This is a genomic window from Corynebacterium sp. 1103A, from assembly GCF_055700955.1.
Window position 1 is genome coordinate 281,736 of record NZ_JASTTF010000002.1, and the last position, 55,594, is coordinate 337,329.

Here is a 55,594-nt window from a genome sequence, read left to right on the forward strand (position 1 = left end):
GCGCTGCGAGTAGGTCTCCACCCCGTCGAAGGGCAGCCCCACTAGGGAGGCGTCCCGCACCGGGTTGGAAGCGCCCACCACGAAGTAGTCGCCCACCGCCAGGGTGTCGGCGACGGCGGCCGCCGCGTGCAGGCCGGTGAAGCCGTAGTCCTCGTTCTCCAGCGCGGAGCGCACCGCCTCGGCGCCGACCTCGGCCGCGCCCTGGCAGATGCGGTACCACTCGCGGCTGACCTCGCCGGTGACCTTCACGCGGGTGCCGCGGCGGGCGCCCTCCCCGCGCGGGTTGGTGAAGTCCGCGGTGCGCGAGAGGGTCACTAGCTCGATGTCCGGATCATTGATTAGCGCCAGCACCGCGCGGTGCAGGGTCGGGTGGCCAACCACGATGACCTGCTCGACCTTCGTGTTGACAACGTAGTCGTTCGCGCTGACCTGGGCGCGGCGGAAGATGTGCGCCGCCGCCGGGTGCACGGGGTGGTACGGCGCCGGGGCGCTGGGCTCGGCGATGGTGGGCACGTCTTCCAGACCCTCCACGGCCCAGGCCTCGTCGCCAGCGATGACCAGGGTATTGCGACTCAAGTCGATCTCCACCGCGCCGTGGTCGACCCAGCCCGCGCTCGATGCCCGCGGCGCGCTCGCCGGGGCAGCGCCCGGCTCCGGCAGCTGCCCGCCCACCAGCGGGTTGTCCAGCGCGACGTTGATGTGGACCTGCCGGTCGCGGGCGAAGCGCTCGCCGATGTCGGCGGCGTCTTCGACCGTGGTGACCTGGGTAGTCTCGGCGTAGCGGCCGAAAATCCCCTGCTGCTCGATGGTCTGGGAAGCACCCGTGCCGACTAGGCGCGCGGGGCGGTCGGCCGAAATCACGGCCAGCGGCAGGTGCGCGTAGGAGGCTTCAATCATCGCCGGCAGCGTGTGCGCCACCGCGGTGCCGGACGTCATCACGACCCCGACCGCACGGCGCTGGACGCGCGCCATGCCCAGCGCCAGGAAGGCGGCGGCGCGCTCGTCCAGGCGGGTGTGGACGCGGATGCCCGGCTGGGCGATGAGAGCCAAAGACAGCGGCGCGTTGCGGGAGCCCGGGCAGATGACCACGTCGGTGAGGTGTTTAGCTAGTTCGCTTGCGACTGCCCGCGCCACCTCGGTGGCGTCGGTCGCGCGGGCGGGGAAATTGTCTTGCGTGCCAGTCATAGTGGCTAAGTCTAGCTGCCTCTACTGGTTTTCCAGTGCTCCGCCTTCGCCGAAGAGATCCTGCAGCCAGCCCTCGACATCCATGTCTTCGGTGTTCTCCGGCAACAGGTCATCCGGCACCTCCGACGGGATCAGATCCCGGCCGCGGTCCCGGAGGCGGTTACCCTCGCCGGAGCTATCCGTGGTGGTCTCGGTTTCGGTGACGGTGGTCGGTTCCTGCGTGGTGTGGGTGACTGTCTCGGTCACCGGCTCCGGCGCGGGCTTGTCCGCCTCACTGGCGGCGTTGCGCCATAGGAAGAACAGCGCGCCGGCGGCCACCAGCGCCAGGACGGCCAGCGCACCCAGGACCCCAGCCAGGCCCGAGCCGGACTTCTTCTCCCGCGGCGGCTCATAGTCGCTGACCGGCTGCTGGTAATTGCCCTGGTAGTTATCTTGGTAGCCACCCTGGTAGTTATCCTGGTGGTAGCCGGGCTGCCCCGCGTAGGTTTCTTGGCCCGGCTGCTGGTAGCCGGCCTGGTACTGCTGCGTCTGGGGCTGGTTCGGGTCGTATTCGCCCGGGAAATACTGACGCGGGCGCTGCTGGCCGCCCTGCGGCTGCTGGTTGCCGCTGTTAGGAACGCGGCCGATATAGCGCGTCTCGTCGTCGGAATTATCGTAACGATTAGGCATAACTCCCATTAGTACCGGATCGGGGCGCGCCGAGTACAGTCCCGCCCCGGCGGGCGGGAGCCGTTACACGGCCGCGCGCAGGGCCTTGCTCGTGGGGGTATCCAGCTGCGCCAGCTTCGCCGGAGCGGCGTCCGCCACGATCTGCCCGCCCTGGCTGCCCGCGCCCGGGCCCATCTCCACGACGCGGTCGGCCTGGGCGATAAAGGACAGGTCGTGCTCCACCACTACGACGCTGTTGCCGGCGTCCACGAGGCGGTTGAGCTCGGCGCCCAGCAACGCGGCGTCCTGCGGGTGCAGGCCCGTGGTGGGCTCGTCCAGTAGGTACATGGTGTGGCCGCGGCGCGCGTTGCGGGAGCGCTGCAGCTCGGTGGCCAGCTTGATGCGCTGGGCCTCGCCGCCGGACAGCTCCGGCGCGCCCTGGCCCAGCTGCAGGTAGCTCAGCCCGACGGCCTGGAGGGTCTCGATGGCACGCGCCACCTTGGCCTCGGCCTTATCATCAGCGTCGAAGACCTCGCTGGCCTGGTCCACGGTCAGGGCCAGGATGTCGGCGATGGTGTACCCGCGCCAGGTCGCCTCCAGGGTCTTAGCGTTGTAGCGGGCCCCGCCGCAGTCCGGGCAAGTGGTGTAGGCGCCGGGGAGGAAGACCAGCTCGACCTCGATCTTGCCCGCGCCCTGGCAGGTCGGGCACTGGCCTTGCTTGGTGTTATAGGAAAAGCGGCTGACCGTCCACTTGCGCTGGCGGGCGTAGTCGGTGCCGGCAAACAGCTTGCGGACCGCGTCGAAGAGGCCGGTGTAGGTGGCCAGGGTGGAGCGCGGCGTGCGGCCGATGGGCTTCTGGGTAATCTGCGCCACGCGCTTGAGCTGGTCGAGCCCGTCAACGGAGTCGATGGACCACCCGCCGGCGTCTTCGGTGTCCGTCACCGCGGTGAGTTCCTCGCGCAGCTTGCCGGCCAGAACGGTGCTGACCAGCGTGGACTTGCCCGATCCCGACACCCCGGCGACCACGGTGAACTGGCCCAGGCCGATGTTCAAGGTGAGGTCGTCCATGTTGCGGGCCTGGACGCCGCGCAGCTCCAGCTGGCCGGTGGCCTCGCGCGGGGCGTTCTTCGGCTCGCGTTTCCGGTGGCGCAGCGCCCGCGCGGTCGGCGAGTCGACCTGGTCCATGAATTCGTCCACGGGGCCGGAGAAGACAATCTCCCCGCTGCCGGCCTGCGGCCCGACGTCGACTATCCAGTCGGCCTGGGCCACCAGGTTCATGTCGTGCTCGACCAGCAGGACGCTGTTTCCCTCGGCGAGGAAGCGCTGGCACATCTGCGCCACTGCGGCGCGCTCCTGCGGGTGCAGGCCCGCCGAGGGCTCGTCGAGCACGTAGGCCACGCCAAAGAGCCCGGCGCGTAGCTGCCCGGCCAGGCGCAGGCGCTGCAGCTCACCGGCCGACAGCGTGGCGGTGGGCCGATCCAGGCTGAGGTGGCCCAGCCCCAGTTCCACCGCGGAGGCCAGCGTCGGCACCAGCTGCTTGAGCAGCAGGTCCTCGGCCGAGTTTTCTTCCGGAGCACGCTCGCTCAGCTCGGCGTGCAGCTGGTCGAGCGGCAACGCGTTGGTGGCATCGATGGGCCGGCCCGCGTAGGTGACCTCGAGTGCCCGCGGGTTCAGCCGGCGGCCGTGGCAGGTGGGGCAGCTGCGCGATTCCATGAAGGACAGGGTGCGCCGGCGCAGGGTGTCCGACTCGGTCTCGGCCAGGGTCTTGTTCAGGTACCCGGCCACAGAGCGCCACGTGCCCTGGTAGTTGCGCTGGATTTGGTCGGCCCCGCGGTGTGGCTTGACCGTTACGACGGGCCGCTCGTCGGTGAAGAGGATCCACTGCCGGTCCTTTTCCGGCAGGTCCTGCCAGGGGCTGTCCAGGTCGAAGCCCAGTTCCTCCAGGATGTCGTGGAAATTCTTGCCGGCCCACGCCCCCGGCCAAGCGGCGATGGCGCCGTCCTCGATGCTCAAGGTGGGATCCGGGACCATGGAGGCCTCCGTCGGGACGTGTTCGACGCCCTGGCCCTGGCAGGTCGGGCACATGCCCTCCGGGGTGTTCGGGGAAAAGGAATCCGAGTAGAGCCCCTCCGGGTTGTTACCGGCACGGGAGTACAACAGTCGCAGCGTATTCGCCATCGCGGAGACCGTCCCGACGGTGGAGCGCGCGCCGCCGCCGGAGGTCGATTGCTGCAGCGCCACCGTGGGCGGCAGGCCAGTGATGGACTCGACCTGCGGGTCCACGGCCGAGCCGATCAGCCGCCGGGCGAACGGCGCCACGGACTCCAAGTACCGCCGCTGGCCCTCGCCGTGGATGGTGCCAAATGCCAGCGATGACTTACCCGAACCGGAGACCCCCGTGACCGCAACCAACCTGCCGCGTGGCAAGTCCACGTTGACGTGGCGCAGGTTGTGCAGGTGGGCGTCTCGGACCGAAATCATTTCTTCCGCCATGTAATCAAGCCTACGTCCAGAAAGCTAACAGCAGCGCGGCCCACCGCAAGTCCCCTATTAGTCTTCCTGGGCAGGCACGAACTCCCAGGCCTGGCGCAGGCGCTCGAACCACCAGTCGCGGCGGTCCGCCGGGGCGGCCAGTGCGGCCAGGCGGTCCGGCTCCGGGACGGCGGCGTCTACTTTGAGGTGCCCGTCGACGATTTCCCGGGGCGCGGTGACGTCCTCGAGGAACAACGAGCCGGTCGCCAGACCCGCTGCGGCCGGGGCGACGTCAATGTCCTCGTCATCAGCAATCTTGGGCAGCGCCGCCACGGCCGCCAGGCCCATGCTGATACCGACGGAAGTATCCAGCGCGGAGGCCACCGTAATGTCCATGTGCCTAGCGCGCAGCTCGCTAGCGATGCTCAGCACTCGGCGCACGCCCCCCAGCGGCGCCGGCTTCACTACGGCCACGTCCGCGGCCTTCAGCTCGGCCACGCGGAACGGGTCCTCGACCTTGCGGATGGACTCATCCGCGGCCACGCGCACGAAGATACCGCGGCGCATGAGCTGGGTGCGCACCTCGGCTAGTTCCTCCGCGGTCTGGCACGGCTGCTCCATGTAATCAAGCGGCATGAGGTGCTGCGCGGCCGCTACCGCCTGGTCCACGGTCCAGCCGCAGTTGGCATCCACGCGCAGCACCGGCGTGGCCCCCGTGGCCGCGACGTGCTCGCGCACGGCCGCCACGCGCGCGATGTCATCATCCAGGGTCTGTCCCTTTTCCGCCACCTTAATCTTGAAGGTGGTGCACCCCGGGTAGCGCTGCATGACCTCCGGAACCTGCTCCGTCGCCACCGCCGGGATCGTGCCGTTGACCTCAACCGTCTCCCGCAACGGCACCGGGAAGCCCTGGTAGGCAGCCTCCAAACCGGCCTGCAACCAGTGCGCGGATTCTTCCGGCCCGTATTCCAGGAAGGGAGCGAACTCACCCCAGCCCTTCGGCCCGTCAATGAGCAGAGCCTCCCGGCAGGTCACCCCACGGAACTTCACCGCCATGGGCAGCTGGACCACGTGAGCGCGGTCTAAAACATCACCAAGATTCATGTCCCCAGCCTACTGGGCAGGGAACAACAGCCGACTGGCCAGGTGCCATCGCTAAGCCCGGGGAAGGAAACACGGGAAGAAAATGTGGTGAATATATCAAAAATTTGTGTTGCCAAATGAACTGTCTAGACATAAAGTCTTTAGTGAGAATTGAACCTCAGTAAGGACCGACTCGTTATCGGTACCGATTGCTCCAGCCGATGCCTTCGGGCATCGGCTTTTTACTACCCGAAAGGCCTTATCCCCTACCATGACAGCTCCCCAGAAATACCGCGTAGGCATCGACGTCGGCTCTTACTCGGTCGGTTGCGCCGCCATTGCTATCGACGACGCCGGATTCCCCACGGAAATCCTGAGTGCTGTGTCGTTCATCCACGACTCGGGCCTGGATCCCGATTCTCAGAAGACCGCAGTCACCCGTCTCGCGGTCTCCGGCGTAGCTCGACGCACGCGCCGTCTGTACCGTCGACGACGCCACCGCATGATCAAACTCGAGAAATTCCTCGAGAAGCAGGGCTGGACTACCCTCCCCTTCGAGAGCTACTCCGACCCCTACCTGCCATGGAAAGCACGCGTCGAACTAGCCAACGGCTTCATCGCAGACGAAGCTGAGCGGGGCGAGAAGCTGTCCATCGCAATGCGCCACATTGCCAACCACCGCGGCTGGCGTAATCCGTATGTCAAGACCGTCTCCCTCTACTCCCCTGGCGAACCTAGCGACGCCTTTGAAGCTATCCACAAAGAGCTCGAGGCAAAGACCGGTAAGAAGATTCCCGCGAACGCCACTGTTGCCCAGCTGATCTCCTTCGCGCAGCTTGGCGTAGATCGCATCCGTGGCGGTGGGAAGAAGAAAGACCAAGCCAAAGAGAAAGCCGGCCGGGGTGACGAGGTGAAAACCGCGGTTATTTCTGCGCGCCTGCAACAGGTCGATCACGCGCGCGAAATTAACGAGATCTGCAAGACCCAGAAGATTGATGACGCTCTTCGAAAAGAGCTCATCAATCACGTTTTCGCGGCAGAGTCCCCGAAGGGGGCGCAGGTCGGCCGGGTAGGCAAGGACCCGCTACAACCCAAACTAGATCGTGCGCTCAAGGCTTCGGACGCCTTCCAGCGCTACCGTATCGCCGCGCTCATCGGAAACCTGCGCATCCGCAATGGTTCGTCCAAGGACGAGCTAACCAAGGAACAAAAGCTGCTGGTCTTTGACTACCTCGTCAATCTGGATCCGAAAAAGACTCCCTCCTGGTTGGACATCGCAGAGATCCTGCAAATCGACCGCGGTGAATTACTGGGTACGGCGACGATGACCAACGACGGCGAACGCGCAGGAGCGAAGCCTCCGGTGCACGACACCAATCGCACTATCTTGTCCAGCAAGGTCAAAGCTTTGGCGAACTGGTGGAAGGGCGCAAACGACGCCGAGCGAGCAGCCATGCTGAAGTCTTTGTCCAATGCCGAGGTGGATGACTGGGATTCCGCCGAAGGCGCCCTGGTCCAGGCTTTCTTCGCTGAGCTCGAGGAGACTGAGCACGAAAAGCTTGATCAACTTCATCTACCCATGGGACGCGCTGCCTACAGCGAGGACACTCTGGTTCGCCTGACCCGACGCATGCTCGAGGACAATCTCGACCTCCACCGTGCTCAGCGCGAAGAGTTCGGTATTCCGGAAGGTTGGGCTCCTCCTGCCCCGTCGATCGGTGAACCGGTAGGAAACCCCGCTGTAGACCGCGTCCTCAAGACGGTAGCGCGTTGGCTCAATGCCGCTACCGATGAATGGGGTGCGCCCGAGTCTGTCGTCATTGAGCACGTCCGCGATGGCTTTGTCAGCCGTGCCAAGTCGATCGAAATTGACCGTGACATTAACCGACGGACGAAGCGCAACTACGAGTTGCTCTCGAAGATGCAAGAAAACCTCGGCATGGAGGGCAAACCGCGAAAGTCCGACCTGTGGCGGTACCAGTCTGTTCAACGCCAAAACTGCAAGTGTGCATTTTGCGGCGACACGATTACCTACACCAACTGCGAGATGGACCATATCGTCCCGCGCGCTGGTGAGGGCTCGACGAACACTCGTGACAACCTCGTGGCGGTCTGCCACCGCTGCAACCTGTCGAAGAAGAATGTTCCCTTCGCAGTATGGGCTGAATCTTCTTCCATTCCTGGCGTCAGCGTGAAGGAAGCACTCGAACGAACCCGCCACTGGGTCGAAGACTCCGGCCTGACGAAGCGTGACTTCAACAAGTTCCGCGACAGCGTGTGCCAACGTTTCAAGCGCACGGCGGTCGATGAACCTATCGACAACCGCTCCATAGAATCCGTCGCTTGGATGGCTAACGAACTCCGGGCCCGCGTGGCGCAGACCTACGCTGCTAGCGACACCGCGGTGAGCGTTTACCGCGGCCAGATCACGGCTGAAGCTCGTGGCGCCTCCGGTATCTCTCGGAAGCTTCGGTTTATCGACGGAACCGGCAAATCCCGTTTGGACCGCCGGCACCATGCCGTGGACGCTGCAGTGGTCTCCTTCGTGCAAAACTATGTGGCTGAAACTCTCGTACTGCGCAGCAACAAGCGTGAAGCCGCAAAGCTCACGGGCGAAGCTGAGCAGTGGAAGGAATTCACCGGCAGTGATGACGCGCACCGCGCTGCTTGGCGCCAATGGCTGCCCCGCATGCAGAAGCTAGCTGCGCTACTACAGCAGGCGCTGGATGAAGATCGCGTTGTCGTCACCTCGAACTTGCGACTGCGTTTGGGCAACAGCCGCGCACACGAAGACACAATCGGCAAGCTGAAGAAAATCTCGCTCGGGTCAGAAATCAGCATCACCGACATTGACCGCGCCTCGACGGAAGCGCTCTGGTGTGCTCTTACCCGCGAACCAGACTTCGATCCCAAGGAGGGGCTGCCCGCTAATCCTGAGCGTCGAATCCGCGTCAACGGGACGTGGTTCAGTGCTAAAGACAACGACACGATTGAGGTCTTCCCCGTTGGGGCGGGCGCTATCAAGGTTCGCGGCGGTTACGCTGAGCTCAGCCGTTTCCACCACGCGCGCATCTACCGCGTCCCGAGCGGAAAGAAGCACGCGTACTGCATGTTACGCGTCTACAACACGGATTTGGTCCGACACCGCAACGAGGATCTCTTCAGCGTCGAGCTCAAACCGCAGACCATGTCTGTACGCCAGTCCGAGCCCAAGCTACGTAAGGCACTAGCCGAAGGAACCGCCGAATACCTAGGCTGGATTGTGGTCGACGACGAGCTCGTCATCGACACGTCCAAATTCAACACCGGACAAATTGCCGACATGCAGAGCGAATTAGGCCAAGTCCGACGCTGGCGATTAGATGGGTTCTATTCAAACGCTCGACTTCGCCTTCGTCCGTTACATATGAGCGCTGAGGGGCTGAAAAAGGACGCAGCAGACAGCCTAAACAAGGTCATTGATCGGCCTGGTTGGCTACCGGCAGTAAATAAACTTTTCCACGATAGCAACGTGATCGTTGTTCGCCGTGATTCCTTAGGTAGGCCCCGGTTAACTAGTTCTGCGCATCTCCCTGTCACCTGGAAGGCTGACTAACCATGAACTCGGGATGGCGAGTAATCGATTGCATTGGTCTCGAAGGCTCACTCCACTACAGGCGTGGCCAATTACTCGTACGAAAATCTGATGCAGATCCGGGTGTCGCCATCCCGCTCACACAAGTAGCAGTAGTACTTATCGGCTCGAAAGCCAGCGTGTCAGGAGCTGTCATCATGAAGCTCAGTGAATACGACATCTCGTTAGTTGTGTGCGATTGGCGCCAGGTTCCAGTAGCGGGCGCTATTCCGTGGCATGACCATACGCGGGTGGGTATTCGCCAGCGCTGTCAAGCAGAGCTTTCGCTTCCTCGGAAGAAACAAGCCTGGGCACGGGTCATTTCAGCAAAGATTTACGGCCAAAGCCGGACTGCGGAAGCAATCACGGGGCATCCTTCTCCAAGACTCAATGAACTTGCCGGCAGAGTCCGTTCCGGAGATCCCGATAACCACGAGGCACGGGCTGCACGAATTTACTGGTCCTTTATTTCCGATGGGCAAAAGTTTTCTCGAACGCCGGGAGCAGGCGAAACAGGTTGGAATAGTGCGCTTGATTATGCCTACACCCTACTCCGGGGATACGGCATTCGAGCGATCACAAGCGCCGGTCTCGCGGGGACACTCGGCCTCTTCCATCGCGGCCGCGGCAACGCCTTCGCGCTAGTCGATAATCTCATGGAGCCTTTCCGGCCAATGATTGACCAGATTGTGTTCAGCGCATTAACTCCGGAAGAGGACTTAACTCCAAGTACTAAACAGATGCTTTCGACCAGAATCACGGGAAACTTCAGCAAAGACGGGAAGACTCAGCCCACGGTATTCAACGAATTCGCCCAGCACTATGGGTTGTACGTCGAGGGCGAAGTTGAGTCTCTCCAGGTACCTAGATGGAAGGGAATCCTAGATGCCAGCGAAGGGCAGTGAACCAGTGTGGTGCGTCGTAATGTTTGATCTCCCAGTCAAGACGAAAAAGGAAACTCGAGACGCCAACAGATTCCGTAATCACCTCTTGGACCTTGGTTTCTGCCGTGCACAGTATAGCGTCTATGTCCAATACTTCCCGCTAGCTTCTCGCGTAGCCACAACGGTTAAACAAATAAAAACCGAGCTACCTTCTGGAGGAGATATCCGAATCTTGTCGGTGACAGATAGCCAGTGGTCAAAAGTCATCCGTTTCTCGAAAGAAAAAGAGGTCCCAGCAGATACAATCCCTAGCCAACTTGTGATTTTTTAACCAACGATCGCCAAAATAGACCCAGGTAAATGGACTTTTCCACGCCCACCTGAAGTCTATCAGGGATTTCGAGAACTGAACCCCAGCTATAACAACGACCAGCTCTGGGACACGAGAAGTCTATCAGGGATTTCGAGAACTGAACCCCAGCTTTCTTTTGCACGGATCGCACGGTGCGCGAAGTCTATCAGGGATTTCGAGAACTGAACCCCAGCCGCTTGGCGGCGTTTGCTTATGGTGAGCGAAGTCTATCAGGGATTTCGAGAACTGAACCCCAGCGTCCATCCCAATTCAGTGGACGCAGCAAGAAGTCTATCAGGGATTTCGAGAACTGAACCCCAGCTCAGTTTAGAACACCCATGCGACACTCGGAAGTCTATCAGGGATTTCGAGAACTGAACCCCAGCGTGTGGGTTGGTACTCAACCCAGTCATGGAAGTCTATCAGGGATTTTGAGAACTGAACCCCCAGCCGAGGGGGCCACACTCCGACTTTGGACAGGAAACATATTAGGGGTTGAGAACCTGACGTTGACGTGAGGAGGCCTCTAAGAATAGAAGTTGCCCCAAGATTCCTTGAGGGGCAGAGCCTATTTGCCTCGCAGCTTGAGGTTTACAAGCTCACCTGAGGGCTTGGTGAAGTCAACCGTGAGACTTGAGGCATTCTGGTTCGCTTGCAGGTTTCTTTCCTTTTGGAATTCAGTTCTTCTGGCCCTCTTTCATGGAGCCAGGTTTCGAGCGGTGCCCGCACACCTTTTGTCTCTCGGGATTGACTACAGTCGAGACCATGACTGAGCAAAGGAAATACAGCACGGACAACCCGTTCAAGGCGGAGCTGTGGGCGCCGGTTACCGGCTTCGAGGACTTGACGGATGTGACCTACCACCGGCTGCGCGGGGATAGCCGGGCGGATGGGATTGTGCGCGTGGCGATTGACCGGCCGGAGGTGCGCAACGCTTTCCGGCCGCACACGGTGGATGAGCTGTACCAGGTGCTGGACCACGCGCGGCGCACACCTGACGTGGGCACGGTGCTGCTGACTGGTAACGGCCCCAGCCAGAAGGACGGCGGCTGGGCATTTTGTTCCGGCGGCGACCAGCGCATTCGCGGCCGCTCCGGGTACCGCTACGCCACGGAGCACGCGCACGATGACGCCACGGCGGATGAGTCCACGGTGGATACCTCGCGCGAGAAGGTCGAGGGCGGGCGCCTGCATATCCTGGAGGTCCAGCGCCTGATTCGGACCATGCCGAAGGTGGTTATCGCCGTGGTCAACGGCTGGGCGGCCGGCGGCGGGCACTCGCTGCACGTGGTCTGCGATATGACGGTGGCCAGCCGCCAGGAGGCGCGCTTCAAGCAGACTGACGCGGACGTCGGATCCTTCGACGCCGGTTTTGGTTCCGCCTACCTGGCCAAGATGGTGGGCCAGAAGTATGCGCGCGAGATTTTCTTCCTGGGCCGGACCTACGACGCCCAGCGGATGTACGAGATGGGCGCGGTCAACGAGGTCGCCAATCACGGCGAGCTCGAGGACGCGGCAATCCAGATGGGCCGCGAAATCAATATGAAGTCCCCCACCGCGCAGCGCATGTTGAAGTTCGCGTTTAACCTGACCGATGACGGCCTGATGGGCCAGCAGGTCTTCGCCGGGGAGGCAACCCGCTTGGCCTATATGACCGATGAGGCGGTCGAGGGCAAGGAAGCCTTCCTCGAAAAGCGCGAGCCCAACTGGGACGACTTCCCTTACTACTACTAGCCGCTACTTCTGCGGCTGGCCGTTTTCCCAGCGGTAGAAGCCCTCGCCGGACTTTAGGCCGAGCTTGCCATCGTCGACCATCTTGTCCAGCAGCTCCAGCGGGGCGTCGGGGCCCTGGGTCAGTTCCTTGAAGGCGGCATCGATAGCCCCCGGATCGGAGACGCCCTCGCCCAGGACGGTGGGGACCTCACGCTTGATGGCGGCCTTAACGCGGTTGATGGCAAAGCCGGTGGATTCCTTGTACACCGGCACGACCTGCAGGCCGTAGGTGGCCATGTGCTCCAGCATGAAGTCGAAGAGCTCTTGGTCGGCCTGGCCGGAGCCCATGATTTCGATGAAGCTGGCCACGTAGTTTTCCAGGTTGGCGTCGATATAGGCCTTGATCTTATCGAGGGCCTCCGGGGAGACGGGGTCGGACAAGTGCACTACTCCGCCGCGGACGGAAAGCATCAAAGAGATGCGCTGGCCCAAACGCCAGCGCCGATGACTACTACGGGATGGTTGCCAATATTCTTCGGAAGTGTCATAAGCCCAACCGTGCGCTTAATAAATTCTGGTGTGCCTGCGATGATTTTGCGGACTTTTCAACAAATTTTCCCTCTGGAATGGACAGCACATTAGTTAAACTGTAAAGTGTTGGCCATGAGAATCAGCAGCTCCATTGCCCTCCTTGTTTCCCGTATTGCCCTCGGCATCATCCTCATGGGCCACGGCTGGCAGAAGTTCAGCGAGTGGGGTATTGCCGGCACCGCCGACTCCTTCGACGCCATGGGCGTGCCGGCCGCCGGCCTGGCCGCCGTCGTGGCAGCCGTCATCGAATTCGTGGGCGGCATCCTCATCATCGCCGGCCTGTTCACCCGCTGGGTCAGCGGCCTGGTCGTCCTGCAGATGATCGGCGCCGGCGTCTTCGCCAACCACTTCTCCTCCGGCCTGTTCATCGACGGTGACGGCTGGGAGCTCGTCGGCGCAATCGCCGCGGCCGCCCTCGCCTTCGTCGCCGTTGGCGCCGGCCAGATTTCCCTGGACCGCATCTTCTTCGGCAAACGCGCCGCCCGCGGCTAAACTATGTGACCGTGACTCATCTCCTCGCCCCGCTAGCCGTCCACCCCGACCGGCCCGCCGCCATCCTCCCCGACCTGGAGGCGGCGATAGCGGGGCAAAAGTCTTTTCTGCCCGTGCCCGCCACGGACCGCGCCAAGACCACGGTGCTGACCAATTCCCAGCGCTGCGGCCAGCCCATCGACGCCGACATCGCCCTGGTGGTGCCCACCTCCGGGTCCACGGGCACCCCGAAAGGCGCGCAGCTGACCGCGGTCAACTTGGTCGCCAGCGCGGACGCCACCCACCAGCGCCTGGGCGGGCCCGGCCAGTGGCTGCTGGCTATGCCCGCCCACCACATCGCCGGCCTCCAGGTCCTGGTCCGCTCGCTCGTCGCCGGCGTGGACCCCTGGTGCCTGGATCTGACCAACGGTTTTGACGTGGACGACTTCGCCCACGCCGCCGCAGAACTCTCCCGCACCGGGGATCGCCTCTACACCGGCCTGACCCCCATGCAGCTGGGCAAGGCACTGGACTCCCTGGCCGGCATCGAGGCGCTGCGCGCCTTTGACGCCATCCTGGTCGGCGGCGCGGCCCTGCACCCGCAGCTCGCCGAGTCCGCGGCCAACCTGGACATCGCCGTCGTGACCACCTACGGCTCCTCTGAGACCGCTGGCGGCTGCGTCTACAACGGCCAGGCCCTGCCCGGCACCCAGGTCGCCGTGGATAACGGCCGCATCTACCTGGGCGGCCCCACCATCGCCCACGGCTACCGCAACGTGCCGGATCACCCGGCCTTCGCCCGGCCCGGCTGGTTCGCCACCTCCGACGGCGGCGCCCTCCACGGCCAGGGCGAGACCGCCCGGCTGGAGGTCACCGGCCGACTGGACAACATCATCGACTCGGGCGGGCTGAAGCTGCACCCTGAGGTGCTCGAGCGCGCCATCCAGTCCGTGCCCGGCGTCAACGACGTCTGCGTGGTCGGAGTCCCCCACCCGCGGCTGGGCCAGGCCATCGTGGCCGCCTACACCGGCTGGGCCTCCCGCGGGGACATCATCGACGCGCTCGAGGAAGCCGATACCCCGCGCTGGCAGCTACCCAAGGATCTGCGCCGGATGGACGAGCTTCCCACCACTGGCCCGGGCAAGGTCAATCGGCAGGCAATCATCCAGCTTTTCCAGGGTTAGTTGGCGGAATCTTCGGGGCCAACGCGCATGCTAGCCCCAGTAACTTTCCACCCGCCGCGTTGAGCTTTTCTGCTCAGTCAGTTCGAAGCAGAAAGACGGCTCTAAATGAATAAAGGACACGGGACACTGCCGGCGTCCCACATCGCGACCCTAGACGTCCTGCGCGGCGTCGCCACCCTGGGCACCTTGCTCACCAATATCTGAATCTTCGCCAACCTGGCGCGAGATTTCGACACCGTGCTCTCCACCTCCACCATGGCGCAGGAGGTCAGACACTGGTTCACCGGCTCCGCCACCGGCCCGAAAGACGAGTTGCTCGTCGACTTCCTTCCCTACTTGACGCCGTGCCCATAAGCTACGGTCCCATCGCGGTGGTCGTGGCCGGGCTGCTTGCCCACAGCGAGAGAAGGTCCAGGATCACCTCGCGAGCTTCTGGAGCAGGCACTACGGAGGTGCCATTCATGTTCGCCATGGGCATTGCCCTGTTCCTCATCCCCACGCCTCTACCGCGCCGGCCACTGGCTCCAAGCCGTCGGCTGGATGGCTCTGACCTGCTATATCCTACAGAACATCCTGGCGTCCCTGCCTTTCTACGACTTCGGCCTGGGGCTCACCCACGCTATCTCCGGGCGGAGGTAGACCTGGTGGGTGCTGGGCATCTACCTGGGCATCTGCGCCTTCCTGGTGGCCTTGAGCCGCCTATGGCTGTCCAGGTTTTCTCGCGGGCCAATCGAGCTGGTCTTGGCCGCCGCACTGCGGCACCTCGGCCCTGACAACACCGAGGCTACCCGGCAGCCCGTACCCGCCGTCGCCGGCTAGGCCGATAGCGCCGGCTTAGTTTTCCAGGCCGGCGTCCATAAACGACAAGTGCTTGTCCGTGTAGCGCGCGCCGGCCACGGGGTGGGCGGCCACGGCGGCATCGACGGCCTCGACCTGGGCCGGGTCCAGCGACTGCGCGGCCGCGTTAGCGCGGATGCGCGCCAGGTTGGTGCTGCCGGCCACCGGGTAGATGTCCGTGCCCTGGGCTAGCAGCCAGCCAAGCGCGAGCTGCGCCGGGGTCATCCCCCACTCCTCGGCCAGCGCGAAGAGGGCCTGAGCCAGCTGCCTATTGGCCGCGAAGTTCTCCGCGTGCAGGCGCGGCGACGAGGAGTCATCGTTCGGCTGGGCCGAGCCGGCCAAAAAGCCCTTGCCCAGCGGGGAATAGGCCATAAAATCCAGGCCCAGCTCCCGGGCGACCGGCAGGACGGTGGTCTCCGGGCCGCGGGTCCACAGGGAGTATTCGTGCTGGATAACTCTTAGCGGGCATTCCGCGTGCGCGCGACGGATGGTATCCGGGGCGGCCTCGCACAGGCCGAAACGGGCGACCTTGCCTTCCTGGATGAGCTCGCCAACAGTACCCGCAACCTCCTCGATGGGCACCTGCGGGTCCACGCGGTGCTGGAGGCAGACGTCCAATTGGTCCCTCCCTAGGCGCCGCAGCGATCCCTCGACGCTGGCCCGGATGACCTCCGGACGGGAGTTGAGCCGGCCGGTCGGAGTGCCGTCTTCTATCTCCCAGCCGAATTTGGTGACCACGGTACCGCGGCCGCCCAGGGCCTCGCCCAGCAGTTCCTCGCCGGTAAACGGGCCCTGGATCTCCGAGGTGTCAAAGGTATCCGCCCCGGCCTCCAGCGCGCCGCGCAGGACGTCGACCATCTCCGCCCGGCGCGGGGAATCCGGGTAGGAGTGCGGGGTCATGGAGGTACAGCCTAAAACTACGCGGGAAGTCATGTCTGCCCAGTCTAGCTGTCTTTATCCGCCGGCCGGACGACCATTTCCTGGGCCACTCCCTCGGCCACAGTGAAGGTGGCCCCGGCGGAGGTTTCCACCTCTAACAGCCCGGCCATGGGGGCGGCGACCACGCGCACGGCCGTTCCCGGGTGCACGGCGAAGCGATCGAGGTAGCGCAGCAGCTCCGGGTCGTTGTCGTTGACCTGCTCGAGGATCACCTCTGCCCCGGGTTCTGCCTGGGCGAGGCGTTGCGGTGACAGCGGCTCCGAACTGCCGTCGGCGCGCGGGATGGGATCGCCGTGCGGGTCACGGACCGGGTGCCCCAGGTGGGCATCGATAGCGTGCACGAAGCGATCGGAGGTGGCGTGCTCCAGGGCATCCGCTTCGGCGTGGACCTCGTCCCAGCTGTAGCCGAGGGTGCGCACCAGGAAAGTCTCTAGCAGGCGGTGGCGCCGCGCCATCACCACGGCTAGCTCGCGGCCGGTCGGGGTCAGCCCCACGCCGAAGTAGCGCTCGTGGACCACGAGCTTCTGCTTGGCCAGGCGTTTGACCGCCTCGGAGGCCGTGGGCAGCTTCTGCTGCAGTGCGGTGGCGAGCTCGCCTAGCGCCATGGGGGTGCCCTCGCCGTGGCGTTCCTCATAGTCCCACAGGATCTTCAGGTAGTCCTGCGTGCGTTCGGGCAGATCGCTGACATGCATGGGGGCTATTTTAGCTAGCTCGTTGCAGAGCGCGGGGTCCACTGTGTACGGTCTTAGTAGTTCAACTCGTTGAACATCGACATTCATTTCCATATTCTTGAAAGGAGGTGGCACCCACGGTGAAACGTCGCACTTCCCTGGCCGTTACGGCCCTGACGTTGGCTACCCTGACTGCCACCCTGACCGCCTGCTCGTCCGACTCCGCGGAATCCGCCGGATCGGCGGGCAGCGCGGACAAACCCCTGACCGTCTTCGCCACCACCGGCTACCTGGCCGACGCCGTGCACAACATCGCCCCGGACGCCGAGGTCACCACCATGGTCGGCCCGGGCGGCGACCCGCACACCTACCAGCCCACCACCCAGGACATGGAGGCCATGCGCGACTCCGACCTGGTCCTGTGGAACGGCCTGCACCTCGAGGCCCAGATGATCGACCAGCTCGAGTCCCTGGGCGACAAGCAGCTGGGCGTCGGCGAGAAGCTCGACAAGCGCGACCTGTTGCCCTGGCCGGAACAGGGCCCAGAGGGCGAAAAGCTCTACGACCCGCACATCTGGAACAGCCCGCAGCTGTGGTCCCAGGTGGTCGACGAAATCGGCGACAAGCTCGGCGAAATCGACGCGGACAACGCCGCGGATTACGAGAAGGCCGCCGACTCTTACGAAGAAAAGATCGCCGACGCCCACTCGAAAGCCGAAAAGGCGCTCGAGAGCGCCGACCCGCGCGTGCTGATCACTGGTCACGACGCCTTCAACTACTTCGGCAAGACCTTCACTTTCGAGGTCCACGCCACGGACTTCGTCACCACCGAGGCCGCGCTATCGCCAACGCAGATCTCCGAGCTGGCCGACACCATCGCCAAGGAGAAGGTGCCGGTCATCTTCCAAGACAACCAGGCCAATCCGCAGGCCATTACCTCTCTGAAGGAGGCAGTCCACTCCCGCGGCTGGGACGTTCACGTCTCCGACCAGGAGCTTTTTGCCGATACGCTAGGCCCGACCGCGCCGACGGATACCTACCTGGGCGCCTTCCAGCACAACGCCGAGGCCGTTGCGGAGGCGCTGTCCTAAAATGTCCGCACTTCACCAGGTGCCGCGGGAACGCAGCAACAGCGACTGCGACCGGGCGATGCTCCGCGTCAGCCACCTGACCGCCGGCTACGGCCGGCACGCAATTCTGGAAGACGCCTCCTTCGCGCTGCGCCGCGGGGCGATTACGGGGCTGGTCGGCGCCAACGGCGCGGGCAAGTCCACGCTGGTCAAGACCCTGACCGGGATGATCAAGCCGCTGGCGGCGGACGAGCTGTCTTTCGACGGGCAGTCCCTCGACCACTTCCGCCAGCGGCTGGGTTATATGCCCCAGCACACGGACGTCGACTGGAAGTTCCCCGCCACCGTGGCCGATGTCGTGCGCATGGGCCGGCTGCCGCGCCTGCGCTGGTGGCAGTGGCCCGGCCGTGCGGACCGCGCGGCCGCGACGAAGGCCCTGCAAGAAACCGGGATGGATAGCCATGCGCGCATGCCCATCGGGCAACTGTCCGGCGGGCAGCGCCAGCGCACGCTTCTGGCGCGCACCCTGGTGAACGAACCCGACCTACTCATCCTGGACGAGCCCTTCGCCGGCGTGGACGCCGCCAGCCAGGACGCCATCATGTCCATCATCCGCGCCCGGCGCGACGACGGCGCCGCGGTCCTACTGGTCCACCACAACCTCGCGGAGGTCACCCACTACTGCGACGACGTGGTAGCCCTCGGCCACGGCCGCGTGCTGGCCACCGGCCCGGTGGCTGAGGCCCTGCAGGATTCCGTGGTCAATGAGATGTTCGGGCTGCCTGCATGAACCCGCTCGATCTCTTAGACAACTACACCTACACGCAGGCCCTCGTTGGCACCGTGGGCCTGGGCGTGTGCGCCGGGGCGCTGGGGCCGCTGATCTACCTGCGGCGCCAGTCGCTGCTCGCGGATGCGATTTCGCACTCCGCCCTGCCCGGCCTGCTCGTCGCCTTCCTCGCCGCCACCATGCTGGGGCTCAACGGCCGTAACCCGCTGGCGCTCGTCGTCGGCTCGGTGCTTTCCGGGTTGTTCGCCGTGGCGATCATCAACGCCCTGGTACGCCGCACCCCGCTGCGCCCGGACGCGGCCATGGCGGCCACCTTAACCACATTCTTCTCACTCGGCATGCTGTTGATGCAGTACATTTCCCGCCACCCCCTGCCCGGCAAGGCCGGCATCCAGGACTACCTGCTGGGGAATGCCTCCACCCTCACGCGCGCCGATGTGGGCCTCATACTCGTCATTGGCGTCGGCACATTGTTGATTCTTTCTTGGGTACACGATAAACAGTCTGCCGTCGTCTTTGACGTCTCCTTTGCACAGGTGGCCGGCCTGCCCGTCCGGGTGCTGGACTGGTTAAGCTTTCTCGCGCTCACGGTGGTCACGGTCTCCGGGGTCAAGGTCTCCGGCGTGGTGTTGATGGTGGCCGTGGTCATCGCCCCAGCCGCTGCCGCCCGGCAGTGGATCACCCGCCTGCTCCCGTTCATCGCCCTGTCCGCCGCCTTCGGCGGGCTGGCCGCCGCGGTCGGGTGCTACATCTCCATCGCCTACGGACCGCTGCCCACCGGCCCGGTCATCGTCCTCGTCCAGGCCGCCCTCGTGGCCGTATCCTTCGCCCGCACGGGCCTTAACCGCCGCCAGGAGGTGCGCGCATGAGTCTCGCATTTTCCGCTTGTTTGCTGGCCATCCTCACGTCGCTGGCCTGCGCTATCCCCGGGATTTTCGTCGTGCTGAAGGGCGAGTCCATGGTCATCGACGGCATCGGCCACGCGGTCCTGCCCGGTATCGCCGTGGGCTACCTGTTCACCGCGGATATCGGCTCCCCCTGGCTCCTGCTGACCGCCGCGCTCGGCGGGCTGGCCGTCGCCCTGCTCACCGAGTGGCTCGGCCGCGCCAAGCTGGTCACCGGCGACGCCTCCTTGGGCCTGGTATTCCCCGCCCTCTTCGCCTTCGGCACCATCCTGATTTCGACCAAGATGAGCCACGTCCACCTGGACGTGCACACCGTGCTGGTGGGGGATCTCAACCTGGCGGTCTTCGCCAACCCGAACTACCTCTGGGTCATGCTGACCGTTCTCATCATCAACGCCGCCTTTGTCGCCGTGGCTTTCCCGCGGCTGACGGCTAGTTCCTTCGATGCCGAGTTCTGCCGCATCCAGGCAATAGGCGGCCGCGGCCTGCACACCGCGTTCATGGCCCTGGTGGCGTTCAGCGCCACCGCGGCCTTCCACGCCGCCGGCGCCATGCTGGTCATCGCGCTCATGGTTTTCCCCGCCATCACCGCCCGGCTGCTAGCCCACCGCGTGCTGCCCATGCTGGGGCTCGCCTGCCTGGTGGCAACCGGCACGGCCATCGCCGGCTTCTGGGCCGCCTACCACCTCCAGGCTGCCACCTCCGCCGCCATGACCGTAGCCAACGCCGTGGTCTTCGCCGCCGCCCTTGGTGTCTATGCGTGGCGCAGCCGGCAGAACACCCGACGCCACATCCGAGCACAGTAGAACACAGTAGAACTTGGCTGCTACACCAGCTTCCCATTTAACTTCCCACTTAACATAACACTGTGGGAAGTTAAGTGGGAAGCTGAGTGGGAAGTAGTTAACCCGGCTAATCTCCGACTAACGGCACACAAGCCGATAACGTTGACGCGGGCTCCTCGTCGGCTCGGTCCGCTCCACCTTGCCTTCAGCAATTAATTCATTTAGCGCCTTCTGGACTGCACTTCTACTCAACCCCGTAGCATGTACAGACTCAGTCGTCGAAGCCGATACGCAGCTTTCCAGGTGTGCGAGGACCTGATCACGGGCGGTCCCGTAGCTTTCAGTAGAGGCCACTCGCCGCCGGTGGAAGGTAATCGTAAAACTGTCGATTCGGTTGAGATAAGTCGGCGGGGGCATCAGCGCATCCGCTAGCGAACGTTGAATAGTGGGGATTCCTGTCCCCCGGTTTTCCGCCACAGCCCCGCCACCCGGCAGCGGGATATCTTCGAGGAAGGTAGTAATGCGCTGGTTTCTCGTGGAGCTAACTCCTGGTGCACCGAGCGTGCGCACCGATACCCCGCCGTAGAGACCACCTGGGCTGGTAATTTCCAGCCGGTCGACGAACATGTTGATCTGGACCGGCGCGCCCAGGCTGGCCGGCGAGTAGTCGCGGTGCATCAACGCATTGACGAGGGCCTCCCGTACAGCAACAGGCGGATAGTCCGGGACATCGGTGCGGAAGACATCTCCAATTAGCGCCCCAGTACGCATGTTCCGCTCTACAGCCGCCACGCCTGCCTGAACAATTTCTGGAATACTTCCCGTGATGGTCTGGCTGTCGAGCAGCCGGTGTCCAGTGGCCACTTCTGCCTTGTCTGTACCAGGAAAAAGAGCAAAGGTGGCCGTCAGTCGGGGGTAGAACTCCTGCGGGTATTCGCCCATGACAAGCAGCGCAGCCAAAGTAGGATTGCTGCCCTTCGTAATGCGCAACCTCTTGAGCGCTAGATCACGCCCCTCAGCGAAGGTTTTGGGGCGGCGTTTCTCCTGCAAGGCAAGGAAACTGGACAACTGGGCATCACCCAGATCTTCTACGCCTGCCTCGACAACGGCTTCTTCATCCCACTTTGGCTGCGCATGCTCTTCCACAAGACGATCTATTTCGTAGTTCGTCAAACGTAAGTCACCGTCGCCAGTGCGCACATAACTCCCGCCGTATTTCCCTTGGTCCGTTACGTAGCAAGGCTTATCGCGGCTAGGAAGGGCCTCGATCCTAGCGGCCAGGATTACCTCTCCCTCGAAGGGAATCAGATCGATTGTGGGGCGCACAGGTGGAGTTAGCTGCTGGCAGCGTTGTTCAAGCTGGTCTTGAGCCCTTCGCGCATCAAACCCCTCAATCGGCTGGAAGGCCAAGTCTTCAGTAAGCCCGACAAGCAACAGCCCGCCGTCGCCGTTAGACAACGCACTTAAAGACTCGCGGACGCTCTTACCCACGCCAGATTTAACTTCGACCGATTGCTCATCAGTGCCTATGAGGCGCAGATTCGCGACTAAAGTCGCCAGCTCGTTCTCGTTCATCCTATCCCGCTTCCGCCAGCTTCCCACTCAACTTCCCACTTAACATAACACTGTGGGAAGTTGAGTGGGAAGTTAAGTGGGAAGTTGACTTCGACCGGTCGGAACTAGCGCTTTCGGGAGGAACGGTTGGGATTCCGGCTGGCTCTGGGATGGCAGTTAGTTAAAGCGCTAACCGAGCGCGTGGCACAATGGGCTGTATGTCAGCTGCTGGAAAGAAGTACTCCGCCACCCGCGCGGATTGGATTGAAGGGGCCCGGCCGCACACCTGGGCCAACGCTTTCGCCCCGGTCGTCGCCAGCACCGGCGCGGCCGCCTCGCTGGGCCAGGCCCACCTCGGGCGGGCCCTGCTCGCGCTCGTCGTGGCCTGGGCGCTCATCATCGGCGTCAACTTTGCCAACGACTATTCCGACGGCATCCGGGGCACCGACGATGACCGCTCCGGCCCGCAGCGGCTCACCGGCGGCGGGCTCGCCAAGCCCGCCCACGTCAAGTACGCCGCCTTCGGCTGCTTCGCCGTGGCCGGCGTCGCCGGCATCATCCTGTCCCTGTGGGCGGGTGCCTGGTGGTTCATCCTCGTCGGCGCGCTGTGCATCGCCGGCGCATGGTTTTATACCGGCGGCAAGAACCCCTACGGCTACCGCGGACTCGGCGAGGTCGCCGTCTTCCTCTTCTTCGGCCTGGTGGCCGTGCTGGGCACCGAGTTCACCCAGGCCGGCCGCATCTCCTGGACCGGCCTCGCCCTGGCCGTGGGCGTGGGCGCGATGAGCTCCGCGGTCAATCTGGCCAACAACATCCGGGATATCCCCTCGGACGCCGCCACCGGCAAGATCACCTTGGCCGTCACCCTGGGCAACGAGCGCGCCCGCCTGCTGTTTACCGTGCTCCTGCTGTTGCCGGTACTGCTGACCATCGGCATCGCCTTCGACTCCTGGCTGGCGCTGCTGGGCCTGGTCTACTTCCCGTTCGCGCTCGGCGCGGTGCGCACCGTCAACCGCGGCGCCCAGGGCCGGGAGCTCATCCCGGTCCTCGGCATGGCCGGCCGGGCCATGCTCATCTGGGCCGTGGTCGTAGCCATCGCGCTGGTCATCGTCTAAGCAACAACCACCGACTGCAGGAAAGGGCGCGCTAGATGCTAGGGGTTATCACCGGGTTCGCCATCATCCTGGCCGTCATCTTCGTCGGCTGGGTGCTCGCCGTGCGCGGGGTCATCGGTTCCGACCGCGAGCGCCTGATGTTCAACCGGGTGGCTTTCTACGCCGCGACCCCGGCTTTGCTCTTCCACTCCGTGGCGCGCTCGGATCCCGGGGTGGTCTTCTCCCCGGTCATCCTGGTGGTCATCGGGGCGACCGTGGTGGTCGCTGCCGTCTACGCGGCCCTGCACTTCCGCCAGTCCCTGCCGGATATCGCCTCCGGCGCGGCCGCGGCCAGCTACTTCAACTCCGTCAACATCGGCCTGCCGGTGAGCACCTACGTGCTGGGCGATTCCACGTATGCCATCCCCGTCGTCTTCATCCAGATGGTCCTGTTCACCCCGCTCATCCTGGGCGCGCTGGGCGGCAAGTCCCTGCTGGGCGGGATCAAGACCGGGCTGCTCTCCCCCATGGTGGTAGCCAGCTTCCTGGGCTTTATCGTGGCCTGGCGCGGCTGGGAAATCCCCGCGCCCATCATGGAGCCCATCGGCCTGCTGGGCGGGGCGTCCATCCCCATGATCCTGATGAGCTTCGGCGCCTCCCTGAAGACCTCCGGGGTGCTTTCCGATCCCTCCGCGCGCCGCCCCACCGCGACCGCGACGCTGCTGAAGCTGGTGGGCATGCCGCTGGCGGCCTTCGGCCTGGCGAGCATCTTCGGCCTGAGCGCCGACGCCACCTACGCCGCCGTTATCCTCTGCGCGCTGCCCACGGCCCAGCAGGTCTACAACTACGCAGCCACCTTCCAGCGTGGCCAGACCGTCGCCCGCGACGTCGTCTTCCTGACCACCTTCGCCGCGCTGCCGGTGATGCTGGTGATAGCCTTCCTCTTCGGCCGCTAGTTACGGCCGGCCAGCTCGCGCTGGACCCAAGCCTTGTGGGCCTTGCGCTGGCGGGAGTACTCGGCCAGCGAGTTCGTGGCCTCAAGCCGCCACTTGGTAAAGATGAGCATCGACAGCGGCAGCGCTAAGAACAGGGCCAACAGCGCGGAGAAGATCAGCGGCACCGGGGCGCCAATGAGCATGGCCAGGCCCTGGATGACCACCGTCAGGACCAGGAAGAGAACCAGGCGGGCCAGGCCGTACTTGGCCATCGCCTTGCGCGAGGCAGAGCGCAGCTCCGGGTCGGGCTTGGGCGGCTCGTGCTCGCCCCGCTCCCCCACGCCAGCAGTGGCCGCATCGGCAGGCCGGGCGGCACCGGCCGGGGTTGTCGGCGATGCCGGGCTGGCCGGGGCGGCCGGGGTGGCATCGTGAGCCGGGGCCGACTTAGGAGTCGATTCCGGGGTCGATTCCGGGGCCGCCGCGGGGCGGTTCTGGGCTTCGTTATCGTGGGCTGACACGTCAGACATTTTACCTTCGCCTAAGCTAGTCGGTTAATTTTTGGTTAAGTACTATGGAGGGCATGGGACGCCTCATCCTTCTCCTCCTCATCGTTGCCGCCGTCATCCTAGTCTGGAAGGCCTTCGGCCCCGGCACGTGGGGCAAGCGCTCCGAAATCCAGGCGGATAACCGCACCCCAAGCCCCAAGCAGATCAAGGGCCCGGATGATGACGAAGAGTTCCTGTGGAACATTGAAAAGCAGCGCTTCAAGGAGCGCCGCGCGCGAGAGGCTCGTGAGGCCGAGCAGCGCCGCCAGCAGGAACGCCAGCGCCGGCAGCAGCCCCCGCAGGACGAATCTTAAGCCCCTTAGGCCCGGTGTGGGCCCGGGCTACTCGGACTGGTCTTTGAACGTGAGCTCCAGGCCCAGCGCCTGGGCCACGGCCGCGACCTTTTCCCACCGCACGCCCGTGCCGCCGTGCTCGATGGTGTGCAGCGTCGAGCGGGACACGCCCGCGTCCTCGGCGAGCTTTTGCTGCAGGATGCCGCGCTCCCGGCGGCACCGGGCCAGGTACTCGCCCAAGTGCAGCAGCTGCGGGTTGTCCCCGGCCGGCTTGCCGGGCTTGTTACGAGTGCGGTTTTCCATTCGGTAGTCCTCCCGCCACCAATCGCGGCAGTAGTGAGCTAGAGGGAGTGAGCTGGTGGGAAGCTCGCGGCTAGTTCAGGCCCGCGTAGGAGTGCAGGCCGGAAACCACCATGTTAATGAAAAACAGGTTGAAGATCATGGTGGCCAGCGCCAGGATGTTGACCCAGGGGGCGTACTTGCGGGCCGAGGGGGTCGCGCGCATGTGCAGGTAGGCCGCGTAGAGGATCCAGGTGGCAAAGGAGACGGTCTCCTTCGGGTCCCAGCCCCAGAAACGGCCCCAGGCGGACTCCGCCCAGATAGCGCCCAGGACAATGCCTAGGCCCAGGGTGGGCAGGGTGATGACCGCCAGGCGGTAGGCCAGCTGGTCCAGCTTCTTCGCCGAGGGCAGAATCATCGTGATGGTGCCCAGGAAGCCATGCTCCTGGCCCTTGGGCTGCGCGCGGCGCAGCAGGTACAAAATCGAGGCGATGCCGGAAACAATACCGATGGACGCGCCCACGGAGACCGTGGTGACGTGGATGGGCAGCCAGTGCGACTGCAGCGCCGGGACGACCGGGGCGGACTCCGCGTAGAGCTTGGTGGAGCCGTAGAACAGCAGGGCCAACATCGGGGTCAGCAGCCACGGCCACAGCGGGCGCCACTGCTTGCGCTGCAGGTATATAGCGGCGACCACCATGGTGCCGGCGGTGACCATCAGGACGTACTCGTAGAGGTTGCCGAACGGGAAACGGCCGGTGGCCAGGCCGCGCAGGACAATCGCCACCAGGTGCAGGACCACGGCCACCCAGATGAGCGACTGGGTCATGTTGCCAATCTTGTCGGCGCGGCGCTCACGGTGCGCGACCTCGTCCGCGGTCGGGGCGGGCTCGGCGCCCGACGCCCCGACGGGGGTCGCGGCGGCGTCACTAGACCCGGCGCCTACCGCGGCGAGCTCCTTGTTTTCCTTGCGGCCCTTCGCCTTTTCTTCCTGGGCCGCGCGGCGGGTCTCCAAGAGGCTCTTCATGCGCCCGTAGTACATCAGGGACATGAAAAGAGCGACGATATAGATGACAAACGCGGTCTGTACCGCGATGTCCGAAAAGTTCGACAGGTTCTGATCGACCGGCATACACACCTACTCTGACAGATTGCGTTCGCAGATTAGACTACCCCTGGCCAGCACGGGAATCCAACTTTAGATGGACAGGATTATTTGTCTTCGTAATCGAAGAGCTCGTCCTCTTCCGTCTCCTCCGGATCGGGCAGCTCCAGCAGCTCACGGTAGAGCACGTGGAACTCTTCCGACCAGCCGGCCCGGTCCGTGCGCGACAGGCCCGCCATCTCAATAGCGGTGGTGCCGTCGGCGTTCGGGCGCAGGCGCACCCACACGCGGCGGCGCTTGATGACCAGCGAGCCGACCAGGGAGGCCAGCATGACCAGTGCGGAGACGAGCACCCAGAACTGCATCGGGTCGTAGGAGACCTGGTAGTTGGCGAACTCGTTGGCGCCGTCGAAGGTGACCTTGGTGCCGTCGTCGAGCGTGACCGACTCGCCCATCCCCAGGTTGACGCGCTCCAGCTTCTGCAGCGCGCCCGAGTGCATCAGCGTCGAGTCCAGGGAGAAGATGGACTGCGCCGTGCCGGTGTCCAGGCCCGCGTCGCCGCGGTAGATGTCGATGGCCAGCGCCGGGTCCATCATGGACGGGAAGGACGAGGACAGCAGCTCGCCGTTCTCCCCGGACCAGCTGGCCGTCGGCGCGAACAGGCCCTGGATGGCCAGCTGGTTCTGGCGGCGCTCGTAGAGGTCCGGGTACATGCCGGCCGGCGGGTCGAAGCGCATGGCGCCCGAGGACAGGAAGTTGGTCAGATCGTCCGGGCGGAACTGCATGGTCTGCGTGCGCTTTTCCCCGTCCGGCCACTCCACCGTCACGGTGGGCGCGAAGCCGTGGCCCTGCAGGTAGACGCGGTTATTGGCCAGGCGCAGCGGGTGGTTGACCTTGAGCTCGTAGTCGTCCCAGGCCTCTTCGCTGGCGTAGATGTCCTCGCCCTCGGCGTAGGAGACGTTGGAGGTAAACATCTCCGCCTGCCCGTTCGGCAGGTAGTCCGCGGTGAAATCGTGTGCGACCAGGCAGAAGGGGTGCAGGCCCGTGCCGTCGAAGAGCGGGCCGGCGCGGAAGGAGTCGTAGTTCGACGTCGAGGTGTTGCAGAACTCGGTGGACTGCTCGGCATCGGAGGCAGAAACGTGCTTGCCGGACTCGGTGACCACGATGACCTGGCCCTCGTAGTAGACCATGCGGCCCACGGCGATGGTGACCAGCATGGCCACGAGCGCGACGTGGAAAATCAGGTTGGCCAGCTCGCGGGAGTAGCCGCGCTCGGCCGAAAAGGACAGCGCCCCGGCGCGATCCTCGCCCGGCTCGTAGCGGGCCACGCGCCAGCGCTTGAACATCGCCTGGGTCTTCTCGCTGAGATCCTCGATGCCGCGCTCCGAGGTGCCCTCGGCGTGCAGCGGCATGCGGGTCAGGAACTTGGGCGGGCGGGTCGGCTGGGCCTTCCACGCCTTGTAGTGATCCCACGAGCGCGGCAGGATGCAGCCGATGAGCGAGATGGTCAGCAGCACGAAGATGGCGATGAACCACGTGGAGGAGAAGACATCGAAGAGCTGCAGCTTGTCGTAGATCTCGGCGATAGCGCCGTTGGTCTCGATGAACTCGTTGACGTTGGCCTCGTTGAGGTCGCGCTGCGGCAGCAGGGAACCGGGGATCGCGGCGACCGCCAGCAAAAACAGCAGCGCCAAGGCGGTGCGCATACTGGTCAGCCAGTTCCAGCCCCGCTTGAGCCAGGTGCCGATCTGTTTCACGAATGCTCCTTAACTAAATGAGGGTCGCGCCGTATTCCACGGTCCACTGCCGGATCCAGTTGATGAATTCTCCCCAGAGGCCCGTCAGCAGTGCCAGGCCCACCAGGATCATGGCCACGCCACCGATTACCTGCACGGTACGCGAGTGCTTGCCCAGCCAGGAAATCGTGCGCATGGCCCGGGCCGAGCCCAGCGCCACGAGCAGGAAGGGCAGGCCCAGGCCGAGGCAGTAGCCGATGATGAGGATGGTGCCGCGCAGAGCCGTCATCCCCTCGGTGCCCGCGGACACGGAGATGATGGCGGCCAGGGTCGGGCCCAGGCACGGGGTCCAGCCCAGGGCGAAGACTCCGCCCAAAAGCGGCGCGCCCAGCCAGGTGGTCCAGCGCTTGGGCGACAGGCGGGTGTCTTTTTGCAGCGCGGGCACCAGGCCCATAAAGACCACGCCCATGAGGATGGTGACCACGCCGCCAATCCGCATGAGGGTGTCAGCGTTTAAGGTCAGCACGGAGATCGCGCCGAAGACGGAGACCGTCGCCAGCACGAAGACCACGGTGAAGCCAAGGATAAACAGCAGCGCCGCGCCGACCACCGCCCACTGGCGGCGCTTGCCCACGCGGGCGCCGTACTCCGCGTCATAGGTGACCTCCCCGCCGACCACGCTGGCCAGGTAGGAGATATACCCGGGCACCAGCGGGACCACGCACGGGGAGGCAAAGGAGACCAGGCCGGCGGCGGCCGCGGCGATGATCCCTAACAGGATGGGCCCGGCCGCGGCGGTGTCCGCGAAGGTCTGCCCCAGCCCCGACTGGGCCACGATTAGCTGTGCGTCCATACGCTAGGCGGACTCCTGCTCTAGTTCCTCGACGACCTCCAGCAGGTCTTGGTCCGTGATCTCGCGCAGGAAGACGGCGGCCGGGCGGTGCTGCTTGTCCAGCACGATTGTGGTGGGCACGACCGCGGTGGGCACGCCACCCAGCGCCGCCGCCGTCTTGAACGGCGGGTCATAGATGGACGGGTACTCTAGGCCGTTGTCTTCTTTGAAGTCGCGCGAAATCTGCGGGTTGTAGTCGCGCACGTTGATGCCGAAGACGGTGCCGGCCTCGTCTTCCTGGAGCTTTTCGTGCACCCGCTGCAGGTCGTCCGACTCGGAGCGGCACGGCGCGCACCACTGGCCCCAGGAGTTAAGCACCACGATCTGGTCGTCGAAGTCCGACAGGGAGATGGTCTCCCCCTCGTTCATCAGGTCCTCGCCGCTGAACTCCTGCAGCGGCTTGCGCTCCTCGGGCGCGTAGCGGATCTCCGTCTGCCCGCCCGGGGTGATGAACTCGAAGGTCTCCCCCGTGGCGACGGCGTTCTTGGAGTTTTCCTCCGACTGCTGGCAGGCGGACAGGGTCAGCGCCGCCGCGGTCAGCGCGGCAGCGGCGGCAACAAGCTTGGAAGACATATACACCTGAAAAATCTAGGCCAGGAAAATAGACCGTTGAATTAATAACTGGGCGGCGAAAGAACAGAAAGCGAGACCAGAAGGCCACCCCAGAGGCTAAGCCGGAAGGCTAGATCTGGTGGGCCGGGGACGAGTAATAGATATCAGTGATCTCATCGTCCTGGAAGACCAGGGAGGTCACGGACGCCAGATCGCACTCCCGCGCCCACGGGGCGTGCGGCAGGCGCAGGCCCAGCACGGTGCGCTGGACCATCACGATGGGCAGCTGGTGAGAGACCAGCACCGCCTCGTGGCCGGCGGCCTTGTCGCGGGCGCGCTCGACCGCGTTCATCATCCGGTCCGCGATCTGGGTGAAAGGCTCGCCCCAGGACGGCTCGAGCGGGTTGCGCATCAGCGGCCAGCGGCGCGGGTTCCACAGCTGGGAGCGCAGGCCCTTGGTCCGCAGGCCCTCGAAGCGGTTGCCCGACTCGATGATGGTCTTGTCCAGCTCCACGTCCAGGCCGGTGACCTTGGAGATGGGCTGGGCGGTTTCCTGGGTGCGCTGCAGCGGCGAGGCCGCCAGGTAGGTCACGTCGTGGCCGCGGAAGACCTCGGCCGTGCGCGCCGCCATGGAGTGCCCGCGGGACGACAGGTGGTAGCCCGGGATTCGGCCGTAGAGGATCTTGCCCGGGTTGTAGACCTCGCCGTGGCGGACCAGGTGGACGATGGTGGCAGTCACTAGTTCTCCTTTGTTGCGGCGGCAGCGGCCTTCGCTGCCGTGGCAAGTGCGTTTTCAATCCTCTCGAAATCATTGTCGCTAAGCGCGTCAGATACAAACCAGGTCTCGAAAGCGCTCGGCGGAACCATGACGCCGCCTTCCAGCAGGGCGTGGAAGAAGGGGGTGAAACGCCAGGTCTCGGCCGCCTGCATGTCGGCGAAGTTGCGGCCCTCGCCCTCGGCGAAGCGAATGGAGAGCATCGACTCGGCGCGCTGGACGTGGTGGGCCACGCCCTCGCGCTCCAGGGCGCGGTGGATGAGCTTTTCCAGGCGGTCGGCCTGCTGCTGCAGGCGCGGGTAGAGCTCCTCGTCCGCCAGCTCCAGCGAGGCCAGGCCCGCGGCCATGGCCACCGGGTTACCGGACAGCGTGCCGGCCTGGTAAACCGGCCCGACCGGGGCGAGGTAGTCCATCACGTCGGCGCGGCCGCCAAAGGCTGCAGCGGGCAGCCCGCCGGAGACCACCTTGCCGAAGGTCACCAGGTCACCGGCGACGTGGTCGACGCCGTACCAGCCCTGGTGGGAGGTGCGGAAGCCCGTCATGACCTCGTCCAGGATGAGCAGCGCGCCGTCGGCGTGCGCGATCTCCTTGAGCGCGGCGTTGTAGCCCTCGTCCGGGGCGACGGTGCCCATGTTGCCGGCCGCGGCCTCGGCGATGATGCAGGCGATCTGGCCGGGGTTCTCGGCAAAGGCCGAACGAACGGCCTCCAGGTCGTTGTAGGGCACGACGATGGTGTCCTGGGCCTGCGCGCCGGTCACGCCCGGGCTATCGGGCAGCCCCAGCGTCGCCACGCCGGAGCCGGCCGCGGCCAGCAGGGCGTCCACGTGGCCGTGGTAGCAGCCCTCGAACTTTAAGACCTTCGGGCGGCCGGTGAAACCGCGGGCCAGGCGCACCGCGGACATGGTGGCCTCCGTGCCGGAGTTGACCAGGCGCACCTTGTCGACGGCGGTGCGGCCCACGATGGTCTCGGCCAGCTGCACCTCGGCCTCAGCGGTCGCGCCGAAGCTCAGGCCCTTTTCCACCGCGTACTGCACGGCTTCTACGATCTTCGGGTGCGCGTTGCCGTGGGTCATCGGCCCGTAGGAGCTGACCAGGTCCACGTAGGTGTTGCCGTCCACGTCCCACAGCTGCGAGCCCTTGCCCTGCGCAATAGCGCGGGCCTGCCCGCCGACGGAACCGTACGCCCGAACCGGGGAATCCACCCCGCCGGGGATCACTTTCTCCGCTCGTGCGAAAAGCTCGGCGGACTTGGACGTTGTCATGGCGCTAAAAGTAGGCATAGCCCACATTCTACGGGTTTTCGCGCTATACAAAAGTTGTAGCCGCCCGCACCCGCCCTGCGTGCTCCGCCGCCCTGCGCTAGGGTGGCGGCTGGAGCGAACTAGGTGACCCGGACCGGCCACCTGCTCGGGGAAAACACACGCACACAGCACGCTCAGCCAACGCGCTGAATCACCGACTACGCACACGACGCTATCGAGAAACATTCGGGGGAATCTTTCATGCCGCCGCGCTTTCACACAGCCGCCTTTGCCATTGCCGCTACCCTTTGCCTTTCCGCCTGCCAGACCACCGAACCCGCGCCGGAGGAAGCCCGCCCCGCACCGGAGCCGGACTCCGGCCCGCGCCCCTGGTCGCCAGGCTCCGACTCCGCGCTCAGCGGCGCGAGTTCCACCGCGCCCGACGCGACCACCCTGGACGGGGAGGTCTCCCCGGTGCGCGCGCCGCAGCTCCCGGCGCTGACGATGCCGCCGCGGCCGACGATGCCGAGACCCCCACCGGCCCCACAGAGGCCGAGCGCCCCGACGACTCCTCCACTAAGCAGCGCCCGGGCAACCCCGCCGCGCCGCACTCACGTAACCCGCGCGGGCCCGGCGGACCGGCCGGCGCACCGCCCCGGCCAGCACCGCGGCCCGGGATCAGCTTCTCCGAGCCGGGCCTGCCCAAAATCCCCAACATCCCGCCGGAAAAACTCCGCGCCCCCGAGCTCCCGAAGCCACGCGTGCCCGATCTCCCGGAACCGAATCTCCCCTCCCCCGATATCCCGGCTCCCGATATCCCCGCTCCCGACGTCCCTTCGCCGGGGCAGGTAGAACGCGACGTCAAACGTTCCCTGGGACTCTAGGCAGCCGCTAGCTGATGGCCTTCAGCCCGATGATGCCGCCGACAACCATCGCCAGGAACAGCAGTTTCAGCACGGAGAAGGGCTCTTGCTCCGTCATGAGGGAATACACCACGGTCAGCCCGGCGCCCACGCCTACCCAGACCGCGTAGCCGGTGCCCACCGGCAGAGTTTTTAAGGCCCAGGCCAGCCCGCCCATGGAAATGGCGCAGGCGACAAAGAAGACCAGGGTGGGCACCAGTTTGCTAAACCCCTCCGAGCGGTCGAGCGCCACCGCCCACACCGCTTCAAAAGCACCGGAGACAACAAGGATTAACCACGCCATGATTCTTTCTGGCCGTCTTGTCGCCTTCCCGGGTACGGCTCCCTCGTCCGGGGCCCGCAGGGAGCGAGCCTCCACCCAGTCCTAGCACAACTGCTGCGCATAGGCCTACCGGCTTCTAATCCAACTTCTAATTCCAGTCCGAGCTTCAGTTCCTAGCTTGGCGGACCGGAGAAAAAGAATCCAAACGAGATACTGATGACAACTGCCGGTGCCAGAACGGCCAGTAGTGCCGCCGCGTACAAGTCGTATTTCTTGGTTTTAAACGCCAAGTAACAATCAACCGCGCAGATGGCCAGCAAAACAATGCCGCCGACGATCACTGACGGCCACCACCATGTCCGGCCGACTATCCACATCAGGTACCCAACAACAAAAGCAACCACGACCAGCCCCCAGCCGATAAGCCGGGGAGAACGCAACATCGCCGAATCTGAAGGTTTACTACTCTGCGCTTTCAAGGCCTTCTCCTCTACCGGAACGCTCTCTTAGGATGCCCACCTATGAAGCAAACTTCGCCATTGCTCAGGAAACGTCGCTGGAACTTCGCTACTGCTTAGCCCTCTCACAACGAGTTTAGGGTGCGCCTTTAGTCAGAACCGCGCTCGATGACGACGTTCAGGGCCTTTAGCACTTTGACCCCCAACACGATGAGGAACGCAAGCAGGGCTATCGCGATAAGCGCGAAAGCTGAAATGATCAGCATCTGGATAAGTCCCAAAGTCATCTAATTCTTTCCCTCCGGCACGCCGTTTTCAAAGTGGATTGACAAGGGCAACTATCGGACGGATTACTAGGGGAAATCCCTATTAAATTCATCCAATGTGAACAAAGTAACCTACTTTTAGAGGGTAGGCAACCCTACGGATACTTTTCCCGCAGAGACTTCCACATCTCCCTCCCACCGGTGGTTCCGTCCGCTGAGTGTTGGCCTTCGAGTGTTGGATGTTGGAATGCGCGCGCAGCAATCAGCGGTGTCCCACGCTCGCGCGCTAAAACTGGCATGCTGGAGGGCATGAAGATTGCATTTCTAGGAACTGGACGTATGGGCTCGGAGCTGGCCCGCCACCTGCTGAAGGACCACGAGGTCACGGTGTGGAACCGCACTGCTGAGAAGGCGCAGCCGCTCGTTGATGAGGGCGCGCAGCTGGCCGGCAGCCCGGAAGAGGCTGTGGCTGACGCGGAGGTTGTCTTCACTTCCCTGTTCGGGCCGGACAATATTCGCGAGGTCGTCGTGGAGGCTGACCTCATCCCGGAGGGGATCACCTGGGTGGATACCACGACGGTCTCCCCGGACGCCGCGCGGGAATTCGCCGCGGCGGTGGAGACCTACGTCGCCGCGCCGGTGGTGGGCACCCTGGGCCCGGCCCGCGAGGGCACGCTGGGCGTGTACGTGGGCACCCCGGATGACGAGCGCCGCGAGCTGGTCATGGACCTGGTCACCCCGTGGGCCGGCGAGAACAAGCTCATCGGCGTGGAGTCCGCCCCCATCGCCGCGGTCGGCAAGCTGCTGGCTAACCTGGCGCTGGCCGTGACCGCCGAAGGCGTGCTCGAGGCCCTGCACCTGGGCGAGTCCGAGGGGCTGAACCCCGAGGTGATTCTGGAGATGCTCGACATCACGGGCCTGGCGTTCATGAAGAACATGAAGGCCCCGTTCATCCTCGGCGAGCGCAACCCGGAGCCGGGCGACTTTACCGTTGACGCCCTGTGCAAGGACGCCAAGCTGATGGAGCAGACCTCCAACAAGCCGCTGCCGGCGGTCGCCGCGGCCATCGCCAACTTCGAGGAGCAGCAGGCCATGGGCCACGGCAACAAGGATTTCTCCTCGATTTTCGTCTTCCGCGACGTGAACTAAATCGGTGCTTAGGCCAAGCTGGCGGCGGCCGCGCGGGCATCCGCGATAACGGCCGGCACGCCTACGCCGCCGGCCCAGGCGCCGGTGACCTCCAGGCCCGCGACGCCGGCGAGCTGCTCGCGCACGGCCTCCACGGTGGCCAGGTGGGTGGCATCGAAGCGCGGCAGGCCGCCGAACCAGCGCTGGGTGAAGATCTCCCCCACGCCGGCCGCGCGCCCGTCGAAGCCCGTGATCGATTGCAAGTCGTCGAGGGCGTAGTCCACCAGCTGGTCTTCCTCAGCACGGACCAAGGAGTCGTCGCCGAAGCGGGCGAAGCTGGCGCGCACCAGGGCCCCGCCGTTAAGGCGCTCGGCCAGGTGCGGCCACTTTTTAGAAGACAGCGTGAACGCCTTGGCGTGCACGCCCGGCTGGTCGGCGGCGACCAGGATGCCGGAGTTGTCCGGCAGCGAGTTACCCTCCGGGTCGGTGATGGAGTCGAACTTCAGGCCCACCACGACGGAGCTCGCCAGCTTGACAGGGCTTAGGGCCTCGGACGCGGCCGGGGCGACCTTGGCAAGCAGGCGGGCCGTGGTCGGCGCCGGGGTGGCGATAACCACGCGGTCGTAGGGATTCTGCGCCGGCTGACCGCCGCCGGTGAGCCAAAAACCGTCGTCTTTCTTCTCCACGGCGCTGATGAAGCTATCGACGTAGATATCCGCGCCGGACTTTTCCGCCAGCGTGTCGTAGACCTGCGCGTAGCCGCCGCGGAAGGTGTTGAAGACCGCCTTCGGCTTAGCGTCCTTGTCCGCCCCGGCGGGCTGGCTCTTCTCCGCCTGGGCCTTCATGCGCTGGAAGTATTCGGCGACCGCGCCGGTCAGCGTGACCTTGCCGGCGGCGGCTTGGTCGTCCAGCACGGCAGCCAGCTTCGGGATGGTCGCGCGCAGGCCGAGGTCCTCGGCCGCGCAGGAGTAGACCCCGCCCAGCAGGGCGGAGACGACCCGGTCGACCAGGTCCTGGCCGAACTGCTGGGCCACCAGCTGGCCCACGGAGACATCGCCGCCGATTTCCCACTCGAAGGGCTCCTCGTTGTCGATGTTGCGGCAGGTCTCCTCCGAGACCAGGTGCGCGACGACCTCCGAGTTGCCCGGGATGCCCATCACGCTGGGGGCGGGCAGGGTGGTCAGCTCGCCCTGCGAATAGACCAGGGAGCGCTTGCCCGACGGGGTGACCAGCTGGTCGGCCAGGCCCAACGAGTGGAAAAACTCCACCGCGTCCTCCCGCCGCGCCAGGAACGCCTCCGCGCCCATGTCCGTGGGCCCGTCGTTAAACGGCACGGTGTAGAGCTTGCCGCCGATGCGCCCGGCGGCCTCGAAAACGTCGACCTGGCGGTCCTCGCCGCGAAGCTCGTAGGCGGCGGTCAGCCCTGCCAGCCCGGCGCCGATGATTGCAATGCGCATGAATATTCCTAGCCTTCCTCGTGAATGATGGCCACGGCGCGAGTGATGGCGTCTGCCTCGGTGGTGGGGAGCACCCCGTGGCCTAAGTTCCAGATATGGCCGGTCGCATGCCCGGCCGCTTGCGCGTTTTTGACTTCGTCCCGGATGCGGCGAACGGCCGCGCGCACGGCGTCGTCGCCGGCGAACAGCAGTGCCGGGTCCAGGTTGCCCTGCAGGGAGTGCGCTCCGTGGGCGGCGTGCACGCGGGCCGCCGCCGCATCCATGGACACGCGGTAGTCCACGCCGACGACCTCCGGGCCGGCCTCGGCCATGGCGGGCAGCAGCTCACCGGTGCCCACGCCGAAGTGGATGCGCGGGATGATCCCCTCCACGCCGGCGAGAATCTCCTGCGAATACGGCAGGACGAATTCCCGGTAGTCGGCCTCGTTGAGGTAGCCCGCCCAGGAGTCGAAGAGCTGCATAGCGTCGATGCCGGCCTCGACCTGGGTGTGCAGGAAAGCCTGCACGGTGGGCACGATCCGGCGCATGAGCGCGTGCCAGGTCTCCGGCTCGCCGTGCATGAGCGCCTTGGTGCGCTCGTGGTTCTTCGACGGCCCGCCCTCGATGAGGTAGCTGGCCAGGGTGAACGGGGCGCCCACGAAGCCGATGAGCGCCTGCGAGTCGCTCAGTTCCTCCAGGATATGGGCAATGCCCTGTTGCACCTGCTCCACGTCATGATCCAAGATGGGCAGGTTGTCGATGTCCGCGCGTGTGCGCACCGGATGATCCATGACGGGCCCACGGCCCGGCACGATGTCCACGCCCACGCCCGCGGCCTTGAGCGGGACCACGATGTCCGAGAACAGGATGGCTGCGTCCACGTCGTGGCGGCGGACCGGCTGCAGGGTGATCTCGGCCAGCAGTTCCGGCATGAAGCAGGAGTCGAGCATGTCGATTCCCTCCCGCACCTTCCGGTATTCCGGCAGCGAGCGCCCGGCTTGGCGCATGAACCAGACCGGGGGTCGCGAAGGGCTGCGTCCCCAGGCAGCGTCGAGGATGGGGGCATCAGTCAGGGTACGGCGCATCATAATCCCCCATTATGGTTCATCTTTGCGCCCAACGGCTAATCCGCCCGGTCCGGAGAAAGCTAGTTCTGCTCCCGGATAAAGTCATTGGCGGTCGGGCGGAACATCAACAGGATCGCCACGGCCAGCAGGATGGGGATGAGCAGCAGAGCGATCCCGCCCACGCCAAGGGCCAGGGCGGCGACGTTGAAGAAGATGCACAGCGCGGCCACCGTGGTGCACACCCGGCGGGCCCACTTGTTGCCGCCGCTCAGCTGCGCGGCCGCCACGGAGATGACCAGCGCGCCGACCACGTTGGACACGGCCACAAACAGCTGGTCCCCGGCCGGCATCCCGGCGGGCTGGCCGCCGAAGAAGGCGACGAGGCCGGAGGTGAGCATGACCACCGCGGCAGCCACCAGGACCCAGTAGGCCCAGCGCAGCGAGGGCGGGCAGACCGTGCCGTCCCAGCGCGAATCCTTCCGGGAGGCCCGGTTGTAGTCGAATGGTCCGGGGCTATAGCCTTCGGTCCCGTAGGTCATGAGCTCTGGTTTTCCTTCTCGCGCTGCTTGGTCTTCCGGTCCTTTTTGGCCTGCTTTTCTTCTTGCTTTTCCTTGTGCTTCTGCTCCGCTTTCTCGCGGCGCTTTTCCTGCTCTTCCTTGAGCTCCTGCTCCATGTGGCGCAGCTGCTCCAGCTCCCCGGTGTAGTCCAGGGTCTCGTTACGCAAGCTGAAGATGAGGCCCAGCACGGCGGCGACCCCGACCACGATCTGCACGGAGCCGTCCACTACATACAACCAGTCTGGCACATCGGTGGCCGTCGGGCGCGCCAGGAAGACCAGTAGCACGCGCGCGCCGAAATACAGGGAGAAGGCGAACCAGATGCGGCGGGCCAGCCCGGAGCGCTTGGTGTTCTTGGCCAGCATGACCAGCAGGCTAATCAGCAGGGCGAGGATGGCGACTGAAAACAGCGCCGAGATCCCCACGGCCAGGAAGGTCGCCATGGTCACCGCACCCTCGCCCAGGGCTTCCAGCTGTGCGAGCTGGTCGCCGGCCGCCTGCCGGGCGTTGGCCTTGATGACGTCCACGTTCACCACGGACATCACCACGTTGAGCACCTGGTGGACGGCCTCGCCGGCCACGGCCACGCTCCACGTCAGAAGCATCAACCCGACCGCCTCCGGGCGGGCGGCCAGGAACTTCTCGAAGCGTCCGCCCGGCTCCTCGGAGCGGTGCGGGTGGGCCTTGCCCGGGGTCAGGGGCTGGCCGGCCGGGTCCTTGGTCCCCCGGTGGCGGTCAGCGGGCGGGCGGTGCGGTTCAGTCACTAAAAAACCTGTGCTTTCGGGTGAGAGGTTGGGGCGGGGCGGGGCGGGCTGGAGATGTCCGGCGGGGAAGTACTCCCGCGCTGCGGTCTTAGCCGCGCAGGGCGCGGGCGGCCTCGACGGCGTAGTAGGTGAAGATCTGGTCGGCGCCGGCGCGCTTGATGGAGGTCAACGCCTCCATCATCACGGCGTGCTCGTCCAGCCAGCCGTTCTGGCCGGCGGCCTTAATCATCGCGAACTCGCCGGAGACCTGGTAGGCCGCCACCGGCACGGGCGAGCGCTCCGCGATGGCGGAGAGCACGTCCAAGTACGGCAGGGCGGGCTTGACCATGACGAAGTCGGCGCCCTCGTCGATGTCGAGCTCGGCCTCCAGCAGGGACTCGCGGAAGTTGGCCGGGTCCTGCTGGTAAGTGCGGCGGTCGCCCTCCAGGGAGGAGCCGACCGCGTCGCGAAAGGGACCAAAGAAGGCGGAGGCGTACTTGGCGGAGTAGGCCATGATCGCCACGTCCTGGTGGCCGGCCTCGTCGAGCTCCTCGCGGATCTGGCCGATCTGGCCGTCCATCATGCCGGACGGGCTGACAATGTGGGCGCCGGCGCGGGCCTGGGCGCGGGCCATGTCGCGGTAGAGCTCGATGGTCGCGTCATTGTCCACGCGGCCCGCATCATCCAGCACGCCGCAGTGGCCGTGGCTGGTGAACTCGTCCAGGCAGGTATCCGCCATGATGAGCAGGTCGTCGCCGAATTCCTTGCGCAGGGCGGCCACGCCGCGGTTCAAGATGCCTTCCGGGTCCCAGGACTGGGAGCCGGTGGCGTCCTTGTCCTCGGGCTTGGGTACGCCGAAGAGGTCGACGCACTTGACGCCGGCATCCAGCGCCTCGTGGGCCGCCTTCAGCAGGGAGTCCTCGGTGTGCTGGTAGACCCCTGGCATGGAGGGGATTTCCCGCGGGCTATCAATACCGTCCGCGATGAACATCGGCAGGATGAAATCCGCCGGCTGCAGGTGAGTTTCTGCCACCATCTCGCGCATCGCAGGCGACTGGCGGAGACGGCGGGGACGTCGGGAAAAATCGTAAGTCATGCCCACAATCATAGATCCCCGCCCCCGGCCGCGGCAGCACCGGCGAGGGCCCACCCCGGCCGGCCTACCTAGCTGGCGGACTTGCGGCGGGCACGGCGCTTCTTCTTCGGCGGCGGCAGCTGGCCGGCAGCGCGCAGGCTGGCCACGTGGGCGGCCAGGGCATCGATAAGCGAGGGCACGTCGGCGACCTCGGGGACCACGTCCACGCGCAGCCCCATCTCCTCGGCGGCGGCCTTGGTGGAGGGGCCGATGCAGGCGATGATGGTGCGCTGGTGCGGCTTGCCGGCGATGCCGACCAGGTTGCGCACCGTCGAGCCGGAGGTGAACGCCACGGCGTCGAAGCCGCCGGTCTTGATCATGTCGCGGACCTCCGCCGACGGCGGGGCGGCGCGCACGGTGCGGTAGGCGACCACGTCGTCGACCTCCCAACCCAGGTCCTCCAGGTCGGTGACCAGGGCATCGCCGGCTATGTCGGCGCGCGGCAGCAGCACGCGGCCCACGGCGTCGATGTCCTCGACGTAGTTCGGGAAGACGGAGACCAGACCCTCCGCGTTCTGCGCGTTGGGCTTGGGCTGCAGCTCCGGCACCATGCCCTTGGCCCGGATGGCGTCCGCGGTCTTTTGCCCCACGGCCGCCAGGTGCACGCCGGCGAAGTCGCGGGCGTCCAGGCCCAGCTGGGCGATCTTGTCCCAGACGGCCTTGACGGCGTTGACCGAGGTGAAGACCACCCACTTGTAGCGGCCCTCCACGATCCCCTTGATGGCGCGGTCCATCTGCGCTGGGTTGCGCGGCGGCTCCACGGAGATGGTCGGCACCGACTGCGGGATGGCGCCGTAGGAGGCCAGGCGGGCGCTCATGGGGCCAGCCTGGGCCTTGGGGCGCGGCACCAGCACGCGCCAGCCGTAGAGGGAGCGGTTTTCCCACCAGGAGTACTTGGAGCGGTCGTCGAACCTGCGGCCCAGGGTGACCACCAGCTGGCCGGGCAGCTCGGCGTCGAGCTTGGCCAGCATGCCCAGGGAGGTCTCAAAGGTTCGCTGCAGGCGGGTCGTGCCGTGCACGGTCACGTAGGCCTCGGTCTCCTTGGGCAGGCCGCGATCGGTCAGCTGCGCGGCGATGACCGGCAGATCCTCGGCCGTGGCCTGCAGGACCAGCGGCTGGGCGGCAGCAGCCAACTTGTCCCAGTCGATCTCCCCGGCGGCGAGATCCGCCTCAGTGTAGGTCGAGCCCAGCGCCAGGCCGGCGAACGAGGGCACGGTCGACGGCAGGGACATGCCGGGCACGACCTGGAACTCCAGGCCGGCCGCCGCCACGGCAGTGATTTCGGCCTTGATGGCCTCGCGATTGAGCGGGTTGCCCGCCACCAGGCGCACCACGTCGCCGGGCTCCGGCAGAGACTTTTCCCGGCTGACCTCGGCGGCCTCCTCCAGCGCGGCGCGCAGCACCTGCGCGTTGGTCTCGGCGGCGCCGGAAACGCCCGGCTTGCCCGCATCCGGGATTTCGCGGATATCGGCGGCGGTCGGCGGGGTCGGGCGAGGCGGCTTGCGGCGCGCGCCCGCGGCCTTCGCGTCCGCGCACATCTGCGCGTATTCTTCCTCGGCCGCCTCGAGCTTTTCCGGCGGGACCGGCAGTGCCGTGCCCACGATGTCACGGACCCCACCGAGCACGTCCGGATCGGTGATGGTAATCGAGTTGTGCGCCAGCACTTCCCTGGCGCGCACGGTCAGCAGATCCGGGTTCCCGGGGCCAGCACCGACAAAGATGATCTTGCCCAGCGCTTCTACCTGGCTCGTGCCCACAGCGTTGCTCATAAGGTTCTTTTCTAAAATCTCGGGGCGGCGAAAGACTGGCCCGTTGCCACCTTCCCAATCCCCGTCGGTACCGGGGTGGTGGCAGGACCAGTCCGTTATTTCGCTGCGCCGTGTCGTTGGGATGGCGGAGGATAACTTACTTCGTCGAAAGGCTATTTAACGGCCAAAACTCCCAGGACACGGGTCCCGGGAGGCCTTTTCGAGGGGCCGGATCATCAGTGCATAATGATCATGTGCTAGATACACCTTAAATTAATCAGCGCCCGCAATCAAAAACTCGCGGGCGCTAAAATCCCTCGCTCATCCCTAGCACTCGCCGAGAATCTCGGCCGCCCCTTGGGCAAAGAGCGAGTCGGAGACCTCTGTTCCCAGCTGCGCGGCGCGCTCGACCTCGCCGGTGGCCTCGGCCAGGATCTGGCGGGAGCCGTCCAGGGCGAAGACCCCGCCGCGGACGGTGATCTGCCCATCGGCCAGGTGGGAGGTGGCCGCCACCGGGGCGGTGCAGCCGGCCTCCAGGCGGGCGAGCACGGTGCGCTCCCCGGCGGCCTGGGCCATGGCCTCGGCTTCTAGGAGCGTGTTGATGGCGGCGACGGCCTCTTCATCATCCACACGGGCCTCCACAGCTAGGGCACCCTGGGCCGGGGCCGGCATGATGGTCTCCGGGTCGAAGACCTCGGTGGCGCGCTCGCCGTAGCCGGCGCGCACCAGGCCGGCGTACGCCAGCATGACCGCGTCCAGCTCGCCGGAGGTCACCTTGCCCATGCGGGTTTCGATGTTGCCGCGCAGCGGTCGGATATCCAGGTCCGGGCGCAGGGCCTTCAGCTGGGAGATGCGCCGCGGCGCGGAGGTTCCCACGCGTGCGCCTTCCGGCAGGTCGGCCAGGGCCAGGCCGTCGCGGGCGATGAGCGCCTCGCGGTGGTCTTCGCGCTTGGGCACGACCAGGCGGAAGCGCTCGTCCGGGGCGGTGGGCAGGTCCTTGAAGGAGTGCACGGCGATGTCGCACTCACCGGCCTGCAGCGCCTCGCGCAACGCCTGGGTGAACACGCCGATGCCGATGCGCTCGACCGGGGCCATGTTCACATCCCCGGCGGTGGTCACGATGTGCAGCTCGGCCGGGTAGCCGTTGGCGGTCAACCAGTCGCGCACGTGGCCGGCCTGGGTGGTGGCCAGCTGGGAGCCGCGGGTGCCAATCTTGAGAGTCACTTAAACGTCCTTTCGCGAGTTCACAATGGTCTCCGCCGCCGGCAGGTCGTCCACGTCGACGGACACTCCGGTACCTTCCAGCTGCAGACCGAACAGCTCCTGCAGCGCGGTTTCGTGGCTTACGGTACCGGACTGGGCGGCTAGCTTCTTAGCACGCACGGTCGGCTCGTGCAGCAGCTTGTCTACCACGCGCTTCAGCGAATAGCGCACGTCCTTCATCTGGTGCTCGTCCAGGTCCGGGGATTTCTGCTCCAGCCGGGCCAGTTCGCATTCCACCAGGTTGGCGGCGCGGCGGCGCAGGGCGGACACGGCCGGGACCACGTCGCGCACGCGCTGCGCCGAGGAGTACTCCGCCAGCTCCTGGTCCACGATCTGGCGGGCCTGCACGTGCGGGTCCCGGGCGGCGCCGACCTCGGTGCCGGCGGCCTGCAGCGACTTACTCAGCCGCTCGATGTTGACCAGGTTGACGTTGTCGTTTTCGGCCACCGCGTCGTCGATATCGCGCGGCAGAGATAGGTCCACGAGCATCATCGCGCGACCAGCGGGCAGGTCTTCTGCCGTGATGGTGAAGTTGTCCGCTCCGGTGGCAGAGACCGCCAAGTCGACGTGGTCCAGGGCTCGAGCCCGGTCGGCGAAGTCGACGACCTCGGCGTGAACGCCGGCCTGCTCGGCGTGCCCGGCCAGGCGCTCGGCGCGCTCCCGGGTGCGGTTGGCAATGATGAGCTTGTCGATGCCCAGGCGGCCAGCGTGCGTGGCGGCCAGGGAGGCCATAGCGCCGGCGCCCAGCAGCAGCGCGGTTTTGCCCTGGAGATCGCTGACCCCCATGGCCGTGAGCGCCTGGTCGAAAGCGAAGGAGACCATGGACGCACCCGCGTCGTCAATATCGGTCTCGGAGTGCACGCGCTTGCCGGCGTGTAGCGCCGACTGCGCCAGGGCGTGGATGCGCGGGCCCACGGTGCCCTGCTCGGCGGCGTGCTGGTAGGCGGTGCGCACCTGGCCGATGATCTGCTGCTCCCCCATCACCATGGAGTCCAGCCCGCAGGCCACCAGCATGAGGTGTTCCGCGGCGGCGTCGGCGTAGCGGACGTAGAGGTAGCTGCGCAGGCGCTCCACATCGACGCCGGAGACCGCGTGCAGCGTCCCGATGACGTCCTCTACCCCGGTGTGGAAGGAGTTGGTGACGGTGTAGACCTCCAGCCGGTTGCAGGTGGAGATAATCATCGCCTCGGACAGCGAACTGGCCTCCACCAACTTTGCACACGCGCTGTGTTGCACCTGTTCATCCATGCTTAGCTGCTCCAGCAGCGCCACCGGCGCCGACTGGTGGGACATTCCCACGACGAGCACGCTCATGCAGCATTCCTCCACTCCACTAGACTTGCCGGCAGGCAGGCGACCTGCGCCTTAACCCCGCTCAGTGGTGAATCCCCACCACGATCAACCAAATTATTGATTCAAATCAACCAAAAGGATACCTGTTGGGCGCGGAATTCACGAACCGCGCGTCCTGCTAGACGCCTCCCAACTCCCCGCCGGGGCACGTGACGCCCCGGCGCATCCGCTCGGGGCAACCCGCGGACTAGCGCGCCAATTCCTGCGCCAGCTCCGCGTTGTCGACCTCCCAGCAGGAAAACTCCTCTTCGTCGACCACCACCACGGGCACGCGGTCCCCGAACTCGACGGCCAGCTCCGGGGCGCTATCCACGTCCACCACGCGCAGCTGCGCGCCCGCCGCGGCAACCACCGGGGCGATCTGATCGCGCACCCGCGCGCAGGAACCGCAGGTGCTGCGCACCATCAGCTCCACCACGTGCCGGCCAGAGCCGCCGGCCTGTTCCGTATTCTCAGCCATTGCCGCGCCCACTCCTTGCACCAATCCTTGCCTTAAATTTTTAGGGCAATCCCTGCCCGGGGCGGTCCCAGGTTTAACCAAGACAAGCTCCGGACTAGCGTTTACTATAGATACGTTACCCACCCCATCCCTTACGCGATAACATCCCGTCTAGGAAGCTTGACCCTGCCACCGTGAATCACCCGACCGACCCCGCCAACGGCTTGCCGTTGAACCCGCGCGACTTCTTGGCCAACTGGACAGCCAGCCGCGGAAACCTGCGTAACTTCCTGGAAAACTCCGCGCTCGCCCCGCTGGATGATGCTTCCCAGCGCGCCGCCGGCGAAGCCGCCGCCTCCCAGGCGGTCGAGATGTTCTTCGACATCGACCTGGATTCCTACCACTCCGGGGTCGACTCGGTCAACGGGTCGCTCAACGCCGCGGGCGGACTGCGGCTTACCACCCCGGACCCGGACATCCCCCAGGACGCCGGGGCGGCTGCCTTCTTCGACGTGGACAACACGCTCATCCAGGGCTCATCCCTGGTGCTTTTCGCACTCGGCTTGGCCCGCCGGCGCTTCTTCAAGTTCCGGGAGATCGCCCCTATCGCCTGGAAGCAGCTGAAGTTTAGGATTTCCGGGGCGGAAAACGCCGCCGATGTCGCCGCCGGCCGCAGCCAGGCCCTGGAATTTATCAAGGGCCGCTCCGTCGACGAACTGACCCAGCTCTGCGAGGAGATTGTCGACCACTCCCTACTACGCAAGGCCTACCCGGGCACGACTGAGCTGGCCCAGATGCACATCAACGCCGGCCAGCAGGTCTGGCTGGTCACCGCCACCCCGGTCCAGCTGGCCCAGATCCTGGCCAAGCGCTACGGCTTCACCGGAGCCCTCGGCACCGTCGCGGAGGTCGAGGACGGCAAGTTCACCGGCCGGCTGGTGGGCGATATCCTCCACGGGCCCGGCAAGAAGCACGCCGTGGCCGCCCTGGCCACGCTGGAGGGCCTAGAGCTCAAACGCTGCACGGCCTACTCGGACTCGGCCAACGACGTGCCCATGCTGTCCATGGTGGGCACCGCGGTGGCCATCAACCCGGACAAGAAGCTGCGCAACCTAGCTGTGGACCGCGGCTGGCTCATCCGCGACTACCGCTCGGTGCGCCGGGCCATCCGCACCTACGGCCTACCCGCCCTCATCACCGCCGCCTTTTCCCTGGGCGGCTGGCGCGGATGGAAGGCCTCCCGCCGCTAGCCCCAGGCACGCCACGGCCCACAGACACACCAAGACCCCGCGCCCCGGGAAGCCCGGGTGGCGGGGCCAAAGCGGCAAGAAGTGTTACTTGCCCAACTTACGACGCTGGACGCGGGTGCGGCGCAGCATCTTGCGGTGCTTCTTCTTGGACATGCGCTTGCGGCGCTTCTTGATAACAGAACCCATTGCTGGTTTCCTCACTTTCGCGAATAGTACGTACTAAACCTGCCGGCGGGTTAACGCTCGCCTGCCATACCCCGCAGGTGCACTCTGCACGGGCTGCCCTACCGAACCGACCGGAACGAGCCCGGGCAGCCGGCGCGGCGGCGAGAATAAGCCGACACGAATGGTGCTTATATTACTGGTTGTGCGCCGGTGTCCCAAAACCACCCGCTCGTACCCGAAGCCTGGCCCCTCAAAAAATGACAGCGCCCTCCACCTCCTGCCCGCTGGCAGGAAGAGGAGGGTGCTGCGCTAGGTGAAAGCAACCGGCCCGCCGAGTGGCGGGAGGAGCAACCTTTAGCCGACTCCGTAGGTGGAGGACTTCAGGTACTCGCTCACGGCAGTCTCGTGGACGCGGAAGGAGCGCCCGACGCGGACTGCCGGCAGGTCGCCAGCGTGAACCAGACGGTAAACGGTCATCTTGGAGACTCGCATGATCTCTGCGACCTCAGCGACCGTCAGAAAGGTTCCCTTTTCTTCATTAACCATATTTATCTAACCCTTCAGCCCGTGGCGCGCTGTAGGCTTCCCCTCCCACAGGACGAACACGCACGTGCTTGAACCAGCCTATCGTGAAACTTGTGACTAGTGCGACTTGAGTGGAAAAGTCTTCCCAGAAATCTATTTCTAGCCCAGAAAAACTCCGGCACAACAGGGTTCACTGCTGTCCCGACCAGTCACGAGCATTACATATATACCCCCACATCGGGGGAGGCAAAGGGGCGCCTGTAATTCCCTGGGAATAGTCGCAGGGATAGGCGCGGCCCTCTCCCCAGGGGCCTGACGCGGCCCGCGCGCCGCTGCTTTAGCCCAGCTCCTGGGAGCGGGTCGCACAGGCCTCGGCCGCGCGGAAGAAGGCGCCGCGCAGGCCGGACTCCTCCAGCTCGCGCAGGGCAGCCACCGTCGTGCCGCCCGGCGAGGAGACGTTGATGCGCAGCTGGGAGGCCGAGTCGCCGGACTCGGCGAGCATCGTGCCGGCGCCGGCGGCGGCCTGGCCCGCCAGCTTCTCCGCCACGTCGCGCTTGAGGCCCAGCTGCACGCCGGCGTCCACGAGCGCCTCCGTGACCAGGAAGTAGTAGGCCGGGGCGGAGCCGGCCAGGGCGGTCACCGCGTCCATGTCGTCTTCGCCCACCGTGGTGACCTCGCCGACCGCACTAAGCAGCGCCTGCACCCCTTCCAGCTGCTCCTCGGTGACATGCCGGCCCGGCGCGCAGGCACACATGCCCTTGCCCACCAGCATGGGCGTATTGGGCATCACGCGCACCACCGGAGCCTGAGACCCCGCGGCCGTCTCCATGGCCTCCAGGGTTACGCCGGCCGCCATGGAGGCCACCACGGCGCCCTCCGGCAGGCTGTCTGCCACTTCCTCCAGTACCGACACGATCCCGTAGGGCTTCAGGCACACGAAGACGTAGTCCGCGCCCTTGACGGCCGCGGAGTTGTCCGCGGTGGTGGTGACCCCGTAGGTGCTTTCCAGGTACTCGCTACGGTTCTTGCTACGGTTGGTCGCGGTGATATCGGCTCCCTCGTAGCCCTTAGCTACCAGCCCCGCGATGAGGGCCTCGCCGATATTTCCGCCGCCTAAAACTGTAATTTTCGTCATGTCCCCAGCCTGCCACAGCCGCCGCGGCCGCGGCCACCTTCCTACCTTGCCGCGGGACCAGCCCCGCCGCGGGACCAACCCCGCCCCAGATAGACCAGCACCCCGGGGCCACCGATTTACAACCGGCGCCCCGGGGTGCGGGAGCGAAAAGGTAAAAGCGTCCGCTAGAGGACCAGGATGAGCAGCGGGCCGAAGGTGAGCAGCAGGCCCACCACGGCGGCTAGGCCCATGGAGAAGCCGTCGCGGACAGTGCGCAGGGCGTGGACAACACCCACCATGATGACGGTGACCAGCACGGCCAGGATGGAGACTAGGACGCCGTTGAAGCGGTCCCAGAGGATCTCAAAGCCCTTGAAGACCACCGCACCCAGCACGATGCCGATAACGGCCAGCAGCACTACGGCCACTGGGTTGAGCTTCTCGTCCTCGCCTTCGGCGTCGGAAGCGTCCTCACGAGCCAGCTCCTTGTCGGCCGCGCTGTCCTGCGCGGTGGCCGCGGAGGAAGCGCTAAAGGCGGTCGCCCCGCCGGTGGCCGCAGCCGTGGCGGCCGGCTTGGCCGGGTCCTCAACAACCGGGATCTCGCCGGTTTCGTCCGCGCTAGCGGCCGCAACCCGCGGGTCCTCCGAGTCCTTGGCCGCAGCGGGCTGAGCCTTGTCAGCCTTGGCGGCCGACTTCTTCGCGGCCGGGGCCGGCTCATCGGTAACCTTCTGGATGACGGCGGTCGCGTCATCGGAGGGCTGGTGGGCCGTCTCGGTGGCAGAGGCCTGCTTCGCGGCGTCGGCCGTGGCCTCGGGCTTCTTAGCGTCGGCCTTGGGCTCTGCCTTGGCCGCGGGCTTCGCGGCCGGGGCCGGGGTCAGCTGGGGCTTCGCAGCCGGTGCGTCGGCGGTGGTGGAGCCCTTGGTGCTCTCGGCGTTCTTGTCGTCCTTCGGGGCGGGGATGACCGGTGCCGGGGAGTCCATGGGCACGCTGGAGTGCTTGGACTCGTGCGGGGCGGAGTCCACCTTGCTCAGGTTGCCGGTCAGCTCGGCCACGGAGACGCCGCCCTCGTCAAGGCTGCGGCGCCGGCGGCGGCGCTTCGGTTCCTCGCCGGCGGCGGAGTCGGCACCCTTGCTCGCCTTGTTGCGGGCCAGGAGCTCCGCCACGGTCAACTGTTTATCGTCAGCCATGTCTGTGTTGTCTTCCTATCCTTGACCCTTGTCCAGCCGGCGCAAGATGACACCCTCGCGCAGGGCCCACGGACAAATTTCCATTTTCTCTAAGCCTAATGCCCGCATCGAGGCTTCGGCTACTAAGGCTCCCGCCACGATCTGGTGGGAACGGTCTGAACTTACCCCTTCCAGGTCGGCCCTGTCAGCCGCAGTCATGCGGGAGATGAAGTTAATCAGCTGGCGCAAGCCCGGCGCGGTCAGCGTGCGCTTGACAAACGGGCCTTCCGAGGACGGCGCCGCGCCGGTCAGGCGGGCCAGGCTGCGCAGGGTCTTCGAGGTGCCCACGGCCATTCCGGCCGGGCCCTGATCGCGCATCTGCTTGGTGGCATCAATGAGTTCGGCGTCGATGTAGTCGCGCAGCATGCTGACCTTCTTCTTCGCCGGCGGATCGGTATCAAACCAGTTGTGGGTCAGGCGGCCGGCGCCCAGGTCCAGGGAGAAGGCCAGGTCCGGGAATTCTTCGGTGCCGGTGGTTAGTTCCAGGGAGCCGCCGCCGATGTCCATGTTGGTAATGCGGCCGGCGGACCAGCCGTACCAGCGGCGCACCGCCAGGTAGGTCAGGCGTGCTTCGTCCTCGCCGGAGAGGATCTCCAGCCGGACGCCGGTTTCCTTCTCCACCTCCTTGAGGACCTGCTCGGAGTTTCCAGCCGAACGCACCGCGGAGGTCGCGATCGGGATGAACTCGTCGCAGTTGAGCTTGTTTCCCAGCTCGGCGGCCTCCTTGACGGCAGCCACCAGCTTCTTCACGCCCTTGGAGTGGATGTTGCCGTCCTTGTCCAGCTGCTCCACCAACCGCAGGGGAGTTTTCCAGTCACTCATGGGAGTGGGTCGCCCGCCGGTCTGCGCATCGACCGCCACGAGATGGACCGTGTTGCTTCCCACGTCTAATACACCTAATCGCACACGTCTAGCGTAGTAGGTCTACGGTATTAAAGTGTGAATCGCCCGAAGTCTAGTGAAGTTTATCTTGGTTTTCCGGCCTCCTCACCAGCCGGTAAATCGATCGCAGCGGGGACCGAATTGGCACCAGATTTCCCCCGGGAGTGGTTCGAATTTACCGACGTCGATGACCCTTACCACGTCTTTTCCATCGACCTGACCTGGGTGGAGTCCTTCTACTCCTGCCAGTTCGGCACCACGGCCTGCCCCGGCATAGACCGCAACCAGCCCGACGTCGGCTGCTGCGTGCACGGCGCCTACATGGCCGATGAGCAGGACCGCGATCAGCTCTACGATGCCGTGGCGAACATGCCGGCCAAGTACTGGCAGCACCGCCCCGCTAACACGGACGCCTACTTGGCACGCCAGGAGCGCGCGGCCGACGACGAGCTGGAGCCCTGGCTGGTCTGGGACGAGCTCGACGGTGACGACGGCGAGGCGGAGCCGGCGCTGAAGACCCCGCTGGTGAGCGGGGCGTGCATCTTCGCCAACCGCGCCGGCTGGGGCACGGGCGCCGGCTGCGCGCTGCATCAGTGGGCTATCGATGCCGACCAGGAGCTCACCGTGGTCAAACCGGAGGTCTGCTGGCAGCTGCCCCTGCGCCGCTACGAGGACTTCGAGGACCGCCCCGACGGGCAGGAGATCCTGCGCACGACCATCGGCGAATACGACCGCCGCGGCTGGGGCGACGGCGGCGAGGACTTCGACTGGTACTGTTCGTCCAACCCGTCCTGCCACACCAGCGCGGAACCGATGTGGCGCTCCCAGCGCGCCGAGCTCATCGCGCTCATGGGCGCCGAAAACTACCAGGTCCTCGCCGAGCATTGCGCCGCCCGCGAGCAGGCCGCCGAGGCCGGCGTGCCGCTGCTCCAGCACCCGGCCAGCGCCGCGCGCAAGAAGTAGGAACACGCCCGCGCCTTGCCCCCAAGCAAGGCGAAAGCCCCGCGGCGCGGGGCCGCGGGGCGAGGCTGAGCGGGGCTCGAGAGCGCTCGGCTAAATGTCGAATTTGTAGCCCAAGCCGCGCACGGTCACCAGATGCTTGGGCTGGGAAGGTGCGGCCTCGATCTTGGAGCGCAGGCGCTTGACGTGCACGTCCAGAGTCTTGGTGTCGCCGACGTAGTCGGCGCCCCAGATGCGGTCGATGAGCTGGCCGCGGGTCAGCACGCGGCCGGCATTGCGCAGCAGGTATTCCAGTAGGTCGAATTCCTTCAGCGGCATGGGGACCGGATCGCCATCCACGCAGACGGTGTGGCGCTCCACGTCCATGCGCACGCGGCCGCCTTCCAGGATCTGCTCGTCGAAGTCCTGCTCCTCGGCCGGCGGGGAGGTTTCGTGCCCGCGGCGCAGGACAGCGCGGATGCGGGCGATGAGCTCGCGGGAGGAATACGGCTTGGTCACGTAGTCGTCCGCACCCAGCTCCAGTCCGACGACCTTGTCAATTTCAGAGTCGCGGGCGGTGACCATGATGACGGGCACGGAGGAGATGGCGCGGAGCTGCTTGCAGACGTCAGTGCCGGACATGCCGGGCAGCATCAGGTCGAGCAGGACGATGTCGACGCTGTTGTTGGCGAACTTGTCCAGTGCGGTCTGGCCGTCGTGGGCCACGATCGGGCTAAAGCCCTCCTTCCGCAGCAGGAACGCCAGCGGATCAGCCAAGGACTCCTCGTCTTCCACGATGAGGATGGTCGTCATGATGCTTTATCCTTTCGCCTTGCTGCCACCCGGGCGACTGCGTTGTGCAGGCCCGACGTAGCTTTATTCTCACTTTTGTTGTCCGTATCCGGCGGGCCTTCCGCCGGGGCAGGTTCGTGATAAATAGGAAGCTCGATGGTGAACGTGGACCCGGTGCCGGGCCGCGACCATAGCTTAATATTGCCACCATGGTTGGCCACCACGTGCTTCACTATGGCTAATCCTAAGCCAGTGCCGCCCGTTTGCCGGGATCGGGCCTTGTCTACCCGGTAAAAACGCTCAAAGACGCGCTTTTGGTTCTCCGGGGCGATGCCGATGCCGCGGTCGGTGACCCGGATGTGCACGATGTCGGTGCCCACCACCTTCTGGGAGATGGACACCGGCAGCGCCTCCGGCGAGTAGTTGATGGCATTCGTAATCAGGTTGGACACGGCGGTGACCAGCAGCGGCTTGTCGCCCCAGATGAGCACCCCGCTGTTGCCGCCGCGGATGAGGTCGATGTTGTGGTTGTCGGCGGCCAGCTGGTTGCGTTGGATGGCCTCGTCGATGACGTCGTCGATGCGCAGCGGCTCCATCTCCGGCAGCGCCTCCGCGCCCTGCAGCTTGGACAGGGAAATCAGCTCGGTGACCATCTCCGCCATGCGGTTGGCCTCTTTGTGGGCCTTGGCGCCGAAGTACTTGACGTGCTCCGGGTCCTCCGGGTCCTCCAGCAGCGCCTCGGTGAGCAGGGCGATACCCCCGACCGGGGTCTTGAGCTCGTGGGAGACGTTGGCCACGAAGTCGCGGCGGGCGTTTTCCATGCGCACGTGCTCGGACTCGTCGGTTCCGAAGACGGTGATAAACCGGTTGTCGTTCAGGGTCAGCGGCTTGATCAGCGCGTGCACCTGGGTCACGCGGTTGCCGGTGCGCCGCTTCGGGATGGACAGGTCCAGGCCGCGCTCCTCGTGGTCCTCGTAGACCTCCTGGGCGACCTGCCACACGTCCGGGCGCACCGCGCGGTCGTGGACTAGGGACATGGTGTGCGCGGCGGGGTTGGACAAGATGACCTCGCCGCCGCGGTCGACCACCACCACGCCGGTGTTCGCGCCCTGGATGGTCAGGTGCAGCACCTGGCTGACGGTGGTGACCTGGTTCGCCTCCGCGGTCGCCGTCGTGCGGAAACGCTGGATCCGCCCGCGCACCCAGCGCACCAAGGGCAGGGCCAGTGCGCAGACCACTGCACCGGCCACAAATGCCAGAACGTTTCCCACGCTCGCGCCTTCCTCGATTGCCAACGCGCCCGGGGGCCGGGGCGGATCCCCGAATTCGACGATCCTTGGGCTCCCGCGGGCGCGGCTAGATAGTTGTCTTTCCTACCTAAATGCTACTTGCCGCCCTGGGCCGCCACGGCGGCAGCCCCGGCTGCGGCGGCTTCCGGATCCAGGTAGGTGCCACCCGGGTTGACCACCGTGCCGGAGGCGTCGACCTCGTAGACCAGCGGGATGCCGGTCGGGATGTTCAGGCCGGCGATGTCCTCGTCCGAAATCTGATCCAGGTGCTTGACCAGCGCGCGCAGGGAGTTGCCGTGCGCGGCGACCAGGACCTTCTCGCCGTTTTTCACGCGCGGCAGGATCTCTTCCTCGAAGTAGGGCACCAGGCGGGCGACGACGTCCTTGAGGCACTCGGTGCGCGGGACCTGGTCCAGGTCCGCGTAGCGCGGGTCCTCCGACTGGGAGTACTCCGCGTCATCGGCCAGCTCGGGCGGCGGAGTGTCGTAGGATCGGCGCCACGCCATGAACTGCTCTTCGCCGAACTTGTCCTTGGTCTCGGCCTTGTTCAGGCCCTGCAGGGCGCCGTAGTGGCGCTCGTTGAGGCGCCAGTCGCGAATGACCGGGATCCAGTGGCGGTCGGCCGCGTTCAGGGCGATGTTCGCCGTGCGGATAGCGCGGCGCAGCAGGGAGGTGTACAGCACGTCAGGCAGGAGGTTTTCGGAAGCCAGCAGCTCGCCGCCGCGCTTGGCCTCAGCCTCCCCCTTCTCGGTCAGGTCGACATCCACCCAGCCGGTGAACTGGTTGGACTCGTTCCATTGGGATTGTCCGTGACGCAATAGGATGAGTTTTCCGTTAGTCATGCCTCCAGCATGCCACGAAACCGGCTGCACCGCCGCGAAATTCTAGCTCCCGGTGGCATGACGCGGATGACAGTTGGGGATCTCCGCGGTCAGCGCCCGCTGGTAGACCGCCACCAGCTCGGTGGCCGCGGCCTCCCAGCTAAAGCGCTCCGCGTGCGGCACGGCCGCCTCCCCCATGGCAATGCGCCGCTCGTCATCATCGAGCAGCTGCTCCAGCGCGTCGGCCCAGTCCTCCGGCTCGTGCGAGTCCACCAGCAGGCCGGTCACGCCGTCTTCGACGGCAATCGGCAGGCCGCCGACGCGCGCGGCCACCACCGGGGTGCCGGAGGCCTGGGCCTCCACGGCCACCAGCCCGAAGGACTCGTTGTAGCTGGGCACGGCCACGATATCCGCGGCCTGGTAGAGCGCCACCAGCTCCTCCGGCGGGCGCGGGCTTAGGAAACGGACGCGGCGGTCCACGCCCAGCTGGCGCGCCAGGTCCGCGTAGGCCTGCGGGTTAGCACCCGCCCCGGACGGCCCGCCGCAGATGACCACGCGGAGGTTGCGCAGCGGTTCCCGGCGGAAGATCTCCGCGGTGGCACGGATGAGCACTTCCGGGCCCTTGAATTTCTGCAGGCGGCCCACGAAGGCGATGACCTTGCTGTGCAGCGGCAGGCCCAGCTCGCGGCGGGCGCGCTCGGTGTTGCGGTCGCTGCCCGGGGTAAACAGCTTGGTGTCCGCGCCCGGCGCGACGGTGACGATCCGCTCGGCCGGGGCGTCGTAGTGCTCGGCCAGCTCGCGGGCCTCGTCGACGGTGTTGACCACCAGCAGGTCGGCGTTGTCCACCAGCTGCTGCTCGCAGATGCGCCGGGCCTCGGACTCGCGGGCGTCATCGTCGCTGCGGTAGGCGTTTTTCACCGCGGCGAGGGTGTGCGCGGTGTGCACTAGCGGCACGCCCCACAGGTCCCGCAGTAGCCAGCCCACCTGGCCGGAGAGCCAGTAGTGGGAGTGGATGATGTCGTAGTGCAGGCCGTGGCACTTGACGTATTCGACCATCCCGCCGGCAAAGGCCGCCAGCTGCGTGGGCAGGTCTTCCTTCTCCAGCCCCTCGTAGGGCCCGGCCACGACGTTGATGACCCGCAGGTGCTCGCTGACCTCTACGACCTCGCCCTGGCTGGGCCGGGTCGCCCGGGTATACACGTCTACTTTTACGCCCTGCAGCGCCAGTTCCTTGGCGGTGTTGAGCACGTAGACGTTCATCCCGCCGGCATCGCCCGTCCCGGGCTGCTCGATGGGGGAAGTGTGCATTGAAATCATCGCCACGCGCATGGCGCCCCAGTCTAATACCGCCTGCCGGCTCCCCGCCGCGGTGTTGCCTGCGTCACCACTTCCAGGACGCCGCCTGATGCCGAGACCAAGCCCACGCCGGACCGCCGCCTCATGCCGACGGCGGCGCCTGCGCCGTGCGGCCGTGCGGCCGCGCGTTGCCGCGTCGTTATACTAGGGGAAGCACAACCTACGCTTGCGAAAGTTTCCCCGATTCTTAGAGGTTAGAACCCATGTCAGCATTCGAGACCAAGGCTTGGCTCCAGCACTACCCCGAGTGGACCCCGCACTCCCTCGACTACGGCGAGACCACGCTGCTCGACATCTACGACAACAACCTGGCCATCAACGCCGAGAAGCCCGCCACCTGGTTCTTCGGCCGCACCCAGTCCTATGCGGACCTGGACCGCCAGGTCAACCGCGCCGCCGCGGGGCTCAAGGCCTTCGGCGTGCGCCCGGGCGACCGCGTCGCGCTGGTCATGCCTAACTGCCCGCAGCACGTCGCCACCTTCTGGGCGGTGCTCAAGCTGGGCGCCATCGTGGTCGAGCACAACCCGCTGTACACCGCCCACGAGCTGGAGGGCCTGTTCCAGGACCACGGCGCGCGCATCGCCATCGCCTGGGACTCGGCGGCCGGCACGCTAGAGAAGCTGCGCGGCACCACGGACCTGGAAACGGTGGTCTCGGTCAACATGATCGAGGCCATGCCGACCCTCAAGCGCGCGGCCCTGCGCCTGCCCTTCCTCAAGTCGCAGCGCGAGCAGCTGTCCCAGCCGGCCCAGAACACCGTCCCGTGGGACACCTTGATCGGCAACGCCATCGGCGGCGACGGCCAGGACCTGAAGGAGCCGGAAGGCGTTGAGCGCGACACCACCGCACTCATCCTCTACACCTCCGGCACCACCGGCAAGCCCAAGGGCGCGGAGCTGACCCACGGCTCCCTGTTCGCCAACCTGCTCCAGGGCAAGGCCTGGGTGCCGGGCCTGGGCGAGCAGGAAGAGCGCATGCTGACCGCGCTGCCGATGTTCCACGCCTACGGCATGACCATGAACATCACGCTCTCCCAGCTCATCGGCGGCGAGCTGGTCATGCTGCCGGCGCCGAAGATCCCGCTGGTCATGGACGTGATGAAGAAGCACACGCCCACCTGGGTGCCGGGCGTGCCGACGCTCTACGAAAAGATCGTGGAAGCCGCCGAGGAGCAAAACATCCCAATCAAGGGCATCCGCGCCGCCTTCTCCGGTGCTGCCACCCTGCCGGTGGACACCGTGGAGAAGTGGGAGAAGTACACCG

54 protein-coding genes, 1 pseudogene, 1 CRISPR repeat array and 1 riboswitch (2 of these 57 only partly in view) are annotated in these 55,594 nt (G+C 65.7%); of the genes and pseudogenes, 18 read left to right on the forward strand and 37 right to left on the reverse strand.

Annotated elements, in window-relative coordinates:
* The 4 genes from menD to QQS52_RS02925 all read right to left on the reverse strand — a co-directional run.
* Window positions 1-1,185: the 5' portion of a 2-succinyl-5-enolpyruvyl-6-hydroxy-3-cyclohexene-1-carboxylic-acid synthase gene (gene menD, locus QQS52_RS02910; protein WP_472772486.1), read on the reverse strand. It extends 477 nt beyond the left edge of the window; the window shows 1,185 of its 1,662 coding nt (coding positions 1-1,185); its start codon is at window positions 1,183-1,185; its stop codon lies beyond the left edge, outside the window.
* A 21-nt stretch (window positions 1,186-1,206) separates the two neighbouring features.
* A complete protein-coding gene (locus QQS52_RS02915; RefSeq protein ID WP_472772487.1) occupies window positions 1,207-1,854 on the reverse strand; it encodes a hypothetical protein in 648 nt (215 codons plus the stop codon).
* A 63-nt stretch (window positions 1,855-1,917) separates the two neighbouring features.
* Window positions 1,918-4,326 carry an excinuclease ABC subunit UvrA gene (locus QQS52_RS02920; RefSeq protein ID WP_472772488.1) on the reverse strand — a complete coding sequence of 803 codons (2,409 nt, stop codon included), beginning with the start codon at window positions 4,324-4,326 and terminating at the stop codon, window positions 1,918-1,920.
* Window positions 4,327-4,383: 57 nt separating this feature from the next.
* Window positions 4,384-5,409, reverse strand: coding sequence for an o-succinylbenzoate synthase (locus tag QQS52_RS02925; protein WP_472772489.1), 1,026 nt, complete (start codon window positions 5,407-5,409; stop codon window positions 4,384-4,386).
* Window positions 5,410-5,659: 250 nt separating this feature from the next.
* Here QQS52_RS02925 and cas9 point away from each other — a divergent pair, with 250 nt between their 5' ends.
* From cas9 to QQS52_RS02945, 4 genes are all read left to right on the forward strand, one after another.
* Window positions 5,660-8,983: a type II CRISPR RNA-guided endonuclease Cas9 gene (cas9, locus tag QQS52_RS02930; protein ID WP_472772490.1), complete on the forward strand. Its 3,324-nt coding sequence runs from the start codon at window positions 5,660-5,662 to the stop codon at window positions 8,981-8,983.
* Between the two features lie 2 nt (window positions 8,984-8,985).
* Entirely contained in the window at window positions 8,986-9,906 is a 921-nt protein-coding gene (gene cas1 / locus QQS52_RS02935; RefSeq protein ID WP_472772491.1) for a type II CRISPR-associated endonuclease Cas1, read from the forward strand.
* Window positions 9,887-10,216, forward strand: coding sequence for a CRISPR-associated endonuclease Cas2 (gene cas2 / locus QQS52_RS02940; protein WP_472772492.1), 330 nt, complete (start codon window positions 9,887-9,889; stop codon window positions 10,214-10,216). The genes cas1 and cas2 overlap by 20 nt, the downstream gene beginning before the upstream one ends.
* A 51-nt stretch (window positions 10,217-10,267) precedes the next feature.
* Window positions 10,268-10,687: direct repeats of the CRISPR family, unit length 36 nt; unit sequence GAAGTCTATCAGGGATTTCGAGAACTGAACCCCAGC.
* 315 nt (window positions 10,688-11,002) lie between these two features.
* Entirely contained in the window at window positions 11,003-11,971 is a 969-nt protein-coding gene (locus QQS52_RS02945; protein ID WP_472772493.1) for a 1,4-dihydroxy-2-naphthoyl-CoA synthase, read from the forward strand.
* Window positions 11,972-11,974: 3 nt separating this feature from the next.
* On the opposite strand, the gene QQS52_RS02950 is transcribed toward QQS52_RS02945, so the two are convergent.
* A complete protein-coding gene (locus QQS52_RS02950) occupies window positions 11,975-12,391 on the reverse strand; it encodes a 3-hydroxyacyl-CoA dehydrogenase family protein (protein ID WP_472772494.1) in 417 nt (138 codons plus the stop codon).
* A 222-nt stretch (window positions 12,392-12,613) separates the two neighbouring features.
* On the opposite strand from QQS52_RS02950, the gene QQS52_RS02955 reads away from it, so the two are divergent.
* From QQS52_RS02955 to QQS52_RS02965, 3 genes and pseudogenes are all read left to right on the forward strand, one after another.
* Window positions 12,614-13,033: a DoxX family protein gene (locus QQS52_RS02955; protein WP_472772495.1), complete on the forward strand. Its 420-nt coding sequence runs from the start codon at window positions 12,614-12,616 to the stop codon at window positions 13,031-13,033.
* An 11-nt stretch (window positions 13,034-13,044) separates the two neighbouring features.
* Window positions 13,045-14,196: an o-succinylbenzoate--CoA ligase gene (gene menE, locus QQS52_RS02960; RefSeq protein ID WP_472772496.1), complete on the forward strand. Its 1,152-nt coding sequence runs from the start codon at window positions 13,045-13,047 to the stop codon at window positions 14,194-14,196.
* Between the two features lie 477 nt (window positions 14,197-14,673).
* Window positions 14,674-15,015 (forward strand): annotated as a pseudogene (locus QQS52_RS02965) (DUF418 domain-containing protein).
* A gap of 15 nt (window positions 15,016-15,030) precedes the next feature.
* Here the strand turns inward: QQS52_RS02965 and QQS52_RS02970 are convergent.
* Complete coding sequence (locus tag QQS52_RS02970) at window positions 15,031-15,966, reverse strand: aldo/keto reductase (protein WP_472772497.1); 936 nt, start codon at window positions 15,964-15,966, stop codon at window positions 15,031-15,033.
* 11 nt (window positions 15,967-15,977) lie between these two features.
* Entirely contained in the window at window positions 15,978-16,664 is a 687-nt protein-coding gene (locus QQS52_RS02975) for a metal-dependent transcriptional regulator (RefSeq protein ID WP_472772498.1), read from the reverse strand.
* A gap of 119 nt (window positions 16,665-16,783) precedes the next feature.
* Here QQS52_RS02975 and QQS52_RS02980 point away from each other — a divergent pair, with 119 nt between their 5' ends.
* From QQS52_RS02980 to QQS52_RS02995, 4 genes are read left to right on the forward strand one after another with little or no spacing between them, the layout of a single operon-like run.
* The gene (locus QQS52_RS02980) at window positions 16,784-17,734 is read left to right on the forward strand and encodes a metal ABC transporter substrate-binding protein (RefSeq protein ID WP_472772499.1); all 951 of its coding nucleotides are present in this window, start codon (window positions 16,784-16,786) and stop codon (window positions 17,732-17,734) included.
* A gap of 1 nt (window position 17,735) precedes the next feature.
* On the forward strand, window positions 17,736-18,503 hold the full coding sequence (locus tag QQS52_RS02985; protein WP_472772500.1) for a metal ABC transporter ATP-binding protein: 768 nt from the start codon (window positions 17,736-17,738) through the stop codon (window positions 18,501-18,503).
* Window positions 18,500-19,372, forward strand: a complete 873-nt coding sequence (locus tag QQS52_RS02990) for a metal ABC transporter permease (protein WP_472772501.1) — start codon at window positions 18,500-18,502, stop codon at window positions 19,370-19,372. Before QQS52_RS02985 ends, QQS52_RS02990 begins: the two co-directional genes overlap by 4 nt.
* Entirely contained in the window at window positions 19,369-20,214 is an 846-nt protein-coding gene (locus tag QQS52_RS02995; protein WP_472772502.1) for a metal ABC transporter permease, read from the forward strand. Before QQS52_RS02990 ends, QQS52_RS02995 begins: the two co-directional genes overlap by 4 nt.
* A 117-nt stretch (window positions 20,215-20,331) precedes the next feature.
* On the opposite strand, the gene QQS52_RS03000 is transcribed toward QQS52_RS02995, so the two are convergent.
* Window positions 20,332-21,768: an ATP-binding protein gene (locus QQS52_RS03000; protein ID WP_472772503.1), complete on the reverse strand. Its 1,437-nt coding sequence runs from the start codon at window positions 21,766-21,768 to the stop codon at window positions 20,332-20,334.
* Window positions 21,769-21,965: 197 nt separating this feature from the next.
* Between QQS52_RS03000 and QQS52_RS03005 the strand changes: the two genes are divergently transcribed.
* Window positions 21,966-22,862: a 1,4-dihydroxy-2-naphthoate polyprenyltransferase gene (locus QQS52_RS03005; RefSeq protein WP_472772504.1), complete on the forward strand. Its 897-nt coding sequence runs from the start codon at window positions 21,966-21,968 to the stop codon at window positions 22,860-22,862.
* 35 nt (window positions 22,863-22,897) lie between these two features.
* Window positions 22,898-23,797 carry an AEC family transporter gene (locus QQS52_RS03010; RefSeq protein ID WP_290224564.1) on the forward strand — a complete coding sequence of 300 codons (900 nt, stop codon included), beginning with the start codon at window positions 22,898-22,900 and terminating at the stop codon, window positions 23,795-23,797.
* On the opposite strand, the gene QQS52_RS03015 is transcribed toward QQS52_RS03010, so the two are convergent.
* Window positions 23,794-24,048, reverse strand: a complete 255-nt coding sequence (locus QQS52_RS03015; protein ID WP_472772549.1) for a DUF4229 domain-containing protein — start codon at window positions 24,046-24,048, stop codon at window positions 23,794-23,796. The genes QQS52_RS03010 and QQS52_RS03015 overlap by 4 nt on opposite strands.
* A 308-nt stretch (window positions 24,049-24,356) precedes the next feature.
* Here QQS52_RS03015 and QQS52_RS03020 point away from each other — a divergent pair, with 308 nt between their 5' ends.
* Window positions 24,357-24,635, forward strand: a complete 279-nt coding sequence (locus QQS52_RS03020) for a hypothetical protein (protein WP_472772505.1) — start codon at window positions 24,357-24,359, stop codon at window positions 24,633-24,635.
* 27 nt (window positions 24,636-24,662) lie between these two features.
* Here the strand turns inward: QQS52_RS03020 and QQS52_RS03025 are convergent, their stop codons facing one another.
* The 10 genes from QQS52_RS03025 to QQS52_RS03070 all read right to left on the reverse strand — a co-directional run bounded on the left by QQS52_RS03025 (window position 24,663) and on the right by QQS52_RS03070 (window position 33,124).
* A complete protein-coding gene (locus QQS52_RS03025; protein WP_472772506.1) occupies window positions 24,663-24,917 on the reverse strand; it encodes a helix-turn-helix domain-containing protein in 255 nt (84 codons plus the stop codon).
* 70 nt (window positions 24,918-24,987) lie between these two features.
* Window positions 24,988-26,025: a c-type cytochrome biogenesis protein CcsB gene (ccsB, locus tag QQS52_RS03030; RefSeq protein ID WP_472772507.1), complete on the reverse strand. Its 1,038-nt coding sequence runs from the start codon at window positions 26,023-26,025 to the stop codon at window positions 24,988-24,990.
* 80 nt (window positions 26,026-26,105) lie between these two features.
* The gene (locus QQS52_RS03035; RefSeq protein ID WP_472772550.1) at window positions 26,106-27,704 is read right to left on the reverse strand and encodes a cytochrome c biogenesis protein ResB; all 1,599 of its coding nucleotides are present in this window, start codon (window positions 27,702-27,704) and stop codon (window positions 26,106-26,108) included.
* A gap of 64 nt (window positions 27,705-27,768) precedes the next feature.
* A complete protein-coding gene (locus tag QQS52_RS03040; protein ID WP_472772508.1) occupies window positions 27,769-28,587 on the reverse strand; it encodes a cytochrome c biogenesis CcdA family protein in 819 nt (272 codons plus the stop codon).
* 3 nt (window positions 28,588-28,590) lie between these two features.
* Window positions 28,591-29,199, reverse strand: coding sequence for a TlpA disulfide reductase family protein (locus tag QQS52_RS03045; RefSeq protein WP_472772551.1), 609 nt, complete (start codon window positions 29,197-29,199; stop codon window positions 28,591-28,593).
* Window positions 29,200-29,308: 109 nt separating this feature from the next.
* The gene (locus QQS52_RS03050) at window positions 29,309-29,917 is read right to left on the reverse strand and encodes a histidine phosphatase family protein (RefSeq protein ID WP_290224551.1); all 609 of its coding nucleotides are present in this window, start codon (window positions 29,915-29,917) and stop codon (window positions 29,309-29,311) included.
* Window positions 29,917-31,242: a glutamate-1-semialdehyde 2,1-aminomutase gene (gene hemL, locus QQS52_RS03055; RefSeq protein ID WP_472772509.1), complete on the reverse strand. Its 1,326-nt coding sequence runs from the start codon at window positions 31,240-31,242 to the stop codon at window positions 29,917-29,919. Before hemL ends, QQS52_RS03050 begins: the two co-directional genes overlap by 1 nt.
* An 843-nt stretch (window positions 31,243-32,085) precedes the next feature.
* On the reverse strand, window positions 32,086-32,400 hold the full coding sequence (locus QQS52_RS03060) for a DMT family transporter (protein ID WP_472772510.1): 315 nt from the start codon (window positions 32,398-32,400) through the stop codon (window positions 32,086-32,088).
* Between the two features lie 7 nt (window positions 32,401-32,407).
* Window positions 32,408-32,473: riboswitch (guanidine-III (ykkC-III) riboswitch) on the reverse strand.
* Between the two features lie 79 nt (window positions 32,474-32,552).
* The gene (locus tag QQS52_RS03065; protein ID WP_472772511.1) at window positions 32,553-32,858 is read right to left on the reverse strand and encodes a hypothetical protein; all 306 of its coding nucleotides are present in this window, start codon (window positions 32,856-32,858) and stop codon (window positions 32,553-32,555) included.
* A 128-nt stretch (window positions 32,859-32,986) separates the two neighbouring features.
* Window positions 32,987-33,124: a hypothetical protein gene (locus QQS52_RS03070; protein WP_472772512.1), complete on the reverse strand. Its 138-nt coding sequence runs from the start codon at window positions 33,122-33,124 to the stop codon at window positions 32,987-32,989.
* A 276-nt stretch (window positions 33,125-33,400) separates the two neighbouring features.
* Here QQS52_RS03070 and QQS52_RS03075 point away from each other — a divergent pair, with 276 nt between their 5' ends.
* Window positions 33,401-34,252: an NAD(P)-dependent oxidoreductase gene (locus tag QQS52_RS03075; RefSeq protein WP_472772513.1), complete on the forward strand. Its 852-nt coding sequence runs from the start codon at window positions 33,401-33,403 to the stop codon at window positions 34,250-34,252.
* Between the two features lie 8 nt (window positions 34,253-34,260).
* Here QQS52_RS03075 and QQS52_RS03080 read toward each other — a convergent pair whose 3' ends face one another.
* From QQS52_RS03080 to QQS52_RS03120, 9 genes are all read right to left on the reverse strand, one after another.
* Complete coding sequence (locus tag QQS52_RS03080) at window positions 34,261-35,688, reverse strand: protoporphyrinogen oxidase (protein ID WP_472772514.1); 1,428 nt, start codon at window positions 35,686-35,688, stop codon at window positions 34,261-34,263.
* An 8-nt stretch (window positions 35,689-35,696) separates the two neighbouring features.
* Entirely contained in the window at window positions 35,697-36,755 is a 1,059-nt protein-coding gene (gene hemE / locus QQS52_RS03085; RefSeq protein WP_472772515.1) for a uroporphyrinogen decarboxylase, read from the reverse strand.
* Window positions 36,756-36,814: 59 nt separating this feature from the next.
* Window positions 36,815-37,273: a tellurium resistance protein TerC gene (locus QQS52_RS03090; RefSeq protein WP_472772516.1), complete on the reverse strand. Its 459-nt coding sequence runs from the start codon at window positions 37,271-37,273 to the stop codon at window positions 36,815-36,817.
* On the reverse strand, window positions 37,270-38,055 hold the full coding sequence (locus tag QQS52_RS03095) for a hypothetical protein (RefSeq protein ID WP_472772517.1): 786 nt from the start codon (window positions 38,053-38,055) through the stop codon (window positions 37,270-37,272). Before QQS52_RS03095 ends, QQS52_RS03090 begins: the two co-directional genes overlap by 4 nt.
* An 88-nt stretch (window positions 38,056-38,143) precedes the next feature.
* Complete coding sequence (hemB, locus tag QQS52_RS03100; protein ID WP_472772518.1) at window positions 38,144-39,130, reverse strand: porphobilinogen synthase; 987 nt, start codon at window positions 39,128-39,130, stop codon at window positions 38,144-38,146.
* A 68-nt stretch (window positions 39,131-39,198) separates the two neighbouring features.
* The gene (locus QQS52_RS03105) at window positions 39,199-40,938 is read right to left on the reverse strand and encodes a uroporphyrinogen-III synthase (RefSeq protein ID WP_472772519.1); all 1,740 of its coding nucleotides are present in this window, start codon (window positions 40,936-40,938) and stop codon (window positions 39,199-39,201) included.
* Window positions 40,939-41,244: 306 nt separating this feature from the next.
* Window positions 41,245-42,141, reverse strand: a complete 897-nt coding sequence (hemC, locus tag QQS52_RS03110; RefSeq protein ID WP_472772520.1) for a hydroxymethylbilane synthase — start codon at window positions 42,139-42,141, stop codon at window positions 41,245-41,247.
* On the reverse strand, window positions 42,142-43,494 hold the full coding sequence (locus QQS52_RS03115) for a glutamyl-tRNA reductase (RefSeq protein ID WP_472772521.1): 1,353 nt from the start codon (window positions 43,492-43,494) through the stop codon (window positions 42,142-42,144).
* Between the two features lie 226 nt (window positions 43,495-43,720).
* Window positions 43,721-43,993, reverse strand: coding sequence for a glutaredoxin family protein (locus tag QQS52_RS03120; protein WP_472772522.1), 273 nt, complete (start codon window positions 43,991-43,993; stop codon window positions 43,721-43,723).
* Between the two features lie 173 nt (window positions 43,994-44,166).
* Here QQS52_RS03120 and QQS52_RS03125 point away from each other — a divergent pair, with 173 nt between their 5' ends.
* Window positions 44,167-45,222, forward strand: a complete 1,056-nt coding sequence (locus QQS52_RS03125; protein ID WP_472772523.1) for an HAD family hydrolase — start codon at window positions 44,167-44,169, stop codon at window positions 45,220-45,222.
* Window positions 45,223-45,306: 84 nt separating this feature from the next.
* Here the strand turns inward: QQS52_RS03125 and QQS52_RS03130 are convergent, their stop codons facing one another.
* From QQS52_RS03130 to QQS52_RS03150, 5 genes are all read right to left on the reverse strand, one after another.
* Entirely contained in the window at window positions 45,307-45,408 is a 102-nt protein-coding gene (locus QQS52_RS03130; protein WP_003855542.1) for a 30S ribosomal protein bS22, read from the reverse strand.
* Window positions 45,409-45,741: 333 nt separating this feature from the next.
* Window positions 45,742-45,933: a helix-turn-helix domain-containing protein gene (locus QQS52_RS03135; RefSeq protein WP_070768923.1), complete on the reverse strand. Its 192-nt coding sequence runs from the start codon at window positions 45,931-45,933 to the stop codon at window positions 45,742-45,744.
* 316 nt (window positions 45,934-46,249) lie between these two features.
* Window positions 46,250-47,047, reverse strand: a complete 798-nt coding sequence (gene proC / locus QQS52_RS03140) for a pyrroline-5-carboxylate reductase (RefSeq protein WP_472772524.1) — start codon at window positions 47,045-47,047, stop codon at window positions 46,250-46,252.
* 164 nt (window positions 47,048-47,211) lie between these two features.
* Window positions 47,212-48,213: a hypothetical protein gene (locus QQS52_RS03145; RefSeq protein ID WP_472772525.1), complete on the reverse strand. Its 1,002-nt coding sequence runs from the start codon at window positions 48,211-48,213 to the stop codon at window positions 47,212-47,214.
* Window positions 48,214-48,228: 15 nt separating this feature from the next.
* Window positions 48,229-49,158 (reverse strand): Ppx/GppA family phosphatase, encoded by a 930-nt coding sequence (locus QQS52_RS03150; protein ID WP_472772526.1) that lies wholly within the window; start codon window positions 49,156-49,158, stop codon window positions 48,229-48,231.
* Between the two features lie 33 nt (window positions 49,159-49,191).
* Between QQS52_RS03150 and QQS52_RS03155 the strand changes: the two genes are divergently transcribed.
* A complete protein-coding gene (locus tag QQS52_RS03155) occupies window positions 49,192-50,097 on the forward strand; it encodes a DUF3109 family protein (protein WP_472772527.1) in 906 nt (301 codons plus the stop codon).
* Window positions 50,098-50,187: 90 nt separating this feature from the next.
* Here QQS52_RS03155 and QQS52_RS03160 read toward each other — a convergent pair whose 3' ends face one another.
* The 4 genes from QQS52_RS03160 to mshA all read right to left on the reverse strand — a co-directional run bounded on the left by QQS52_RS03160 (window position 50,188) and on the right by mshA (window position 54,304).
* Window positions 50,188-50,886, reverse strand: coding sequence for a response regulator transcription factor (locus QQS52_RS03160; protein WP_472772528.1), 699 nt, complete (start codon window positions 50,884-50,886; stop codon window positions 50,188-50,190).
* Window positions 50,883-52,136 (reverse strand): sensor histidine kinase, encoded by a 1,254-nt coding sequence (locus QQS52_RS03165; RefSeq protein ID WP_472772529.1) that lies wholly within the window; start codon window positions 52,134-52,136, stop codon window positions 50,883-50,885. Before QQS52_RS03165 ends, QQS52_RS03160 begins: the two co-directional genes overlap by 4 nt.
* A gap of 113 nt (window positions 52,137-52,249) precedes the next feature.
* Window positions 52,250-52,996, reverse strand: a complete 747-nt coding sequence (locus QQS52_RS03170; RefSeq protein ID WP_472772530.1) for a phosphoglyceromutase — start codon at window positions 52,994-52,996, stop codon at window positions 52,250-52,252.
* Window positions 52,997-53,038: 42 nt separating this feature from the next.
* The gene (gene mshA / locus QQS52_RS03175; protein WP_472772531.1) at window positions 53,039-54,304 is read right to left on the reverse strand and encodes a D-inositol-3-phosphate glycosyltransferase; all 1,266 of its coding nucleotides are present in this window, start codon (window positions 54,302-54,304) and stop codon (window positions 53,039-53,041) included.
* A 230-nt stretch (window positions 54,305-54,534) separates the two neighbouring features.
* Here mshA and QQS52_RS03180 point away from each other — a divergent pair, with 230 nt between their 5' ends.
* A protein-coding gene (locus QQS52_RS03180) for a long-chain-fatty-acid--CoA ligase (RefSeq protein WP_472772532.1) crosses the window boundary here: on the forward strand, window positions 54,535-55,594 show its 5' portion. The gene runs 650 nt beyond the window's last position; 1,060 of the gene's 1,710 nt are visible here — the first part of the coding sequence; its start codon is at window positions 54,535-54,537; its stop codon lies off the right edge, out of view.

Excerpts from the sequence above, each read along its gene's own strand:
- QQS52_RS03160 (WP_472772528.1), bottom strand. The coding sequence starts at position 50,886 with ATGACGACCATCCTCATCGTGGAAGACGAGGAGTCCTTGGCTGATCCG.
- hemB (WP_472772518.1), bottom strand. The coding sequence starts at position 39,130 with ATGACTTACGATTTTTCCCGACGTCCCCGCCGTCTCCGCCAGTCGCCT.
- QQS52_RS03010 (WP_290224564.1), top strand. The coding sequence starts at position 22,898 with ATGCTAGGGGTTATCACCGGGTTCGCCATCATCCTGGCCGTCATCTTC.
- QQS52_RS03170 (WP_472772530.1), bottom strand. The coding sequence starts at position 52,996 with ATGACTAACGGAAAACTCATCCTATTGCGTCACGGACAATCCCAATGG.
- QQS52_RS03090 (WP_472772516.1), bottom strand. The coding sequence starts at position 37,273 with ATGACCTACGGGACCGAAGGCTATAGCCCCGGACCATTCGACTACAAC.
- QQS52_RS03000 (WP_472772503.1), bottom strand. The coding sequence starts at position 21,768 with ATGAACGAGAACGAGCTGGCGACTTTAGTCGCGAATCTGCGCCTCATA.
- QQS52_RS03045 (WP_472772551.1), bottom strand. The coding sequence starts at position 29,199 with ATGTCTTCCAAGCTTGTTGCCGCCGCTGCCGCGCTGACCGCGGCGGCG.
- QQS52_RS02925 (WP_472772489.1), bottom strand. The coding sequence starts at position 5,409 with ATGAATCTTGGTGATGTTTTAGACCGCGCTCACGTGGTCCAGCTGCCC.
- QQS52_RS03070 (WP_472772512.1), bottom strand. The coding sequence starts at position 33,124 with ATGACTTTGGGACTTATCCAGATGCTGATCATTTCAGCTTTCGCGCTT.
- QQS52_RS02970 (WP_472772497.1), bottom strand. The coding sequence starts at position 15,966 with ATGACTTCCCGCGTAGTTTTAGGCTGTACCTCCATGACCCCGCACTCC.
- hemL (WP_472772509.1), bottom strand. The coding sequence starts at position 31,242 with ATGTGGGCTATGCCTACTTTTAGCGCCATGACAACGTCCAAGTCCGCC.
- QQS52_RS03020 (WP_472772505.1), top strand. The coding sequence starts at position 24,357 with ATGGGACGCCTCATCCTTCTCCTCCTCATCGTTGCCGCCGTCATCCTA.
- hemE (WP_472772515.1), bottom strand. The coding sequence starts at position 36,755 with ATGATGCGCCGTACCCTGACTGATGCCCCCATCCTCGACGCTGCCTGG.
- QQS52_RS03025 (WP_472772506.1), bottom strand. The coding sequence starts at position 24,917 with ATGGAAAACCGCACTCGTAACAAGCCCGGCAAGCCGGCCGGGGACAAC.
- QQS52_RS03035 (WP_472772550.1), bottom strand. The coding sequence starts at position 27,704 with ATGCGCACCGCCTTGGCGCTGCTGTTTTTGCTGGCGGTCGCCGCGATC.
- cas9 (WP_472772490.1), top strand. The coding sequence starts at position 5,660 with ATGACAGCTCCCCAGAAATACCGCGTAGGCATCGACGTCGGCTCTTAC.
- QQS52_RS03015 (WP_472772549.1), bottom strand. The coding sequence starts at position 24,048 with ATGGCCAAGTACGGCCTGGCCCGCCTGGTTCTCTTCCTGGTCCTGACG.
- QQS52_RS02955 (WP_472772495.1), top strand. The coding sequence starts at position 12,614 with ATGAGAATCAGCAGCTCCATTGCCCTCCTTGTTTCCCGTATTGCCCTC.
- ccsB (WP_472772507.1), bottom strand. The coding sequence starts at position 26,025 with ATGCCGGTCGATCAGAACCTGTCGAACTTTTCGGACATCGCGGTACAG.
- cas1 (WP_472772491.1), top strand. The coding sequence starts at position 8,986 with ATGAACTCGGGATGGCGAGTAATCGATTGCATTGGTCTCGAAGGCTCA.
- QQS52_RS02985 (WP_472772500.1), top strand. The coding sequence starts at position 17,736 with ATGTCCGCACTTCACCAGGTGCCGCGGGAACGCAGCAACAGCGACTGC.
- mshA (WP_472772531.1), bottom strand. The coding sequence starts at position 54,304 with ATGCGCGTGGCGATGATTTCAATGCACACTTCCCCCATCGAGCAGCCC.
- QQS52_RS03005 (WP_472772504.1), top strand. The coding sequence starts at position 21,966 with ATGTCAGCTGCTGGAAAGAAGTACTCCGCCACCCGCGCGGATTGGATT.
- QQS52_RS02915 (WP_472772487.1), bottom strand. The coding sequence starts at position 1,854 with ATGCCTAATCGTTACGATAATTCCGACGACGAGACGCGCTATATCGGC.
- QQS52_RS02995 (WP_472772502.1), top strand. The coding sequence starts at position 19,369 with ATGAGTCTCGCATTTTCCGCTTGTTTGCTGGCCATCCTCACGTCGCTG.
- QQS52_RS03105 (WP_472772519.1), bottom strand. The coding sequence starts at position 40,938 with ATGAGCAACGCTGTGGGCACGAGCCAGGTAGAAGCGCTGGGCAAGATC.
- QQS52_RS02990 (WP_472772501.1), top strand. The coding sequence starts at position 18,500 with ATGAACCCGCTCGATCTCTTAGACAACTACACCTACACGCAGGCCCTC.
- QQS52_RS03135 (WP_070768923.1), bottom strand. The coding sequence starts at position 45,933 with ATGGTTAATGAAGAAAAGGGAACCTTTCTGACGGTCGCTGAGGTCGCA.
- QQS52_RS02975 (WP_472772498.1), bottom strand. The coding sequence starts at position 16,664 with ATGCATGTCAGCGATCTGCCCGAACGCACGCAGGACTACCTGAAGATC.
- QQS52_RS02920 (WP_472772488.1), bottom strand. The coding sequence starts at position 4,326 with ATGGCGGAAGAAATGATTTCGGTCCGAGACGCCCACCTGCACAACCTG.
- QQS52_RS03145 (WP_472772525.1), bottom strand. The coding sequence starts at position 48,213 with ATGGCTGACGATAAACAGTTGACCGTGGCGGAGCTCCTGGCCCGCAAC.
- cas2 (WP_472772492.1), top strand. The coding sequence starts at position 9,887 with ATGCCAGCGAAGGGCAGTGAACCAGTGTGGTGCGTCGTAATGTTTGAT.
- QQS52_RS03060 (WP_472772510.1), bottom strand. The coding sequence starts at position 32,400 with ATGGCGTGGTTAATCCTTGTTGTCTCCGGTGCTTTTGAAGCGGTGTGG.
- QQS52_RS03080 (WP_472772514.1), bottom strand. The coding sequence starts at position 35,688 with ATGCGCATTGCAATCATCGGCGCCGGGCTGGCAGGGCTGACCGCCGCC.
- QQS52_RS03075 (WP_472772513.1), top strand. The coding sequence starts at position 33,401 with ATGCTGGAGGGCATGAAGATTGCATTTCTAGGAACTGGACGTATGGGC.
- proC (WP_472772524.1), bottom strand. The coding sequence starts at position 47,047 with ATGACGAAAATTACAGTTTTAGGCGGCGGAAATATCGGCGAGGCCCTC.
- QQS52_RS03115 (WP_472772521.1), bottom strand. The coding sequence starts at position 43,494 with ATGAGCGTGCTCGTCGTGGGAATGTCCCACCAGTCGGCGCCGGTGGCG.
- QQS52_RS03120 (WP_472772522.1), bottom strand. The coding sequence starts at position 43,993 with ATGGCTGAGAATACGGAACAGGCCGGCGGCTCTGGCCGGCACGTGGTG.
- QQS52_RS03040 (WP_472772508.1), bottom strand. The coding sequence starts at position 28,587 with ATGGACGCACAGCTAATCGTGGCCCAGTCGGGGCTGGGGCAGACCTTC.
- QQS52_RS03130 (WP_003855542.1), bottom strand. The coding sequence starts at position 45,408 with ATGGGTTCTGTTATCAAGAAGCGCCGCAAGCGCATGTCCAAGAAGAAG.
- QQS52_RS02945 (WP_472772493.1), top strand. The coding sequence starts at position 11,003 with ATGACTGAGCAAAGGAAATACAGCACGGACAACCCGTTCAAGGCGGAG.